Annotated in this window: 51 protein-coding genes (2 of these 51 running past the window's edge); 23 read left to right on the top strand and 28 right to left on the bottom strand. The window is 61.0% G+C overall.

The window, feature by feature from the left end:
- Positions 1 to 356, bottom strand: partial view of a response regulator transcription factor gene (locus RBB29_RS08305; RefSeq protein WP_306114106.1) — the 5' portion only. It extends 250 nt beyond the left edge of the window; the window shows 356 of its 606 coding nt (coding positions 1–356); the start codon lies at positions 354 to 356; its stop codon lies off the left edge, out of view.
- Positions 357 to 570: 214 nt separating this feature from the next.
- Between RBB29_RS08305 and RBB29_RS08300 the strand changes: the two genes are divergently transcribed.
- The 3 genes from RBB29_RS08300 to RBB29_RS08290 all read left to right on the top strand — a co-directional run bounded on the left by RBB29_RS08300 (position 571) and on the right by RBB29_RS08290 (position 4,709).
- Positions 571 to 1,080: a molybdopterin-dependent oxidoreductase gene (locus RBB29_RS08300; RefSeq protein ID WP_306121125.1), complete on the top strand. Its 510-nt coding sequence runs from the start codon at positions 571 to 573 to the stop codon at positions 1,078 to 1,080.
- An 80-nt stretch (positions 1,081 to 1,160) separates the two neighbouring features.
- Positions 1,161 to 3,653 (top strand): ATP-binding protein, encoded by a 2,493-nt coding sequence (locus tag RBB29_RS08295; RefSeq protein ID WP_306114104.1) that lies wholly within the window; start codon positions 1,161 to 1,163, stop codon positions 3,651 to 3,653.
- A gap of 66 nt (positions 3,654 to 3,719) precedes the next feature.
- A complete protein-coding gene (locus RBB29_RS08290) occupies positions 3,720 to 4,709 on the top strand; it encodes a LysR family transcriptional regulator (RefSeq protein WP_306121127.1) in 990 nt (329 codons plus the stop codon).
- Positions 4,710 to 4,737: 28 nt separating this feature from the next.
- Here RBB29_RS08290 and RBB29_RS08285 read toward each other — a convergent pair whose 3' ends face one another.
- Positions 4,738 to 6,255 (bottom strand): trimethylamine methyltransferase family protein, encoded by a 1,518-nt coding sequence (locus RBB29_RS08285; RefSeq protein ID WP_306114102.1) that lies wholly within the window; start codon positions 6,253 to 6,255, stop codon positions 4,738 to 4,740.
- 181 nt (positions 6,256 to 6,436) lie between these two features.
- Between RBB29_RS08285 and RBB29_RS08280 the strand changes: the two genes are divergently transcribed.
- Entirely contained in the window at positions 6,437 to 8,842 is a 2,406-nt protein-coding gene (locus RBB29_RS08280; RefSeq protein ID WP_306114101.1) for an FAD-dependent oxidoreductase, read from the top strand.
- 396 nt (positions 8,843 to 9,238) lie between these two features.
- Here RBB29_RS08280 and RBB29_RS08275 read toward each other — a convergent pair whose 3' ends face one another.
- A complete protein-coding gene (locus RBB29_RS08275) occupies positions 9,239 to 10,489 on the bottom strand; it encodes a VanZ family protein (RefSeq protein WP_306114100.1) in 1,251 nt (416 codons plus the stop codon).
- Positions 10,490 to 11,057: 568 nt separating this feature from the next.
- Between RBB29_RS08275 and RBB29_RS08270 the strand changes: the two genes are divergently transcribed.
- Together RBB29_RS08270 and ilvN are read left to right on the top strand one after the other, a co-directional pair.
- Complete coding sequence (locus RBB29_RS08270; protein WP_306114099.1) at positions 11,058 to 12,812, top strand: acetolactate synthase 3 large subunit; 1,755 nt, start codon at positions 11,058 to 11,060, stop codon at positions 12,810 to 12,812.
- 86 nt (positions 12,813 to 12,898) lie between these two features.
- The gene (ilvN, locus tag RBB29_RS08265; RefSeq protein ID WP_306114098.1) at positions 12,899 to 13,459 is read left to right on the top strand and encodes an acetolactate synthase small subunit; all 561 of its coding nucleotides are present in this window, start codon (positions 12,899 to 12,901) and stop codon (positions 13,457 to 13,459) included.
- 43 nt (positions 13,460 to 13,502) lie between these two features.
- Here ilvN and RBB29_RS08260 read toward each other — a convergent pair whose 3' ends face one another.
- Positions 13,503 to 13,694: a hypothetical protein gene (locus tag RBB29_RS08260; protein WP_306114097.1), complete on the bottom strand. Its 192-nt coding sequence runs from the start codon at positions 13,692 to 13,694 to the stop codon at positions 13,503 to 13,505.
- Positions 13,695 to 14,100: 406 nt separating this feature from the next.
- On the opposite strand from RBB29_RS08260, the gene RBB29_RS08255 reads away from it, so the two are divergent.
- The 3 genes from RBB29_RS08255 to RBB29_RS08245 all read left to right on the top strand — a co-directional run bounded on the left by RBB29_RS08255 (position 14,101) and on the right by RBB29_RS08245 (position 16,414).
- Positions 14,101 to 14,925: a helix-turn-helix domain-containing protein gene (locus RBB29_RS08255; protein WP_306114096.1), complete on the top strand. Its 825-nt coding sequence runs from the start codon at positions 14,101 to 14,103 to the stop codon at positions 14,923 to 14,925.
- 119 nt (positions 14,926 to 15,044) lie between these two features.
- Positions 15,045 to 16,205 carry an aromatic ring-hydroxylating dioxygenase subunit alpha gene (locus tag RBB29_RS08250; protein WP_306114095.1) on the top strand — a complete coding sequence of 387 codons (1,161 nt, stop codon included), beginning with the start codon at positions 15,045 to 15,047 and terminating at the stop codon, positions 16,203 to 16,205.
- The gene (locus RBB29_RS08245) at positions 16,202 to 16,414 is read left to right on the top strand and encodes a hypothetical protein (protein WP_306114094.1); all 213 of its coding nucleotides are present in this window, start codon (positions 16,202 to 16,204) and stop codon (positions 16,412 to 16,414) included. Before RBB29_RS08250 ends, RBB29_RS08245 begins: the two co-directional genes overlap by 4 nt.
- 10 nt (positions 16,415 to 16,424) lie before the next feature.
- Here the strand turns inward: RBB29_RS08245 and RBB29_RS08240 are convergent, their stop codons facing one another.
- Positions 16,425 to 17,060 (bottom strand): hypothetical protein, encoded by a 636-nt coding sequence (locus tag RBB29_RS08240; protein WP_306114093.1) that lies wholly within the window; start codon positions 17,058 to 17,060, stop codon positions 16,425 to 16,427.
- Between the two features lie 215 nt (positions 17,061 to 17,275).
- Here RBB29_RS08240 and fosX point away from each other — a divergent pair, with 215 nt between their 5' ends.
- Positions 17,276 to 17,704 carry a FosX/FosE/FosI family fosfomycin resistance hydrolase gene (gene fosX / locus RBB29_RS08235; RefSeq protein ID WP_306114092.1) on the top strand — a complete coding sequence of 143 codons (429 nt, stop codon included), beginning with the start codon at positions 17,276 to 17,278 and terminating at the stop codon, positions 17,702 to 17,704.
- Between the two features lie 9 nt (positions 17,705 to 17,713).
- On the opposite strand, the gene lpxB is transcribed toward fosX, so the two are convergent.
- The 13 genes from lpxB to pyrH all read right to left on the bottom strand — a co-directional run bounded on the left by lpxB (position 17,714) and on the right by pyrH (position 29,685).
- Positions 17,714 to 18,865 (bottom strand): lipid-A-disaccharide synthase, encoded by a 1,152-nt coding sequence (gene lpxB / locus RBB29_RS08230; protein ID WP_306114091.1) that lies wholly within the window; start codon positions 18,863 to 18,865, stop codon positions 17,714 to 17,716.
- Entirely contained in the window at positions 18,865 to 19,671 is an 807-nt protein-coding gene (locus RBB29_RS08225) for an LpxI family protein (RefSeq protein ID WP_306114090.1), read from the bottom strand. Before RBB29_RS08225 ends, lpxB begins: the two co-directional genes overlap by 1 nt.
- Positions 19,671 to 20,474 carry an acyl-ACP--UDP-N-acetylglucosamine O-acyltransferase gene (gene lpxA / locus RBB29_RS08220; protein ID WP_306114089.1) on the bottom strand — a complete coding sequence of 268 codons (804 nt, stop codon included), beginning with the start codon at positions 20,472 to 20,474 and terminating at the stop codon, positions 19,671 to 19,673. Before lpxA ends, RBB29_RS08225 begins: the two co-directional genes overlap by 1 nt.
- A gap of 5 nt (positions 20,475 to 20,479) precedes the next feature.
- Entirely contained in the window at positions 20,480 to 20,944 is a 465-nt protein-coding gene (gene fabZ, locus RBB29_RS08215; RefSeq protein ID WP_306114088.1) for a 3-hydroxyacyl-ACP dehydratase FabZ, read from the bottom strand.
- Positions 20,945 to 21,014: 70 nt separating this feature from the next.
- Positions 21,015 to 21,587, bottom strand: a complete 573-nt coding sequence (locus RBB29_RS08210; protein WP_306114087.1) for an OmpH family outer membrane protein — start codon at positions 21,585 to 21,587, stop codon at positions 21,015 to 21,017.
- A gap of 2 nt (positions 21,588 to 21,589) precedes the next feature.
- Positions 21,590 to 23,857: an outer membrane protein assembly factor BamA gene (bamA, locus tag RBB29_RS08205; RefSeq protein ID WP_306114086.1), complete on the bottom strand. Its 2,268-nt coding sequence runs from the start codon at positions 23,855 to 23,857 to the stop codon at positions 21,590 to 21,592.
- Positions 23,858 to 24,062: 205 nt separating this feature from the next.
- Positions 24,063 to 24,188, bottom strand: a complete 126-nt coding sequence (locus RBB29_RS08200) for a hypothetical protein (RefSeq protein WP_306114085.1) — start codon at positions 24,186 to 24,188, stop codon at positions 24,063 to 24,065.
- Between the two features lie 100 nt (positions 24,189 to 24,288).
- Positions 24,289 to 25,638 (bottom strand): RIP metalloprotease RseP, encoded by a 1,350-nt coding sequence (rseP, locus tag RBB29_RS08195; RefSeq protein WP_306114084.1) that lies wholly within the window; start codon positions 25,636 to 25,638, stop codon positions 24,289 to 24,291.
- 2 nt (positions 25,639 to 25,640) lie between these two features.
- Positions 25,641 to 26,819: a 1-deoxy-D-xylulose-5-phosphate reductoisomerase gene (gene dxr, locus RBB29_RS08190; RefSeq protein ID WP_306114083.1), complete on the bottom strand. Its 1,179-nt coding sequence runs from the start codon at positions 26,817 to 26,819 to the stop codon at positions 25,641 to 25,643.
- On the bottom strand, positions 26,816 to 27,601 hold the full coding sequence (locus RBB29_RS08185; RefSeq protein WP_306114082.1) for a phosphatidate cytidylyltransferase: 786 nt from the start codon (positions 27,599 to 27,601) through the stop codon (positions 26,816 to 26,818). Before RBB29_RS08185 ends, dxr begins: the two co-directional genes overlap by 4 nt.
- The gene (locus RBB29_RS08180) at positions 27,598 to 28,341 is read right to left on the bottom strand and encodes an isoprenyl transferase (RefSeq protein WP_306114081.1); all 744 of its coding nucleotides are present in this window, start codon (positions 28,339 to 28,341) and stop codon (positions 27,598 to 27,600) included. The genes RBB29_RS08185 and RBB29_RS08180 overlap by 4 nt, the downstream gene beginning before the upstream one ends.
- Positions 28,341 to 28,904, bottom strand: coding sequence for a ribosome recycling factor (frr, locus tag RBB29_RS08175; RefSeq protein ID WP_306114080.1), 564 nt, complete (start codon positions 28,902 to 28,904; stop codon positions 28,341 to 28,343). The genes RBB29_RS08180 and frr overlap by 1 nt, the downstream gene beginning before the upstream one ends.
- A 49-nt stretch (positions 28,905 to 28,953) precedes the next feature.
- Entirely contained in the window at positions 28,954 to 29,685 is a 732-nt protein-coding gene (gene pyrH / locus RBB29_RS08170) for a UMP kinase (protein ID WP_306114079.1), read from the bottom strand.
- Between the two features lie 146 nt (positions 29,686 to 29,831).
- On the opposite strand from pyrH, the gene miaA reads away from it, so the two are divergent.
- A complete protein-coding gene (gene miaA, locus RBB29_RS08165; RefSeq protein WP_306114126.1) occupies positions 29,832 to 30,713 on the top strand; it encodes a tRNA (adenosine(37)-N6)-dimethylallyltransferase MiaA in 882 nt (293 codons plus the stop codon).
- A 75-nt stretch (positions 30,714 to 30,788) separates the two neighbouring features.
- Positions 30,789 to 31,601 carry an AraC family transcriptional regulator gene (locus RBB29_RS08160; protein ID WP_306114078.1) on the top strand — a complete coding sequence of 271 codons (813 nt, stop codon included), beginning with the start codon at positions 30,789 to 30,791 and terminating at the stop codon, positions 31,599 to 31,601.
- Positions 31,602 to 31,604: 3 nt separating this feature from the next.
- On the opposite strand, the gene RBB29_RS08155 is transcribed toward RBB29_RS08160, so the two are convergent.
- On the bottom strand, positions 31,605 to 32,198 hold the full coding sequence (locus RBB29_RS08155) for a lytic transglycosylase domain-containing protein (RefSeq protein ID WP_306121124.1): 594 nt from the start codon (positions 32,196 to 32,198) through the stop codon (positions 31,605 to 31,607).
- 192 nt (positions 32,199 to 32,390) lie between these two features.
- On the opposite strand from RBB29_RS08155, the gene ssb reads away from it, so the two are divergent.
- Positions 32,391 to 32,873: a single-stranded DNA-binding protein gene (gene ssb / locus RBB29_RS08150; RefSeq protein ID WP_306114125.1), complete on the top strand. Its 483-nt coding sequence runs from the start codon at positions 32,391 to 32,393 to the stop codon at positions 32,871 to 32,873.
- 59 nt (positions 32,874 to 32,932) lie between these two features.
- On the opposite strand, the gene RBB29_RS08145 is transcribed toward ssb, so the two are convergent.
- The gene (locus RBB29_RS08145; protein ID WP_306114076.1) at positions 32,933 to 33,070 is read right to left on the bottom strand and encodes a hypothetical protein; all 138 of its coding nucleotides are present in this window, start codon (positions 33,068 to 33,070) and stop codon (positions 32,933 to 32,935) included.
- A 45-nt stretch (positions 33,071 to 33,115) separates the two neighbouring features.
- Here RBB29_RS08145 and RBB29_RS08140 point away from each other — a divergent pair, with 45 nt between their 5' ends.
- Both RBB29_RS08140 and typA read left to right on the top strand, forming a co-directional pair.
- Entirely contained in the window at positions 33,116 to 34,033 is a 918-nt protein-coding gene (locus RBB29_RS08140; protein WP_306114075.1) for a GNAT family N-acetyltransferase, read from the top strand.
- Between the two features lie 84 nt (positions 34,034 to 34,117).
- Entirely contained in the window at positions 34,118 to 35,938 is a 1,821-nt protein-coding gene (gene typA, locus RBB29_RS08135; protein ID WP_306114074.1) for a translational GTPase TypA, read from the top strand.
- 294 nt (positions 35,939 to 36,232) lie between these two features.
- Here the strand turns inward: typA and RBB29_RS08130 are convergent, their stop codons facing one another.
- The 3 genes from RBB29_RS08130 to recA form a co-directional block, all read right to left on the bottom strand.
- The gene (locus RBB29_RS08130) at positions 36,233 to 36,520 is read right to left on the bottom strand and encodes a DUF1330 domain-containing protein (protein WP_306114073.1); all 288 of its coding nucleotides are present in this window, start codon (positions 36,518 to 36,520) and stop codon (positions 36,233 to 36,235) included.
- A 1-nt stretch (position 36,521) separates the two neighbouring features.
- Positions 36,522 to 39,185 carry an alanine--tRNA ligase gene (gene alaS, locus RBB29_RS08125; protein WP_306114072.1) on the bottom strand — a complete coding sequence of 888 codons (2,664 nt, stop codon included), beginning with the start codon at positions 39,183 to 39,185 and terminating at the stop codon, positions 36,522 to 36,524.
- A gap of 125 nt (positions 39,186 to 39,310) precedes the next feature.
- The gene (recA, locus tag RBB29_RS08120) at positions 39,311 to 40,405 is read right to left on the bottom strand and encodes a recombinase RecA (RefSeq protein ID WP_306114071.1); all 1,095 of its coding nucleotides are present in this window, start codon (positions 40,403 to 40,405) and stop codon (positions 39,311 to 39,313) included.
- 193 nt (positions 40,406 to 40,598) lie between these two features.
- Here recA and RBB29_RS08115 point away from each other — a divergent pair, with 193 nt between their 5' ends.
- A complete protein-coding gene (locus RBB29_RS08115) occupies positions 40,599 to 41,228 on the top strand; it encodes a sulfotransferase family 2 domain-containing protein (RefSeq protein WP_306114070.1) in 630 nt (209 codons plus the stop codon).
- On the opposite strand, the gene RBB29_RS08110 is transcribed toward RBB29_RS08115, so the two are convergent.
- From RBB29_RS08110 to guaB, 3 genes are all read right to left on the bottom strand, one after another.
- Entirely contained in the window at positions 41,220 to 43,517 is a 2,298-nt protein-coding gene (locus tag RBB29_RS08110; protein WP_306114069.1) for an ATP-binding protein, read from the bottom strand. The genes RBB29_RS08115 and RBB29_RS08110 overlap by 9 nt on opposite strands.
- 106 nt (positions 43,518 to 43,623) lie before the next feature.
- Complete coding sequence (locus RBB29_RS08105) at positions 43,624 to 44,580, bottom strand: RsmB/NOP family class I SAM-dependent RNA methyltransferase (protein ID WP_371931454.1); 957 nt, start codon at positions 44,578 to 44,580, stop codon at positions 43,624 to 43,626.
- Between the two features lie 252 nt (positions 44,581 to 44,832).
- A complete protein-coding gene (gene guaB / locus RBB29_RS08100) occupies positions 44,833 to 46,281 on the bottom strand; it encodes an IMP dehydrogenase (RefSeq protein ID WP_306114067.1) in 1,449 nt (482 codons plus the stop codon).
- Between the two features lie 590 nt (positions 46,282 to 46,871).
- Here guaB and RBB29_RS08095 point away from each other — a divergent pair.
- Positions 46,872 to 48,923: an ASKHA domain-containing protein gene (locus tag RBB29_RS08095; protein WP_306114066.1), complete on the top strand. Its 2,052-nt coding sequence runs from the start codon at positions 46,872 to 46,874 to the stop codon at positions 48,921 to 48,923.
- 269 nt (positions 48,924 to 49,192) lie between these two features.
- Here RBB29_RS08095 and RBB29_RS08090 read toward each other — a convergent pair whose 3' ends face one another.
- The gene (locus RBB29_RS08090) at positions 49,193 to 49,819 is read right to left on the bottom strand and encodes a response regulator transcription factor (RefSeq protein ID WP_306114065.1); all 627 of its coding nucleotides are present in this window, start codon (positions 49,817 to 49,819) and stop codon (positions 49,193 to 49,195) included.
- Positions 49,820 to 50,079: 260 nt separating this feature from the next.
- On the opposite strand from RBB29_RS08090, the gene RBB29_RS08085 reads away from it, so the two are divergent.
- The 6 genes from RBB29_RS08085 to RBB29_RS08060 all read left to right on the top strand — a co-directional run bounded on the left by RBB29_RS08085 (position 50,080) and on the right by RBB29_RS08060 (position 56,887).
- Positions 50,080 to 51,252, top strand: coding sequence for an aminotransferase class V-fold PLP-dependent enzyme (locus RBB29_RS08085; protein WP_306114064.1), 1,173 nt, complete (start codon positions 50,080 to 50,082; stop codon positions 51,250 to 51,252).
- A 12-nt stretch (positions 51,253 to 51,264) separates the two neighbouring features.
- Positions 51,265 to 52,239 (top strand): D-glycerate dehydrogenase, encoded by a 975-nt coding sequence (locus RBB29_RS08080; RefSeq protein WP_306114063.1) that lies wholly within the window; start codon positions 51,265 to 51,267, stop codon positions 52,237 to 52,239.
- Positions 52,240 to 52,586: 347 nt separating this feature from the next.
- Complete coding sequence (locus RBB29_RS08075) at positions 52,587 to 53,528, top strand: CoA ester lyase (protein WP_306114062.1); 942 nt, start codon at positions 52,587 to 52,589, stop codon at positions 53,526 to 53,528.
- 13 nt (positions 53,529 to 53,541) lie between these two features.
- Entirely contained in the window at positions 53,542 to 54,732 is a 1,191-nt protein-coding gene (locus RBB29_RS08070) for a malate--CoA ligase subunit beta (protein WP_306114061.1), read from the top strand.
- Entirely contained in the window at positions 54,732 to 55,613 is an 882-nt protein-coding gene (gene sucD / locus RBB29_RS08065) for a succinate--CoA ligase subunit alpha (RefSeq protein WP_306114060.1), read from the top strand. The genes RBB29_RS08070 and sucD overlap by 1 nt, the downstream gene beginning before the upstream one ends.
- A gap of 206 nt (positions 55,614 to 55,819) precedes the next feature.
- Positions 55,820 to 56,887 (top strand): fasciclin domain-containing protein, encoded by a 1,068-nt coding sequence (locus RBB29_RS08060; RefSeq protein ID WP_306114059.1) that lies wholly within the window; start codon positions 55,820 to 55,822, stop codon positions 56,885 to 56,887.
- 68 nt (positions 56,888 to 56,955) lie between these two features.
- On the opposite strand, the gene RBB29_RS08055 is transcribed toward RBB29_RS08060, so the two are convergent.
- Positions 56,956 to 57,671, bottom strand: partial view of a C45 family peptidase gene (locus RBB29_RS08055; protein ID WP_306114058.1) — the 3' portion only. It continues 274 nt past the right edge of the window; 716 of the gene's 990 nt are visible here — the last part of the coding sequence; its start codon lies off the right edge, out of view; the stop codon is at positions 56,956 to 56,958.

Raw genomic sequence — 57,671 nt, 5'->3', positions numbered from 1 at the left:
GTCAGCATATGGCGCACGGCACTGACCAGCGATTGCGGCGCCAGTGTCTTGGGAAGGAACCCGGCGGCACCAGACGATAGCGCACGGCGCGCAACATCGGGGGTCGCCGTCCCGGACAGGATCGCCACGGGAAATCCCGTTTGCGCCCGCATCTTGGCCAATCCCGAAAGGGCATCCATGCCCGGCATCGAATAGTCCAGCATCACCAGCTCAAACGGCCCTTCCCGCTGCGCCAATTCAAGCGCCTCATCGAAACTCTGGGCGGTCACAACCTCATAGCCGCCCTGCAGGCGCAGGAAGTCCGCGACCGTTTCGCGCACCAGTTCATGATCGTCTGCCAGCAGTAGTTTATGCATGAATTTTCATCCAATACGCCCATGCCCCGTAAGGCCATCACACCCCCGAACCTTGAGGAGTGCCTTGCCTGCGCGACGAGCTTCTTGTGCGTCAATTCCTACCCTAATACCAGCCGAATAATACGCCCTGACTATCCAATTGCATAGGGGGATGGCTTTGCATAAGGGAAACTGTTTTGAATCGCTCGGGATGGTTTTGGAAATGTTGACGAAAATGTTCAGAGTCAGTTTGCTCGCTTGCGTGATTTCGATCGTTCTTCTCACCGTTTCCGGCCCTGCCCGACCGGTTTTCGCGGAGGGCGACCCGGTTTTGCTGACCCTTGAAATCACCGCGCAGGATGGTGCCGCAAGTGATGTCGTCACCTTGACTGGCACCGATCTTCGGGCGCTGCCGACCATCTCGTTTACCACCAGGACCAACTGGACCAGCGGCGCGAAGACTTTCACCGGTGTCGCACTGCAGACGTTGCTTGACCGGTTCGACGTGACCGGAGGAGAGATCGAACTGATCGCGATCAATGAGTATAGTGTCATCCTGCCCGTCGATGACCCAACGAACGATGGGGCGATGCTGGCCTATCTGATGGATGGCAACCCGATGACGCCGCGCGACAAGGGGCCCATCTGGATGGTCTACAACTACGATGCAGACCGGAAGTACCGCACCGAAACCGTGTTCTCGCGCAGCATTTGGCAACTGGACCGGATCATCATTTCGCGCTAGCACGGGTCAGGCGCACTTTTTAGGCGGAAAATTTGACGGCTCGACAACTTTACAGACGCATCATGGCGCGGCGGACTCAGATGACAGTGCTGAGTATCGCGGCAGCGTTGTGCCTTGGCGCCACGGCCATCATCACCGCGCAGGTGTTCCTCAAGCTCGATGACTATCGCGCGGCCTACAGTGACAATATTCAATGGACCGTTGCCAAGCTCGAGGTCGAGCATGCGAAATACATTCACGCGATCGAAAACCTGTCGCCTGCCTCCACCACGTCGCTGGCCCACATGCGGCGGCGTTTCGATATCTACTATAGCCGTGTCGATACGATTTCGACCGCGGAAACCTATCAGAAGGTCCTGAGCGGCCCACGCGCCCGCGATCTTGTCACGACCCTTCGGGATGGCACCCATGCGCAGGCCGCCCTGATCGACGGCCCGGATACGTCTGTCTACCAACAACAAGGTGAATTGCTCGAGATGGCGCTCGGCCTGTCTCAAACCGTGCAGCGCCTGTCAAGCATCGGCATCGCCTATGACGTGGAGCGCCGGGAGACGCAGCGGACGGAACTGGCCAAGAAACTCCTGTCGATGATTGCCCTGACGCTGGCGCTACTTTCGACGCTGGCCGCGCTGCTTGCCCTGTTCTGGCGCCTCTATAGCCGGTACCGCCGCCGGGCGATGCAGAATCGCAATACGCTCAACCGGCTGGCCACGATCATCAACACCTCGCAGGATGCGATCATCGTGATGAAGCCATCCGGCGCGATCATCGAAGGCAACCGGGTGGCCGAGACGATCTTTGGCCTGCCGCATGGGGACGGACCGCCAGCCAATATCACCAAGATCCTGTTCAAGGCCGATGAAACCGGAACCCTCAACCCGGTCACGGGCGAGCGGCTGATCGGGTCCTGCGCACAGGGGCCCAACCTCTGCACGAAACTCTCGGCGCGGGACAAATCCGGGCGTATCTTTCCGGTCGAGATGTCGGCCAGCATGGCATCGCGCTCGGGCGACAATGTCTGCGTCTGTTTCCTGCGCGATATCTCGCAGCGGGTCGCAACCGAGGCGGAAATGCGGGCCGCCCGCGACAAGGCGCTTGAAGGCGAAAAGGCCAAGGCGCGCTTTCTCGGCATGATCAGCCACGAGATGCGCACACCGCTGAACGGCATCCTCGGGGCGCTTGATCTGCTTGAGGATACCGCCCTGTCGCCCGAACAGTCCCGCTACACCCAGATCATGCAATCCTCGGGGCAGCTCGTGCTGAACCAGATCAACGATGCGCTGGACGTGACCCAGGCCGTCGGCGAGCGCCTGAGCCTTGTGACTGAGCGTTTTGATCTCGACGAGCTTCTCGAAGAGCTCCTGTGCGGTCAAAAGGCGGTTGCCGAGACCCACGGCAACACGGTCGACATGGTGCGCTCCCCGGTGCCGCTGGGGCCGGTGCTCGGTGATCCGAACCGGCTACACCAGGTGCTGCTGAACCTGCTATCGAACGCGATCAAGTTCACCACCGACGGTCAGGTTTCGATCGAGGTCACCCGGCTTGGCCCCGCTGGCGCACCCTCCGACGAAATCGAATTTCAGATCAGCGACACCGGTGTCGGGATCGATGAAGAGGATCTGGGCCGTATCTTTGATGATTTCGTCCGTCTCGATGATGTCGGCACGACCGAAGGCACCGGGCTTGGGCTTGGCATCGCCAAACACCTTGTCACGCTCATGGGCGGCAAGATCGGCGCAGAAAGCGAGCGGGGCGAGGGCAGTCTTTTCTGGGTGAGGTTGCCGCTGCCGCCAGCGGACCAAGATCGCAACACCACTGCAATTCCGTCGCTGCACCAGATCCCGCAACGTGCGCTCGACGTGCTGGTGGTCGAGGATAACGGCAGCAACCGGTTTGTCCTGCACGAGATGCTGCGCAAGGACGGGCATAACGTCGTGCTGGCCACCGATGGTGACGAAGGGGTGGCCGAGGCCGCAAAACACCGGTTCGACCTCATCCTAATGGACATCAACATGCCGCGCGTCGACGGGATCGAGGCGACCCGGCAGATCCGCAACGGCGAGGGCGCCTCCCGCGATAGCCGCATCGTCGCGCTGACGGCCCATTTCCGGCCGGAGCACAACGAGAGTTTCCGCGGGGTCGAGATCGACTCGATCCGCACCAAACCCCTGCGCCGGGCGGTTCTGCGGGACATTCTTGCCGGTGGCCCGGTCCGACAGGCCCCACGCGCGGAAAAACATGGCGTGGACACCCAGGTTCTGGATCAACTCTATGCCGTGCTCCCGACGCAAAACCTGACCCGGGTGCTCGATGATTTCGTCGCCGAAGGCCAGGGTTTTGTCGATGGCATCGATGTGACCCATGCGGATCCAAGCCCCGGGTTGGCGGCTGAGCTCCATCAATTTGCAGGATCCGCTGCGACCTTTGGCGCCGTCGCCCTGCAACAGGCCCTTTGCCAAGCGGAAACTGCGGCACTCTCGGATGACGCGGCCGAACTGCGGCGATCCCTGGCCCCCCTGCCCGGTCTTTGGCGTGATACGCTCGACGCGATCGATAGCCGCCGCGCCGCATAACCCACGCTGTCTGACTGGCGAACCGGGGCTTTACTTTCGACCTGATCGAATATTCATTTGGACGAAGTGAAATATCGCGCCGTGGTCGCCATGAAGAAATCCCAACTCAGCCTCAAATGGCTCGAAGTCTTTCAACTCGTTGCGCGGAGCGGGTCACTTCAATCCGCCGCGGAGCAGGCCGGATTGTCGGTCAGCACGGTCTCGCATCACCTCTCAAAGCTCGAAGAAACCCTCGGCGCGCCGCTCTTTGACCATGGCCGGCGACCGATGCCCGTCACCCCCGCCGGGGCCAGTTTCCTGCGCAACGTGGACGAGGCAATGCGCCTTTTGCACCGCGCCGAAATCGACGCCCGCGCTGGCCCGCTTTCCGAAGCGCGGCATCTCTCCCTCGCCCTCGTTGAGGATTTCGACAGCGAGATTGCCCCGGAACTGGCGCGGATTCTGCTGGCGCATATGCCGGCCTGCACCTTCCGCCACCTGACCCGGCCCAGTCATGAGATCCTGACCCTTTTGCGCAATCAGGACATCGATATCGGCGTCGCGACGCAGCCGCAATATGGGCAGCCGGGGCTGATCGAAACGCCGCTTCTGCGGGATCCTTTCGTGCTGGCGGTGCCGTTGAATGTGACCACCCCGCCCGAGGACTTCCTGACCGGTGCCGGAGACTTGCCTTTTCTGCGCTACAGCCAGAACCAGATCATCGGCGCGATGATCGAAGCGCAATTGCGGCGCCTGCGGATTTCGTTGCCCAACCGGTTTGAGTTCGAAAGCAACCAGTCGATCATGAACATGGTGGCCGAAGGGTGTGGATGGGCGATCACCACCCCCGCCTGCTATGCCCGGGCGCGGCGGTTTCATCGTCAATTGCGCCTCGTCCCCTTCCCCGGCAAGGGGTTTGCCCGAACCCTTTCGGCCTTCACCCCCGAGGTCCACGACACCCAGACCGTCGCCGCCGTCATCGCAACTCTTCGGCAGTTGATCCAGACCCGTGCTGTTGATCCCGCCATCACCCAATTGCCCTGGCTCAGGGATCACTTCTACGTCCTCGACGCCTGAGATCACCCGGGCGAAACCCCCGGCTTTCTCATCCCAGAATCCGGAATTGCTTGCGGATGGCCTTATCCTGCGCCGGGTTCAGGTAGGCGGGATGATGGGTGTCCAAAACCTCCCGTGCCTTCGCGCGCGCCATTTCCCAGGCGTCGGGCGCACCCTTGTCTTCCCAGGTCTTGGGCGTGTCGCGATCCGCGATATCGGGATAGAAGTAATCGCGTTCCATCGCGGCCATCGTCTGCGCCCCACCGAGGAAATGGCCGTCGCCCAACACCGCTTCGCAGATCGCGTCATAGCCAAGGTTTTCTTCGCTGACTTCCACACCGCGCAGCGCGCGATAGGTCGCCGAATGCATTTCGTCATCGAGGATGAACGCCTCGAAACTCGCGCCCAGAAGCGAGGCCGTCATGCCGGAGCTTTCGTAGATGAGGTTGCCCCCGGCCAGGGCCGCGGCCAGCGACGTTATCCCCTTTTCGACCCCGTATTGCGCGTCAATCGCCTTGGCGTCGCTCATCGAGGCCGCCACGCCCGAAGGCAGGCCCAGCCAGTTTGAAAGCTGCGCCGAGGCTGCATTCAGCACGGCGATTTCACCTCCCCCGCCCGCAAAGGCGCCGGTGCGCAGGTCGATCACCAGCGGCCAGTTGGAAAACACCATCGGGTGGCCGGGCTTGATCGCATTGACCATCACCAGGCTCGCCAGCGTTTCGGCCAGTGATTGTGCCAGGAACCCGGCCAGCGTCGCCGGGGCTGTGGCCCCCGCCTGCGCGGCGGTGATGCAGGAGACCGGGATGTTGTGCTTGAGGCATTCAAAGGTCACATCGACCGCGTCTTCGCCAAACCGCATGGGCGAGATCACCGGGCTGATATGCGCCTTGACGAAAGGCCGCGCGGCAAACGCGCCTTTGCCGCCGGCGGCGATGTCGAACATCTCGATAATCGGGTCCACATGTTCGGCCAGTGTGAACGCGGTCGCCACTGGCTTCGTCGTATTCTTCAGAAGTGCGTAGGCGGTGTTCACGTCCAGATCATAGGGGTCCGGTACATCCGTCGCGATGCAGCAGCGGGTGAACCAGCTCACATTACTGAGTGTGTCCTGCAGCCGTGTGAAATCGTGCAGATCATGCAGTGTCGCGGCGCGATATGTCTGACTGTCGAGGTCCAGCACCTGCACCGCAGCACCCCCGGTGCCAAAATGAACGGCCTTGCCGCCAACGTCGATCGACCGCGCCGGATCACGGCCGTTGAAGGTGAATGTCTTTGCGGCCTTGGTGATGGTCTCGGTCACCAGCGATCGTGGCAGGCTGATCCGGTCATTGCCCAGATCGACCGCCCCGGCGGCCAGCAGGACATCCGCAAGGCGGCCCGGCACCTCGCCCATGCCAAGCTCTTCGAGCAGGCGCAGCGCGGTGTCATAGATGGACTGCAGGTCACTATCGCTCAAAGGCTTGTAGAGGCCGCCCAATTGTCCAGGCGGTGCCGGATTGGCCGCGGGTCCTGCGGCGCGCTGTGCCATCCGTTCCCGTCGTCCCGATCTGCGGCCTGTAGCTGCCATGTCACTCCCCTCGCGGTCTTCTTCGTCGCCATCAAAACACCCGACATGATCGCGGCAAGCATATTCATCACCCTCGCATATTTTCGAAATTCGCCTTCGATAATTTCCAATACAAGAGTCACCCCATTGACCAACCGGTGAAATCGCGGCCTCTGGGGGCAGCAAAGATCGGAGAAACGCCATGAAAACCCAGACCCGTTGTGTCGTTATCGGAGGCGGCATCGCTGGCTGCTCGACCCTTTATCACCTCACTCGGGAGGGGTGGACCGATGTTGTGCTGGTGGAGCGGGACGAACTGACATCCGGGACAACCTGGCATTCTGCGGCGCAGGTCACGAATTTCGGCATGAACCAGACGATGGTTGGCCTCAAAACTCATTCCATCAATCTTTACAAGGAATTGGCGGACGATCCTGAATACCCGATCAACTATCACCATGGCGACGGCGGCATCCGTCTGGCCAATACAGAGGCGCAGATGGACGGCTATCGCCATTTCGCCTCCATGGCGCGCGGAATGGATGTGCATTTCGAGGTGATCGACGCCGAGGAATGTGCGCGGCGTCACCCGCTGATCTCGACCGAAAACCTCGTGGGCGGTCTTTGGGACCCGCTCGATGGTGACATCGACCCGGCGCAGCTTTGCCAGGCGTTGGCGCGGCGTGCCCGCCATGCGGGGGCCGAGGTCTATCGCAACACGCCGGTGATCGGGCTAACGCAGCACCGGGATCATTCATGGACCGTGCACACGACCCAAGGCGATATCCGGGCCGAGGTGGTGGTCAATGCCTGCGGCTACCGCGTGAACGAGGTCGGTGCGATGATGGGCGTACACCACCCGGTCATGTCGATGGAGCACCAGTATTTCCTGACCGAAGAGATCCCCGCGATCAAGGAGGCCGGTCACCGCATGCCGCTCCTGCGCTGCCCGATTAGCGATTATTACTGCCGGCAGGAGAAGAACGGGTTGCTCGTGGGATTCTACGAACAGGAGTGCAAGACCTGGGGCATGGACGGGATCGACCCGAATTTCGTCAACGCCCTCTGCCCCGATGACTTGGACCGGGTGACCGATGTGCTGGAAGGCGCCTTTGCCCGGATGCCCGCGCTGACCGAGGTCGGCATTCATACGGTCGTCAACGGGCCGATAACCTACACGATTGACGGCGCGCCGCTGGTCGGTCCGATCCCGGGAAAGCGAAATGCGTTTTGTATCATAGGCTTGCGTGCCGGTCTTGGCGAAGGCGGCGGCCATGGCTGGCTCCTGGCGCAGCAGATCGTGCATGGCGAGGCGTGTTACGACACCTGGCCCCTTGATCCGCGCCGGTTCACCGACCACGGCAATGTCGAGCTTTGCGCCCTGAAGGCCATCGAGGATTATCAAAACGAGTTCCGCTTTCACTTCCCCCATGAACACCGCCCCGCGGGCCGCCCCGCCAAGACCACGCCCCTGACACCCATCCTCGCCGCAGAGGGGGCCGAATTCACCGTGGTCAATGGCTGGGAGCGCGCGGATTACTTCAAGCCTTTGGTAGATTCCACCGAGATACATTCGTTTAAATTCAACGAAGTATTCGACGTTATTAAAGCTGAAGTAACCGCTGTGCAAAACGGCGTTGGCCTGTGCGAAGTCAACGGTTTCAATCGCTATGAGCTGACCGGCACCGGTGTGCATGACTTCCTCGATCGGATGATCTGTGGCCGGGTGCCGCGCAAGCCGGGCAAGGTGGGTCTTGGTTACCTGCTCAACCACCACGGCATGGTCAAATCCGAGGCCACCATCGCCAACCTGCCGGGTGGTCGCGTCTGGTACGGTTCCGCCGCCGCCGCGGAATGGCACGACATGGACTGGCTGCAACAACATCTGCGGGAGGGCGAAGACGTGCAGATCCGTTCGCTCACCAATGACCAGACGATCCTTGTTCTGGCCGGTCCGAAATCCCGCGACGTGATGCAGGCGGTCAGCCGCGCAGACTGGTCGGACGCGGGCTTCCCCTGGCTATCGGTGCGTGAATGTTTCATCGGCATCGCGCCCGCCACGGTCATGTCGGTCAGTTTCTCGGGCGAGCACGCCTATGAAATCCATGTGCCGAACAACCAACTCTACGCCGCCTATCTCGCATTGCGGGCGGCGGGCCGCGATCACGGAATAACCCTCTTTGGCGCGCGCGCGGTCGAGTCCATGCGGTTGGAAATGGGCTATTTGCATTGGAAATCCGACATTCTGACCGAATTCGACCCGTTCGAGACCGGCCTTGAGCGGTTCGTGAAGATGGACAAGCCCGATTTCATCGGCAAGGAGGCCCTCGCCGCGCGCGTTGAGAACGGCCCCGCCCGCAAGCTCGTCACCCTTGAGGTTCATGGCGACAACGCCCCGGCCCATCCCGGCGCATCAGTCATGCAGGGAGGCCGCGTCGTCGGCACCGTCACCTCCGGCGACTGGGGGCATCGGGTGGGCAAGAACCTGGCCTACGCCTTCGTCGATCCCGCGTTCGCAGCACCGGGCAGCACGCCCGAGATCGACATTATCGGCCACCTGACCCAAGCGACGGTCATCGAACCCGGGCCCTACCCAAGGCAGTTCTGAACCGATGCCCTCAACACCTGCGATGACTGCTTCGAGCCCAATGCGGACGTTCGAGTTCGAATCCCGCGCGGAATCAAGGTACGTAGCACCGCCGGGCAGCGGTTGTCATTGACGCGCCATTGGTCCGAGCGAAAATGGCAACACCACCCCATGGGTCGGCGCTTCGTCACCGTTTCAATCCCAACGATTGTTGGATGAACGCATCACCATAAAGTGCGATGAACAACCTCAGCGGCGCTCACCCGCGGTCGGGCGATGCCCTCTGATTCATTGGTGATCGAAGTACAGCTTTGTCCGCAATCGACCCTTCCAAGGTCTGGCTATTCTACCCACCAATCCGCCATTCTCCAAGGTTGGGAAAATGAGCGGTTCGGCGTCGGTATTGCGATGCCCAGGTCAATCTGCGCCTGTCGGTCTTGATGCCCGACGGCCGTATGCCGCGACCAACAGCAGCGCAGCCACGGCACTTGAAAACAGCATTGCGTGTTGCATTGGACTGAACCTGACGATCAGGTGGTAGCTCACCCTGCTTTCATAAGGCTCTGATCTGTCTGTATTTTCTGCCACCAGAGCCGCCTGCTCGGCAGACCATTCATAGCTCGAGCCGCGCAGCACCTCATCGAAATAGGCCCGAAGAATGCGATTTTCCCAAAATGCCGTCGCGAACTGCTCCGCCTGCTCAACTTCATCCTCGTTTTTCAAGGCGCGCGCCAAATAGACGTCACGGCGGAGCAAGTGCACCCTTGTTTCGTGCAGAAAGGGGTCTGCCAGGGGAGAGTAGATTTCAAGAAACCGCATATACTGTTCCCGGTCGCGGTACTGGTCGATGATCTGCCTGCCCTCCTCGGCGCGCTCCGTCGCCGAGCGGCGCAACTCTTCGATTGTCAGCCGGGAGCGGAAGAAGCCAACGGCGTCACTGCCGTGAAGATAGCCGTATTCGACCATGATGCTTTGATTGGGGTCGATGAACCCGAGCCCGGGAACATTGGCCGAATACCAGGCGATCCGATCCGGGGTGTTTTGGAGGCAGAGACCGAAATAGCCCAGTGTCAGCGCACCAAGATAGCAAAGGCGTCTCACGCCCCGCCAACCCGGCCAACCCGCAATCATCCTGGGCCGGACGCCTGCCGCCAGCGCGGCCTGCACCAAGGCGACCGCCGTCAGGTTCAACCAGATATCTCTCAGGTCGAAATAGCGGCGCGGCGTGAGCCATTGGACGGTCTCATCGACCATCCCCACGAAGGTGCCGCCGATGGTCGCCGCGACGTAGATGGAATAATCGCGGACCCGATGGCTGAAGGCGCGGAACAGCAAGATCGAAAGGAGGCCGTATTGCACGTAATGCACCGCCTCTTCCGCGCTTCCCTCGGCAAGTCCGAAGGTCAGGTAAATCACCAGCCCGGCCAGGCCGAGCAGCCAGGCGCACGACGCTAAAGACCACCGTCGGCGCGTCGCGTAGAGCGCCGCCGCCGCTGCCAGCGCGGCAGAGGCCACGACGCCATAGGTAAATACCCAGCTTCCCCAGTGCTCCCGAACGAAACTTACGCCGCCGCGAACGAAAGGAACCGTCACGAATATCACCGCGGCCCAAAGCACAACATAGCTCCAGGACAGGGCCTCTCGCTCTTTTGGGGGGCGATCAAACATGATTAGCTAAAAACAATCCTCGCCTCTGCACACCGGAAACCGGAAAATGGATGGGTTTCATTTCTGCAAATCCGCCAATCTGAGACTTGCGTCCGCGCCGGGTCCGGCAATGGCGGTTGTTCTGCCCCGTTCGTTGTGCAGCCGCTCGGTCCGGATGATTGAAATCCTAACCATCCATGATTGCCGTGACAAGCTCGATTGCCCTACCCAATCACGCCACAGTCGCCGCGTCACAACGACGTTGCTGCGAGCCGGATCTTGCGCAGGTGGAGTCCTAAAAATCTCTGGAGCGGCGTTTTTGCGCCATTCTGCGCAATAAACAGAAAGATACGCCCGTGTTTTGCGACATAAATTTCAAAAATGCCGCTTGACGCCCCCTGCCCGCGCCCATAATCTCTCGCGCACGCAGCATGAAGGAGTCGCAAGCGTGAACACGCTAGTCGTCATCGTGGGAATGAAGCGCATGGGCCGGTAACGGACACCATAACGGTACCCCATGCGCCCCCGAAAATCGGGGGCTTTTTTATGTCGCGCACAGAAAGATGGATGTCATGAACGGAGCAATGCAATGACACGTCAAATGACCGGAGCGAAAATGGTGGTTCAGGCCTTGAAGGATCAGGGCGTGGATGTCGTATTCGGATATCCTGGCGGGGCTGTGCTACCGATTTATGACGAGGTGTTTCAGCAAAACGACATTCGCCACATCCTGGTGCGTCATGAGCAGGGCGCCGTGCACGCTGCCGAGGGCTATGCGCGCTCGACCGGCAAACCCGGCGTTGTGCTGGTGACCTCCGGCCCCGGGGCCACCAATGCGGTCACGGGCCTGACCGATGCGCTGATGGATAGCATTCCGCTGGTTGTTCTGACCGGACAGGTGCCGACCTTCATGATCGGCAACGACGCCTTTCAGGAAGCCGATACCGTGGGCATCACCCGCCCCTGCACCAAGCACAACTGGCTGGTCAGCGACACCAAGAAACTGTCCGGCACGTTGCACGAAGCGTTCCACGTAGCGACCTCGGGCCGCCCCGGTCCGGTGCTGGTCGATATCCCGAAGGATGTGCAATTTGCCAGCGCGGACTACACGCCGCCGCAAAAGGCACGGACCGACCACTATCAGCCCCAGGTGAAGGGTGACATGGACGAAATCCAGGAGCTTGTTGCTGCGCTGGAAAAGGCCAAGCGCCCGGTCTTCTATACCGGTGGCGGCGTCATCAATTCCGGCCCGGCGGCAAGCCAGCTTCTGCGCGAGCTGGTCGATGCCACCGGTGTGCCGATCACCTCAACGCTGATGGGCCTCGGCGCTTATCCCGCGTCGGGCAAACACTGGATCGGGATGCTCGGGATGCACGGCCTTTACGAGGCCAACATGGCGATGCATGACTGCGATCTGATGATCAATATCGGCGCGCGGTTCGACGACCGGATCACCGGGCGCGTCGATGCGTTTTCGCCCGGGTCCAAGAAGGCGCATATCGACATCGACCCCAGTTCGATCAACAAGGTGATCCGGACCGATATCCCGATCGTTGGCGACGTGGCCCATGTGCTCGAAGATATCCTGAAGGTCTGGAAATCACGGGGCCGCAAGGTCAACCGCGAAGGTCTACAAGCCTGGTGGGCGCAGATCGAGGATTGGAAGAAGGTGGATTGCCTAGCCTACACGCAATCCGGCAAGACCATCAAGCCGCAGCACGCCTTGGCCCGGCTCGAGGCGCTGACCAAGGGCCATGACCGCTATATCTGCACCGAGGTGGGCCAGCATCAAATGTGGGCCGCGCAGTATCTCACGTTCGAGGACCCGAACCGCTGGATGACCTCTGGGGGCCTCGGCACGATGGGTTATGGTTTCCCCGCCTCGGTCGGTGTGCAGATCGCGCATCCCGATGCCCTCGTGATCAACGTGGCCGGCGAAGCGTCCTGGTTGATGAACATGCAGGAGTTGGGGACCGCGGCGCAGTATCGCCTGCCGGTCAAGCAGTTCATCCTGAACAATGAACGGCTCGGCATGGTCCGCCAGTGGCAGGAATTGTTGCATGGCGAGCGTTACTCGCACTCCTGGTCAGAGGCCCTGCCCGATTTCGTCAAACTGGCCGAAGCCTTCGGCGCCAAGGGCATCCTCTGCAAGGACCCGGCCGATCTTGATGACGCGATCATGGAAATGATCAATTACGACGGGCCGGTCCTCTTCGATTGCCTCGTGGAAAAGCACGAAAACTGCTTCCCGATGATCCCGTCCGGCGAGCCGCATAACAAGATGCTCTTGGGCGAGGCCTCCACCAAGGACGCCATCGGTTCCAAAGGGGCCGTCATGGTCTGATCCTTTTCGGCGCGGGTCCTGTGCCCGCGCCGCTCACCCTGATCCCGTAGAATGCGCCAAGCCGCGCCGATACAGAGGAAAGCAAAATGTCCGCCCTAAAAATCAAAAAAGGCTCCAACAAGCATTCGGCCTATAACCTGCGTCCGACTTTTTCGGATACGATCGAAAGCCATACGCTGGCGATTGTCGTGGATAACGAGCCGGGCGTGCTGGCGCGGGTCATTGGCCTCTTTTCCGGGCGGGGGTATAATATCGACAGCCTGACGGTGGCGGAGATTGACCACCAGGGGCATCAATCCCGCATCACCATTGTCACCACCGGGACGCCGCAGGTGATCGAGCAGATCAAGGCGCAGCTCGGTCGGATCGTGCCCGTGCATGATGTGCATGACCTGACGGTTGAAGGTGCATCAGTAGAACGCGAGCTCGCACTGCTGAAAGTCGCCGGAGAAGGCGAAAAACGGGTCGAGGCCCTGCGGCTCGCGGATATCTTCCGCGCCAATGTGGTCGACAGCACGCTTGATTGCTTCGTCTTCGAGATTACCGGCACACCGGACAAGATCGACGCATTCGCCGACCTGATGCGACCCCTCGGCCTGAGCGAGATTGCCCGCACCGGCGTGGCGGCTTTGCCAAGGGGGCGCTAAGGCGCGTCACCCAGATGTCAGGGCGTGTCAGCCCCGACCGTATTCAGACCACGCGGCGCGCCGGTCCGTGCTTGGGAGCAAGTGTCGCGGGTTTGGGCTCGAAGGCCACGATCTTGGCCGACGCCCTGCCCGCCTGAGGCGCCGGAACCGGCGCGGATTGCATCCCCGCTTGCTTCAGGTCATGCGCCAAGGTTGGATATTCATCGGACGATACCAGCCTTGGACTGCTGGCCATACGCATATTTCTGTCCGCCCTGACGTCAAACTGCACCAGATCGCCGGGCTCCATTTCCGATCCGTCCAATGCTGCGATGCCATCCCCATTAAAAAAAGCTAAATCACCGTGGTCTTCGCACCAAATAACGGCACGATTTCGAAGTTGGTCACTCCAGAGTACTACGCCAAACATGTCTTCCCCAATTTGCCATCTTTACCCCCCACGTCGATATTGCGGTGTTAACGAGGGTTACGACACTTTTAATTTAGCCTTTGGTGCGTAAAACTTGTGTCAGTTAATCAAAAATCTGACGCTATATAGCATCAATTTTGTTATAATAGGAAAACTGGCAAAGACTTGCCGACTCAACATGATTGCCGGAAAAGGCAGCCTGGGGTGATTTTTTGTCTTCGAAAGGAACAACTTGGTCCAGAAAACGCAGAACCGGGGACGTGACCGTTCTCCTGATCCCGCCGAGCTTCGCGGGATCTTCGGTCAGAACCTGCGTAGCCTCAGCGCCGCCTATCCGTCGGTTGCCGGACTGTGCCGCGACCTGGGCATCAACCGGACGCAGTTCAACCGCTACCTCTCGGGCGAAAGTTTCCCTCGCCCCGATGTGCTGCATCAGATCTGCAGCTTCTTTGGCGTCGATGCCCGCATCCTTCTGGAACCGGTGGCCGAGATCGGACCGGCAACATACGACCTTCTGAACCACCCGATGCTGACGCAATTCTTCGGCGCCGAACCCGTCGCGGTGGATGAGCGCCTCTTTCCCAGTGGCTTTTACCGTTTCGTGCGGCAGGCTTTCATCGGGAAGGAGGATTTCATGTCCGGACTGGTTTTTGTCAAACGCGACGGTGGCTACACGTTCCTGCGCGGCTATGAGCCGCGGCAGGCGATCCGCAAGCAGGGCCTGTCGACCAACCCGCAGGCGCGGGAGTTCCGCGGTATCGTCATGCGTCAGGAAGAAGGGGTCATGGCCATCGTCACCCACCGCAACGCCCTGGCCTGCTCGCTGAACTTCCTCACGCCCGAGACGTCTTTCCAGTCGAACCTCTGGGAGGGATACGCCACGCGCACCGTCCGCGAGAAGGTCACAGGGCGGCGCGCGACACGCATGGTTTACGAGCATCTCGGCGACGACCGCGCGGCCATTTTCCGCACCGCCCGGGAAGCGGGCCTGATTCCACGCGAAGATGTGCCTCCCTTCCACGCCAGGCTCCTGCAACCCGGCGAACCCTTCAAGTAGGTGCGACATGCGGGGGGGTGACAATCATTCCGTCGCGTACGGATAAGTCACGTCGCGAATTGTCGGTTTTTGAACCCGGGATTTGGCCAATTTGGCCAAAGAAATTCCAGGAGGCTGCCTTGACCCAGAATGTCACCGATCTGTCCAATGTCCGCGTCGGCATCGACGCCGCCAACGGTCTGCCCAATGCGCATTATATTGATACGGACGTCTTTGCCGAAGAGCGTCAGGCGCTGATTTACCGCCAATGGGCGGGGCTTGCCGTTGCCGCCGATGTGCCGGAACCCGGTGACGCCATCCCGCTGGAATTTCTGGGCATGCCGCTCCTGCTCATCCGCGACAAGGAAGGTCAGGTGCGCGTATTTCAGAATATCTGCCGCCATCGCGGCATGATCCTGGTCGAAGAGCCGCGCAAGATCGAGGGCGCGATCCGCTGCCCCTATCACTCCTGGTGTTACTCGACCAAGGGCAAGCTCGTCAGCACGCCCCATGTCGGCGGCCCCGGTCAGAACACCCACGAGGCGATCAAGCGCGACGATCTGGGCCTCAACGAGGTGCGCAGCCATATCTGGCGCGATGTCGTCTGGATCAACATCTCGGGCGATGCAGCCCCCTTTGAGGAGGTTCACGCGAATCTCATCAAACGCTGGGCCGATTTCGACAAGCCGCTTTATCACGGCGGGGCCGATAGCAAGTTCACCCTGAATGTCGCCACCAACTGGAAGCTCGCGGTCGAGAATTACTGCGAAAGCTACCATTTGCCCTGGGTGCATCCCGGGCTCAACAGCTATTCGCGGCTCGAAGATCACTACCATATCGAAGAGCCGGGTCAGTATTCCGGCCAGGGAACGATGGTCTATCGACAGCTCAAGGATAACGCCGGCAAGACCTTCCCCGATTTCGAGGAGGTTGGCGCAAAATGGGATGAACAGGCGGAATACATCGCCGTCTATCCCAACGTGCTTCTGGGCGTGCACCGCGATCACTCTTTCGCCATTGTCCTGGAGCCGAAAGGGACCGAGGAAACGCAGGAACATGTGCATCTCTACTATGCGACACCGGAAACGGACGAGGATCTGAGGCTGCGCAACGCAGCGCTTTGGAAAGAGGTGTTCGAAGAAGACATCTTCGTGGTCGAGGGCATGCAAAAGGGCCGTCATGCGGACATGTTCGATGGCGGGCGTTTTTCGCCGGTGATGGACAGCCCGACACTCGTTTTCCACCAATGGGTTGCGGAGAAGATCGAGCATCATCGCGGGTTGGCCCGGGCTGCTGAATGAGCGATCTGAATGCCGAGATGATCGCGGCCCACGAGGCGCGCGATCAGGCGGCGCTCATCCGGCTCTATACGCTTGCCGCGGATCAGGCCAATGATCCAACCGCCTGCGGTTTCTACCTGACCCATGCCTATGTCTTTGCGCTGGAGGCCGGGGCGCCCGAGGCCGCGGCATTGCACGCTCGTCTCAAGGCGCAAGGGCGCGAGGAATAGGTCTTGCGACTTATTCGCCCGGCACCAGTTGCGGCACCTTGCAGCGCGGCACCAGCAGGGCCATCACGCAGTTGATGATGACCACGGTCACCACCATCAACAGCGCGTAAGCAGCCAATATCTCCACCGCGGGGACGGTGTTGTTGAGTTGTGAAAAGACGCCTAGGGCCACCGGCACGTACCAGGACGTCACCGAGATCGCCGCCGAACAGGAAAACACCGTCCGCCGCAGCGCGCCGACCCCGTCAAACAGGCTTCGGCCCACCTGTTCGCCGATGACCGGCAGGATCGCGCGATGGATAAAGATGCCATTCAACGTGAGGATCGTGACAATCACGAATTTTGCGTGGACCTTGGGGTTCGCGAGCTTGCCCGGATCGGTCAGCGCATAGAACACGAGGAAACCCAGACCGGTCAGCCACAGGATACGCAGGCCAAGGTCAACTACCCGCGTAGATGAGACAAAGATACTGTAAGCCTCGGGTGTGATCGGACGGCGCAGAAAGAAGCGGAACAGCATCAAGTCGAGGAGGGTCGCACCGCCAAGCCCCAATGCCAAGCCGATGAAATGCACGAACCGCAGCCCGTTTTGGACCAGCGCAGTGGGGTCGTTCAGGATAATTTGCTGGTAGCTCTCAAAGGTCATGTCGGCGTCCAATCGAACATCTCGCCCCCGCGGGGTTTCGATAAAACTGACATAAAACTGTAAATACTTTGTCAGCGGCGCTTTGCAGCAGTGGCATCGCCGGCAATGGCGTCCCGCGACGTAGCGACATCAGGTTTGTAAACCCGGACCGGGATCATGTAGGTCTGGAAGACCGCGTCGCACAAGACGCCAGCCAACAGGGATGAACCGGAACCATGATCCAGGGCCTGAGCCATATGACCTTCATCACCCGTGACCTCGACCGGATGGAGGAGATCCTCACCCACATCCTTGACGCCACCAAGACCTATGACAGCGGCGAGGGGTCACATTCCCTGTCGCGCGAACGGTTCTTTGATGTGGCCGGCCTCTGGATCGCCACCATGGAGGGTGAACCGCTCCCCACCCGCAGCTATAATCACGTCGCGTTCAAGATCGACCCGGCGGATTATGATATGTATCTCGACCGTATCCGCGCACTCGGGCTCGACCTGCGCGAAGGGCGATCACGGATCACCGGCGAAGGGCAGTCGATCTATTTCCACGATAATGACAATCATCTTTTCGAGCTTCATACCGGCACCTTGGCCGAACGGCTTGCGACCTATGCCGCTGCCGACAGTCGGGGCGAGACTGCGATATAGGGAAATGCCCTAGCCCATCCGCGCAAGCACCGCCTTGGCGGCGCGCAGGCCCGGCGCCTCACCGCCTTTTCCCAACCGCGTCATCGTCAGGCGCATGGCGTCCAGTTGCGCCGTCGGGTTCGCGATGAGATCTAGAAGCGTCCGCGCGATGACCTCGGGACGGCAGGCCTTGCCGAGGCATTCCGGCACGGCGCGGGTCTCGCTCACGAGGTTCACGAGCGTCAGCGTATCAACCTTCAACATCCGCGAAATCACCGCCCGGCTGAGCCAGTTCATGTCATAGGCGATAACCATCGGTGTCTCGGCCTCGGCCAGTTCGAGCGACACCGTCCCCGATGCCGCGAGGGCAAAATCCGCAGCGCGAAAAGAGGCTGCCTTTTCCGCCTTATAGACGCCGGAGTTCATGTTGTTTGGGTCGAGGATCAGGGGCGTCCGCGGCCAACCTTGGGTTAGCTCCCGCACAAGCCCTGCGACCGAACCGGTGGTTGGCAAAACGATTTGAATATCCGGATGCGCCGCCAAAACTGGCTTCAATACCTCGCCGAAAACCGGCGCCAAGCGACTGACTTCGCCCCGGCGGGATCCGGGCAGAACCAGCAGGACGGGTTTATCGCCCAAGTCGTACCGCTCCCGGAAATCTGCCACCTCTTGGTCGCTTGCGACGGGTTCCGATACCACCGGGTGCCCCACGAAATCGCATTCCATGCCGGCGGCTTCCATATAGGGTGGCTCGAACGGCAAGAGCGCCAGAACCTGGTCGATCACGCGCGCCATCTTGGCCGCGCGCCCCGCCCGCCAGGCCCAGACACTGGGCGCGACGTAGTGCACCGTTCTGATGCTGCTTTTGGCCTTGACCAGCCTCGCCACCCGCAAACAGAAATCCGGGCTGTCGATGGTGATGAGCACGTCCGGCGCCGCCGCAAGCACCGCATCCGCCGTCTGATGCAGCCGGCGGCGCAGATGGGGGTATTTCGGCAGGATCTCCGCCAGGCCCATCACGCTGAGCTCGTCCATCGGGAAAAGGCTCTGCATCCCTTCGGCCTGCATCAGCGGACCGCCAACACCCTGAAATTCGACATCCGTAAGGGACTTCAAACCGGCCATCAACGCCGCACCCAGCCGGTCACCCGACGCTTCGCCCGCAACCAGGAAAACGCGCATCAGAGCGCCCTTGCAATCAGGAAAATGCCCGTATCTTCAACGGCCTGCAGGGTTTTATTGCGATCAACGATCATCACCCTTCCGGCGTCAACCATCAGACCGGCAAGGCCCGCCTCCGCCACCGCCGCAATTGTTGCCGGACCGATCGTAGGCATGTCGATACGCAAATCCTGCCCCGCCTTGGCGGCCTTCACATAAATCCCCTTGTGGCCACGCCGCAACGTCGCGGGTGTCCCCGCGACGAAGCCGAGCGTTGCATCGGTCCCTTGCAGGGTTTCGATCCCCAAGCACTGACCGCCCGCCACAGCGCATCCCTGCCCCACATCGAGCGGTGAGAGGGCTTTCAGGATTTCGCAAGCCCGCGCCGCGTCATCAAGATCCGCCTGCGTGGGCGGGGGTCCGATGGCGAGCCCTTCCTCCGCCGTCAGCTCAGGCAACAAATCATGAGCGCCGACAACCTCGACGCCCTGTTCTTCGAAAAGCGCGATCACCTGTCGCAAGAGAGCGTCATCGCCCTGCTGCATCGCCGCCAGGAGCCGTGGCGCCACGGCGATCATGACCTCATCAAACGCAGACGGGTCCATCGCGGGCCGGGCCAGTGATCCGGCAAAAACAAGGCGGGAGACCTGCGCCTCCTTGAGGGCCGCAAAGACGCTTCCCAGCCTTTCAATCGGGTGCTCGACCGTACCCGTCCCCAATTGATGCGGGACCCCTGTCAGGGTGAGCTTCAACGCATCGGGATAGGCCGCGGCAAGCTGCACCGGCAAGGCCCCGTCGCAGGCCAGAATGGCCAGCTTTTCCGCCATCAGCCCTGACCCGGCGTCAGGTATGACCGATCACTGGCACCGGTGACAAATGCGACGATCCGGCGAACATAATCGCTTTCGGTCTCTTCGCCCAACCGCCGCGCGCGATCCTGAAACGCCCCGTCGCCCTGCGCCAACATCTGGAACGCCGCGCGCAACGCGGTAATGTCGGAGCGCGCCACACCGCGCCGCTTGAGCCCCACGAGGTTCAGACCGTCCAGCGCCCCGCGCGGGGCCTGCACGAGGCCGTAGGGGATCACGTCGTTGGTGACCATGGTCACCGCGCCGATAATCGCGCCTTCTCCTATCCGCACCCATTGATGGACGCCCGAAAGACCGCCGATGATGACATCGTCCCCGATTACGCAATGGCCTGCGAGTGCGGCGTTGTTGACGATGATGACGCGGTCCCCGACGATGGCGTCATGGGCCACATGGCAACCCGCCATGAAGAGGCCATCATCACCCACGCGCGTCTCGCCCCCGCCGCCATCGGTCCCGGTGTTCATCGTCACATGTTCACGGATCCGGTTGCGTTCGCCGATCACGAGCCGGGTCTTTTCACCCTTGAACTTGAGGTCCTGCGGCACCTCGCCAATGCAGGCGAAGGGAAAGACGGTGCTTTGCGCACCGACCTCTGTGACGCCAGTGACCACCACGTGCGATTTCAGGACCACACCGTCACCCAACGTGACCTCGGGGCCGATGTGACAGAACGGCCCCACCTGAACCCCCTGCCCCAACTGGGCGCCGGGTTCGATCACCGCGGAGGGGTGGATCAGCGTCTCGGCATGTTCGGTCATGTCGCTCACTCCGCGGGCAGGTCCATCATCGCGGTAAACTCGGCCTCGGCGGCCATTTCACCGCCGACCTCGGCCACGCCGCCGAATTTCCAAACCTTGCCGCCGGGCTTGCCACGCAGGGTTTCGAGCTTCATCTCAAGCACGTCACCGGGGGTCACCATGCGGCGGAATTTGCATTTGTCGATCGACATGAAATAGACCAGCATGTTGCGGTCTTCCATGCCAAGCGCGGTGCCCACCATCACGGCGGCGGTCTGTGCCATCGCCTCGACGATGGTGACGCCGGGCATGATCGGCTTGCCGGGGAAATGCCCCTGGAAATGCGGCTCGTTCATGGTGACATTCTTGATGCCGCGCGCGGTCTGAAAGCCGTCGATATCCACGACCCGGTCAACCAGGAGGAACGGGTAGCGATGCGGGATGAGCCGCTGTATCAGGTGAATATCCGCAGATTTCAGTGGCTCGGTCATTGAGTATCCTTTTTCGCACTGCCCTTTGGCTTTTTTCCCTAGCAAGTCGGGTGGCAATGGGCAAGCGGCGCTACTCCTGCGGGGCGGTTTCCGACCCGGGTTCGGTGCCTTCGCCGATCTCCGCATCGACACGGCGGATGGCAAGCGGGGTGATGTCCACCACGTCGGCGCGGAGCAGAACGCTGCGGACATCAAGGATCACGGCCCCGTCGGTTTCGCGCATCAACTGGATCAGGACTGGCTCGACAATGCGCATGAAGGTCACGGGCGCCCGGTCACGGCTGCGTTCCAGGTCGCGCACGGCACGCTCGCTGTCGCGCCGGATTTCCTGCACCTTTTCGTCGAAGGCATCCGCCAGATCGCGAAACTCTTCCGGGGTCTTCTGCGCCCGCTGCTCGGTCAGGGCCAGTTCTTCGGCCTCGAGTTCCGCCTCGATCTTACGATTGCGGGCGATGAGTTTCTCGCGTTCTGCAAGGTACTCGCGGTTGATCCGCTGGCCCAGCAACGTCTCGGCAAAAAGTTTATCCGGGTCCAGAACCAGGATATCACTCTTGACCACGCCGGTCTCCTGCGCCGTTGCAGGCGCGATGGCCGCGGTGCCGAGGGCCACCATCAGACTGACGATGCCCAGTGCCTTGCGCATGATCAGAAGTCCGTTTTGACCGTAACGTCGAACTGCTGCTCAAGGTCACCCGGCTCGGATTTGAGCGCCTGCGAGAAGTTCAGGCGCAGCGGCCCGAAGGGCGACGACCAGAACAGCGAGAAACCGACCACATGGCGATCCTCGAACCCGTTCGATGTCACGACCCCGGTGGCATTGCGCGTGTCCGCGTCCCAGATTGCACCGATGTCATAGAAGACACCGCCGGAAAGGCCAAACTCTTCGGGGGTGCCAAGCGGGAACTCCGCCTCGAACTTGAGCGCGGCAAAGAAATTGCCGCCCAATTGCTCCCCGACCTGACCAAACCCTTGTGTCTCGATCGGGCCGATCCCGTTGGGCTCAAAGCCGCGAATGATCTGGCGCGAATAGCGGTCCACGAACCGGCTTTCCTGGCTGCCGAGGTAGTTCAGCGCGCCACCTTCGGCGATGGCCCGCAGGGTGACCTCTTCATTGAAGACACGGGTCTGCGCCACGGCGCGAACGGTGGTTTCGATGTAATCGCGGTCGCCGCCAAGCCCGCCGAATTCCTGCCCGAAGGACAGCAGAACACCGGCATTCGGGTTGAGGCCGCTGCGGCGGGTATCGTAGCTGAACGTATATCCCAGGGCGCTGGCAAATGTGTCACCTTGCGCCACTTCCGCGGCGAGAATACCGGAATTGCCGGTATAGTCGTTCATTTCCTTGTATTCGGCGTTGTAGAAAATCTCAAAACGGCCGTTTTCGCTGATCGGGAAGGTCAGGCTCGGGCGGAAAATCCCGTTGATCGTGTCGAAAAGGCTGAAGTCGCTGTCAGTTTCGATCAGCGAGAAATCGAGCCCGAAGGCCACGTCGCGCCCGAGGAAGGCCGGCTCCACGAATTCGATGGAGTAGTTCAGGTTGTCCTCGCGCCCCGCAAAGCTGAACCCGAGGGTCTGACCCCGGCCAAGGAAATTCCGCTCGCGGAAGCCCACCGAGGCCCCCACACCGCCATTGGTCGAATAGGTCACACCGAAGGAAAGAGAACCCGTCGTGGTTTCTTCGACATCCACGTCAACGACCACCTGGTCCGGACGGGAGCCTTCACGGGCATTGACATCGGTGTTGGCAAAGAAGCGCAGCGCCCGGATACGTTCCGCCGCCTCGCGGATCTGACGCGGGTTGAAGGGGTCACCTTCGACCGCATCGAACTGACGGCGGATCACGCGGTCAAGCGTGGTTGTGTTGCCCTCGATGTCGATCCGTTCAACAAAGACACGCGGGCCGCGGGTCAGCACGAATTCAACATCCAGTGTCAATGCGCGATCATTCCGGGTAATCCGCGGCTCGACCCGCAGGAAGTCGATGCCCTTCTTGACCGCCAGCCGTTCCATCCGCGCGATCGAATTTTCGACCAGCGTCGGTGAATAGACGATGCCTGGGCGCACCTTGAGGGCGGCCTGGAACTCGTCGGCATCGACACCGTCCATCTCGCTCACGGTGGTGACCTCACCGAAGCGGAATTGCTGCCCTTCCTGGATGTTGAAGGTGACGAAATAGGCATCCCGGGCACGCGCGATCTCGGCATTGGTGCCGGTGACGCGGAAATCGACGTAACCGCGCGACTGATAGAAATCGGTCAGAACCTGCTTGTCGAACTCGAGCCGGTCTTCGACAAACGTGTCGCGCGCCACAAGCGCCCGCAGAAGCCCCGCCTGCTTGCTTTCAATGACGCGGCGCAAGCGGCGGTCGGAATAGGCCTTGTTGCCGACAAAACCGATGCGCTGCACCTCGATCGCCTTGCCTTCGAAAATCTCGAACACGAGATCCACACGATTATCGCTGCGGCGGATCACTCGAGGCGTCACGCGCGCGGCGCTGCGGCCGTTCTGCGCATAGGCATCGGTGATGATTGCGGCGTCCCGTTCTGCCTTGGTCGGGCTGAAAACCTGGCGTGAGCGGCTTTCGATGAAGCCTTCCAGTTCTTCATCCTTGAGCTTGCGATTGCCCTCGAACGCGATCTTGTTGATGGTCGGAAATTCGACAACCTTGATAAGCAACGTACCGCCACGCGGCTCGATCTCGACGCTTTCAAAAAGGCCACTGCCGAGGATCGCCTGATAGGCGTCGTTGACCTGGGCCGCGGAAACGGTCTGCCCGCGTTCGATATTCGCGTAGGTCAGAATCGTTGCGGTTTCGATCCGCTGGTTGCCTTCGACAGTGATCGAGCCGAAACGGTAGGTCTGCGCCGACGAGGCCTGCGGCGTGCTCAGCATCGCAACCGCGAGAAGCGCCATGAATATATGCCTGAAGCGACCCCAAAATGTTCCCAATCCAGCCCGGTTACACTTTAGCTGCTTCGTCACATAATTCATTGGTCAAACCCAGTCAGTCACCCCGTTAGCAAATGTCAGTAAACGGAATACCAGGGCTTGTCAAAATGCCAATCACCCCCTCGACGCACAAAGCGTAAAGAGGCCGAAACTTCAGGAAATCAGGGGATCAAAGGGAGCCGACGAAACCGCCCAGCATCAGCGCGACGAGAATCGTTGCCAGGTACACCAAACGGTCCCAGTTCAGGTTAAAAAGCAGGCTGAGCCCGCGATATCCACGCGCAATATGTTGCATGACCTTACTTCGCCACTCCTTCGATTACACAAGGTATGCCCGAAAATTGTGTCAGCATTGGGCCGGAAAATGTGGCGATAATGTGGCGGCAGGTTTGTGCTCAGGCGCAGAAGAGGTCCGTTCCGATCGCAAATGCCATGATCCCGAGGATCAGCGTCAAGCCGATGGTCATCAGCACCCTGAGGGCAGTTTCGCTGGGCGGTTTGCCCGCGACCGCCTCATAGGCGTAAAAGACCAGATGGCCACCGTCGAGAACCGGTATCGGGAAGAGGTTCAGCAGCCCCACAGCGGTCGACAGGAAGGCGATGAAGAGGATGAAACTGTCCGCCCCTTGCCGCACCATCGCGCCCGATACCTGCGCGATGCCGATGGGACCGGTCATGTTGCAACTGCTGATCTTGCCGGCGATCAGGTGATACAGCCCCGAAAGCGAGGTCTCGATCACCTGCCCCGTCCGCTCAAACCCGCCAGCGATCGCGTCACCGAACCCAAGCCGCTCGGTCGCCGGCTCAAATGCCAGACCGCCGGAAATACCGATACGCCAACTGGTCTTGAAGCCGCCCTCGGGCTGCGGCTCGTCCACACGGCGTGGGGCCAGGGCGAAGTCGATCAATTCCCCGTCCCGCCAGACCTTGAGCTGCAGCGCGCGGCCGTTGGAAGTTTCAACAATGTCCTTCAGCTCCGAGAAGGCAGAGATCGGCGTACCGTCCACGGACGTAATGACATCGCCTTGTTTCATGTCGATGGCATAAGCCGACGACTGCGGCGAGATATTCACGGCGCGGGGTGGCATCGGATAAGGACCGGTCACGTCCAGCTCATCGCCGTCACGATTGACCGAATAGGTCAGGCGCGGGGCAACCGGCACATCTTCGATCAGCGCGTCAAATGCGCCGCTCTCTTCGAAGGACGGCACCGCGATGCCCTCGATTGCCAGCAGTTGATCGCCCGGTTGCAGGGTGATTTCTTCGCCCGGCATCGGGAAGACTTCACCCACGACCAGCGGTTCTGCGATCTTGCCCTCGAACATCATCAGCCCGGCAAAGACCACGATGGAGAGGATGAAATTGAAGATCGGCCCGGCGGCCACGGTGGCCGAGCGCGCCCAGAGCGGCGCCCCCTGCATGGTCTGGCGCCGCATCTCCGGCGTCATTTCCCGCACGGCGCTGTCGTCGGTATTGGCGCTGGCCGCGTTGGCGTCACCGAGGAACTTCACGTAACCGCCAAAGGGCAGCAGCGCGAATTGCCAGCGGGTGCCGTGTTTGTCCATCCGCGAGAACAGGACCGGCCCGAAACCTAGTGAGAACACCTCGGCCTTGATCCCGGACCAGCGACCCACGATGTAGTGGCCATATTCATGGATCGCCACGATGACCGAAAGCGCCACCACGAAGGCCAGGATCGTGGTGAAGAGACTGCCGAATTGCGGGATCAGTGTGGTGATGTCCAAATCTACTTCCTACTCGCCTGTTCGCGCAGAATCTCATCGACGCAGTTACGTGCCAGATGGTCTGCTTCGAGCACTCTATCAAGGGTGATCTCGACATCATTGTGGCCAAGGCCGGGCGTTTGCCGGGTCAGGACCTCTTCGACCATGTCAGTCATATCACAAAACCCGATCCGCCCGCCGATGAAATGATCGAGCGCGCGTTCCTTGGCAGCGTTGAAAACCGCGCCGCTCAACCCGCCGATCTCCATCACCTCCCGCGCAAGCCTCAGTGCGGGGTAACGCGCAAGATCGGGGGCCGTGAAACTCAGCGTCCCGATGGCCGCAAGGTCGAGCCGCGCCACCGGAAGCTCCGCCCGGTCCGGCCAGTTCAGCGCATAGCCGATGGCGTGACGCATATCCGGCGGCCCGACATGCGCCATCAACCCGCCGTCGCAGAAGCCAACCAGCGCATGCACGACGCTTTCCGGGTGGATGAGCACTTCGATCTGCGCCGGGTCCACCCCAAAAAACTCTCGCGCTTCAATGACTTCCAGCGCCTTGTTGAACATCGACGCGCTGTCGATCGTGATCCGCTGCCCCATGTCCCAATTGGGATGCGTCGAGGCCTCCGCGAGCGTTGCATTTGCCAGTTGCTCAAGCGGCCAATCGCGAAATGCCCCGCCGCTTGCGGTGATGATGACACGCCGGACCGCAGCCGCGTCTTCACCCACCAGGGCCTGAAAAATCGCGGAATGTTCGCTATCGACCGGCAGGATGCGGGCGTTGTTGACCCGCGCGGCTTCAAGCAGAAGCGGTGCTGCGGTCACCAGCGATTCCTTGTTGGCAAGCGCCAGGGTCGCGCCCTGCTCCAGTGCCGCAAGACCGGGACGCAGGCCCGCGGCACCGACGATGGCCGACATGACCCAATCGGCGGGTCGCGCGGCGGCCTCGACGATGGCCTCGGCTCCGGCAGCGGCCTCAACATCGCTCCCTGCAAGGGCCGCGCGAAGATCGTCCAGAAGATCCTCCTGCGCAATCACCGCGATATCGGCGCGCAGCTCAATCGCATCGCGGGCCAGTTGCGCCACGTTGCGACCACCGGTCAGGGCGACGATATCGAAGCCGTCCGGCGCGCGCCGGATCAGGTCAATCGTGTTCTGTCCGACGGAGCCGGTGGCCCCTAGAATCGAGATCTGTTTCATGCGGCCCCCGGCAAGACCCCTGCCAGGAACAGGATCATCACCAGCATCGACGCGCCCAGAAGCGCATCAAGCCGATCCAGAACGCCGCCATGACCGGGGATCAGGTTGGAGCTGTCCTTGATCCCCATCTGTCGTTTGATGAAACTTTCGAGGATGTCGCCCATCTGCCCGGCAAAGGCCACAAGCATCGAGAGCGGCACCAGTGCCATCCCCATCGGCGTCGCCCCGGCAAAACAGAGGCCAACACCCGCTGCGCCAAGCCATCCGGCAACGGTGCCGGACCAGGTTTTCTTGGGGCTCACGCGGGGCCAGAACTTCGGCCCGCCAAAGGTGCGCCCGGCAAAATATCCGGCGATATCGGAAATGATCACGACAAGCACCACCCAGGAGATCCAGACAAGCCCGGCCTCCTCCCGCAGGATCCAGACCGAGAACCCGGCCACGAGGATCCAACCGGCAAAGGGCGTGAAAAGGCGTTTCAGTCGCGACACCTGGCTTGAGGACACGACCGCCGCGGCCAGAAGGATCGGCACCACCATGATGAACGGCACGACACTGGCGATGGTAACCGCCGCCGCGCCCAGAAGGCTCACGCGGATGGCCGCGGTCTGCTCGGCGCCGAACATGCGGGCGGCTTCCCACATCATGATACCGCAAAGCCCGATCACAGTAATCTCAAAGATCACCCCACCAATCCAGATATCCGCGGCACCGACGAGGGCCATCGCGATACCCGACAACACGCGCGGCGCCAGATCCGACCATTTGGCCGCATCGCTCATGCAGTCAGCGCCCCAAAGCGGCGTTCGCGCGCGCCATAACTTTGCAGAAGGTCCTGAAACACGTCGCGGGTAAAATCCGGCCACAGCGTGTCGATGAATTCATATTCGGAATAGGCTGACTGCCAGAGCAGGAAGTTCGAAATCCGCGCCTCGCCACTGGTCCGGATCACCAGATCGGGATCAGGCAGCACGCAGGTATCGAGGTATTTCGGCAGCGTTTCCTCGTCCACATCCTTGGGGTCGAGTCGCCCGAGCGCCACATCCTGCGCCAGACGTTTGGTCGCGCGCGACACCTCGTCCCGACCGCCATAATTAAGCGCAATCGTCAGGTTGATGCCGGTGCATTGGTTGGTCATGGTCTCGGCTTCGTCCATGAGCACCCGCAGTTTGCCATCGAGCCGGAACCGGTCGCCAATGAACCGCACGCGGACATTCGATTTCACGAACTCCTGCATTTCCTTGAGGATATAGCGGCGGAACAGGTTCATCAGACCGGCCACTTCGGTCTGCGTCCGCTTCCAGTTCTCGGTCGAGAAGGCAAATATCGTCAGGTACTTGACGCCAAGATCGGGGCAGGATTCCACGATCTCGCGCACCCGGCGCGCACCCGCATGATGCCCGAATAGCCGCGGCCGGCCACGGGCCTGCGCCCACCGGCCATTGCCGTCCATGATGATCGCAACATGGCGCGGCCCCGATGCCGGATGCGCGACTTCAGGTTTTTCCGGTTGAAGGTTCATCAGACCTGCATGATCTCTGCTTGCTTGGTCTCCAACGCGGCATCGACCGTGGCAATAAACTGATCCGTCATCTCCTGCACTTCGGTTTCCCAGAATTTCTGATCGTCCTCGGACATGCCGTCGCCCTTGGCTTTCTTGATCTGGTCCATGCCATCGCGCCGCACGTTGCGTACGGCGACCCGGGCGTTTTCGGCATATTGCGAGGCCACTTTCGTCAATTCGCGGCGGCGTTCTTCGTTCAGTTCGGGGATCGGCAGCATGATGATCGTGCCGTTCATCTGCGGATTGATGCCCAGACCGCTTTCGCGGATGGCTTTCTCGACCTTGCCCACAAGACCCTTGTCCCAGACATTGACCGTCACCATCCGCGGCTCCGGCACGTTCACGGTGCCGACCTGGTTAATCGGTGTCATCTGACCATAGGCGTCCACCATCACCGGCTCCAGCATGCTGGCCGAGGCGCGCCCGGTGCGCAGCGACGCGAATTCCGTCTTCAGTGAGGCAATCGCGCCGTCCATCCGCCGCTGCAGATCGCCTGTATCAAGTTCAAAGTCTTCCGCCATTACGGTTCTTCCTTTGTTGGGCGTTTATCGCCGTTGTTCTTCTTTAGCCTCAACCGTGCACGGTTGTATAGGTTCCGTCCCCATCCAGGATCCCCTTGAACCCGCCCGGCTCATCCAAGGAGAAGACGATGATCGGTAGGCTGTTATCCCGCGCGAGGGCAATCGCGCTGGCATCCATCACCTTGAGGTTCTTGGCCAGCACCTCGTCATAGGTCACATTATCATACCGCTTGGCATCCGCATGGGTCACCGGGTCCTTGTCGTAAATGCCGTCCACCTTGGTGCCTTTGAAAATCGCCTGGCAGGCCATCTCATTGGCGCGCAGGGTCGCCGCCGTATCCGTCGTAAAATAGGGGTTCCCGGTCCCCGCTGCAAAGATGCAGACCCGTTTTTTCTCCAGATGGCGCACGGCGCGACGGCGAATGTAAGGCTCGGCCACCTCGTCCATGCGGATGGCGGAAATGACCCGGCAGAACACCCCGAGCTTCTCAAGCGCGCTTTGCATCGCCAGGGCATTCATGACCGTGGCGAGCATGCCCATGTAGTCCGCGGTGGTGCGTTCCATGCCCTGCGCACTACCCTGAAGGCCGCGAAAGACGTTGCCGCCACCGATCACCATGCAGATCTCGACGCCGAGGTCGTGCACGATCTTGACCTCTTTCGCGATCCTCTCGACCGTCGGCGGGTGAAGGCCAAACCCCTGATCTCCCATCAACGCCTCACCGGATATCTTCAACATGACGCGGCTGAACTTCGTGTCGGCGGATTGGGATTCGGACATTTGCACTCTCTGTTTGTGGCCCTCGGGCGATCGCGCGCAAAATGTATGAAAACGAGGGCGGGTTCAATCACTGAGTCCGCGCTTCGGACGTTTTCGCGCAAATCTGCCTCGCAATGCCTGGCGATCTGCCGTATCTGAGTGCGCTGATGGCCTTTGAAGTCGACATACCCCCCAATATGCCCGTTCTGATCGCCGGTCCCACGGCATCCGGGAAATCGGCGCTCGCATTGCGCATCGCGCAGGAGAAGGGCGGCACGATCATCAATGCCGACGCGCTTCAGGTCTTCGGCAATTGGCGTGTCCTTTCGGCCCGACCCTCCGCCGACGAAGAAAGCCGCGCCCCGCACCGGCTCTATGGTCATGTGGCGGCGGATGCGACGTATTCTGTCGGGCATTGGTTGCGCGAGGTGGCACCGCTCCTGTCCGGACCCGACCGTCCGATCATCGTCGGTGGCACCGGGCTCTATTTCGCGGCGCTCACCGAAGGGCTCGCTGAGATCCCACCGACGCCCCCCGCCATCCGGCAGGAAGCCGATGACTTACGCGCGCGAGACGGGATTGCAGCCCTGCTCGCGGAGATTGATCCCGTGACCCGGGCGCGGATCGACGTGCAAAACCCGATGCGGGTGCAACGCGCCTGGGAGGTCCAGCGGGTGACCGGTCGGGGGCTGGCGCATTGGCAGGACAACACACCGCCGCCCCTCTTGCCCCTTGACCGGACAGCGCCACTTCTGATGGACGCGGACAAGGAATGGCTCAACGACCGTATCGCACGGCGCTTCGATCAGATGTTGGCCACCGGCGCATTGGACGAGGCACGGGCCAACCTGGCGAATTGGGACCCGTCAGCCCTTTCGTCCAAAGCGATAGGCGCGCCCGAGCTTATCGCACACCTTAAAGGTGAGTTGACCCTGGACGCCGCGCGCGAGGCAGCAACAATTGCGACTCGCCAATTCGCCAAGCGTCAGCGCACCTGGTTCCGCGCCCGCATGGGCGGCTGGACGCCGATTGATCCCCTATCTCTTTGACATAGACTTCTGATATAATTGATAAACAGGTTCGTTAATTTGAAACCTGATCGCAATAGCGAGATCAATGAAGGCATGCCCCAACCGATCCGCATACAGACCCTCGCCCAATGGTCCGACGGAGCCGCCTGGCGATGGGAATTACAGCATAGTCTCGACACCCACGCGCTGATCTGGACCACGCGCGGCCAGGGGTTGAGCATCATCGAAGGGCGCCGGCGCGGGGTCGGCGTTCACAATGCGATTGCCCTGCCCGCCAAGACGCTTTTTTCCTTCGATCTGGGCAAGCAGGTCTACGGCCTCCTCACCCTGATCCCACCCGGCAGCCCGGTTCTCATGCCCGATGAACCGCAGCATCTGCGCATCCGGGACGCTCACGCGCAAGGCGAGTTGTCCGCGATCCTGGAGGCGCTTCAACGCGAACAGAACACCGGGCGCGATTTCGCGGATGAGGCGATGGTGGCGCAAGCGCACCTGCTGACCGTCTGGCTGCGCCGCGCGATGATTGCAGAGGAGGAAGAGGCCCGCAAACCCACGGCTGCGGAGAACCTTCTGCGGGCGTTCTCCGCGTTGGTCGAGCGGGACTTTACGACCGGCAAGCCGATGGCGGAATATGCCCGCGCCCTTGGTGTGACGCCGACGCACCTGACCCGGTGTTGCCGCCAGTGTTGCGGGTTGACCGCCGCGGATATCCTGACGCAGCGCACCGTGCATGCCGCGCGCGAACTGCTCGAAGAAGGCACCAGCCCGATCCAGAACATCGCCTCCCGCCTGGGGTTCAACAGCGCCGCCTATTTCTCGCGCTTCATTCTGCAGAATACCGGCAAGACACCGTCGAGCCTGCGCAAGGAAACGACGCAGAAGCGCAAGCTGGTGCGGTCCGGCTGATCCTCAGCTGCCCCAGATGATGCGGACGTAGTTCTTGGTTTCCTTGTAGGGTGGGACACCGCCGTATTTCTTCACGGCGCCGGGTCCGGCGTTATAGGCGGCAAGGGCAAGGCGCCAGGAGCCAAACGTGCGGTATTGCTCCGCAAGATAGCGCGCACCGCCCTCCAGGTTCTCGTAAGGATCATGCGGGTTCACCCGCAGTTTGCGCGCAGTGCCGGGCATCAGCTGCGCCAGCCCGATCGCCCCCTTATGGGACCGCGCCGTGGGCTTCCAACCGGATTCCTGTTGTACCAGCCGCAGGAACAGATCGCTCGGCACCCCGTGCCGCCGCGCCGCATCCTTGGCCATCTGCAGGTAGGGACCCCGGTAGCGGCCCTCATAGGCCTGGGTGGAGGTGTCCCCCCATTTCGTCGGCGTAATCACTTTCTGTGGCTGAAGCCGGACCGAATTCTTGTATTGCTGACGTGCGCGCGAATCCAGAACGCCAGTTTGGGATTTGAACAGCTTGGCACGGGATTTGGTCGACAAGGTTTCGGCATTGACACCCATAGGGAAAACCAGCCCGAAGGCCAAGATTCCAGCCACAAAAACACGCATTTCCGTCCCTGCCCCCAATTGCAACTCGGCGCAATATACGCGGTTTGAAAAAAATATCCAGATTTCCCGGACGCTTCGGCCTGTTCCCGCCCCACGGCAAGAATTTCTTAAACCTTTATGCTTTCCTTCATCCCCGTGAGATGGTGTAACCGTCTGCAACGAATTTTGACAGATGACGACAAGGAGGTCGCGATGGCCGGATCGGTGAACAAGGTAATTATCGTGGGCAATCTGGGCCGCGACCCGGAAGTGCGCACGTTTCAGAATGGCGGCAAGGTGTGCAACCTGCGCATTGCCACGTCAGAGACCTGGAAAGACCGCAACACCGGTGAGCGGCGCGAGCGGACCGAATGGCACACCGTGGCGATCTTCAACGAAAATCTGGCGCGGCTGGCAGAGCAATATCTGCGCAAGGGGTCGAAGGTCTATGTCGAAGGCAAGCTCGAAACCCGCAAGTGGCAGGATCAATCCGGTCAGGACAGGTACTCGACCGAAGTCGTGCTGCGCCCTTACGCAGGTGAGCTGACCTTTCTCGACGGTCGCAGCGATGGCGGCGGCGGTGGTGGAGGCGGCGGCTATGGCGGCGGTCAGGGCGGTTACGACAGTGGCCCGTCGCAGGGTGACCCGATGGGCAGCGCGCCCTCACGCGATATCGATGACGAAATTCCGTTCTGATCCACAACCCGGATCACGATCAGGCAAGGCCGCCCGCATCCGGGCGGCCTTTATCGTGTCTAGAACAGCATGTCTGCCAGGGTCAGAACGACCGAGACCGGCACGCAGAGGGTCAAAGCCACCAACAGGGCCGCGCCAAGGGTGGGACGCGGTGATGGTGCATAGACCCCGAGGATGTGGTGTTTTTTGTGGGCCATATCCGAATTAACCACGAATTAGGTTTTCATTCGGTTAATTGGCGCATGGAAATCACCCGCTCCACCTCCTTTCCCGCAACGGCTTCGGCGCTTCAACAATCGGACGAATATGCCCGGGCTGTCACCCATTTGGGCGGCGACGCCGAGGCATATGTCGCCCACGATCAGGATCACCCGATTGCCCGGGTGCAGATCGTCAAACGCCGGTTTGGGCCCCTGCCCGTGTTCTGGGTGCCAAGGGGGCCGGTCTGGGCGCAGTCCCCCTGCCCGGATACCCGCGCCCGGCTTTGGCGGGTGCTACCGCAGATCGCGGGACATGGCATGTGGATCGTGGCACCGGACAGCGCCGATGATCTGGCCGCGATCCGACACACCCAACTCATGTCGCCACAGCATGTGGCCGAGATCGACCTGACCGCGGATGACGGCACCCGGCTTTCACGCCAGCATGTCAAATGGCGCAACCGCCTCCGCCACGCGCAGAACACGGGCCTCCAGGTCGCCCATCGGCGCTTCGATCCGCTGCGCGATCAGACGGTCCTGATCCGGGAGGCCACGCAGCAGCGCAAACACCGCTATCGCGGGTTGCCACCCGCGTTTGTGCTGGCCTGGGCGCAGACAAACCGCAGCGCCAGTCGCCTCTTCACCGTCAGCCACGAGGGCAAGGCTGTAGCCCATATGCTGCTCCTGCTGCATAGACCCGTGGTTACATACCACATCGGTTGGTCGGGCATGGTCGGGCGACGCCACTCCGCTCACAATCTGGCGCTTTGGGCGGCGTCGCAATGGCTGCACCGCAAAGGCTTCGCGCGGCTCGACCTAGGCAGCGTGGATACCGAACATGCGCCCGGCCTTGCACGGTTCAAGATCGGTAGCGGCGCAACCGTGCGTCCCCTCGGGGCCACCTCCTTGCACCTGCCGCACCTGTCGCGGCGCAGGCTGATCCGCCACGACGCGGCGTGAAACACGCGACCCGGTCGCTTTGCCTCTGGCCTTTCGGCGCGGCGGCGTATAGGGCGCGGGCAAACAACCCAAGGACACGCCCCCATGGACATGCGCAACATCGCCATCATTGCCCACGTTGACCACGGCAAGACCACTTTGGTGGATGAGCTTTTGAAGCAATCCGGCGCCTTTCGCGAGAACCAGGCGGTGGACGAGCGCGCCATGGACAGCAACGATCTGGAGCGCGAACGTGGCATCACCATCTTTGCCAAGCCGACCAGTGTTGAATGGAAGGGCACGCGCATCAACATCGTCGACACGCCGGGCCACGCGGATTTCGGCGGCGAGGTGGAGCGGATCCTGAGCATGGTCGATGGCGTTGTCCTGCTGGTCGATGCCGCCGAAGGGCCGATGCCGCAGACCAAGTTCGTCACCTCGAAGGCGTTGGCGCTGGGCCTGCGTCCGATCGTGGTGCTCAACAAGGTCGACAAGCCCGATGCGGAACCGGATCGTGCGCTTGACGAGTGTTTCGACCTCTTCGCCAATCTCGACGCCAGCGAGGATCAGCTCGATTTCCCGCATATGTACGCGAGCGGCCGGTCCGGTTGGGCTGATCACGACCTCGACGGACCCCGCAAAGACCTGAGTGCGATGTTCGACCTCATCGTCAACCACGTCCCCGCCCCGCGGCAGATCGCGCGTCAGGACGAGGATTTCCGGATGCTGGCCACGACCCTGGGTAGCGATCCGTTTGTGGGGCGTATCCTCACCGGACGGGTCGAATCGGGCAAGCTGAAGGTTGGCGCCACGGTGCAGGCCCTGTCCCGCGTGGGCCAGAAGATTGAACAGTTTCGCGTTACCAAGATCCAGGCCTTCCGCGGCCTTGCCACGCAGGATATTGACGAGGCGGTCGCCGGGGACATTGTGAGCCTTGCCGGCATGTCCAAGGCCACTGTGGCCGACACGATCTGCGCCCTGGCGGTGGACGAGCCGCTTGAAGCGCAGCCCATCGATCCGCCGACCATCACCGTGACCTTCGGCATCAACGACAGCCCGCTGGCCGGTCGTGACGGTAAGAAGGTGCAATCGCGCGTGATCCGTGAGCGCCTGCTCAAAGAGGCCGAGTCCAACGTGGCGATCCGCGTGAGCGACACCCCCGGCGGCGAGGCGTTCGAGGTTGCCGGACGCGGCGAATTGCAGATGGGCGTTCTGATCGAGAACATGCGCCGTGAAGGGTTCGAGCTCAGCATTTCGCGCCCGCAGGTTCTGCTGCGCGAGGATGAGGACGGCCAGAAGCTGGAACCCATCGAAGAGGTCACCATCGATGTCGATGACGACTATTCCGGCGCCGTGATCGAAAAGATCACCGGCCCCCGCAAGGGGGAACTGGCCGAGATGAAACCGGCGGGCGCGGGCAAGACCCGGATCATCGCCCATGTGCCGTCGCGGGGCCTGATCGGGTATCACGGCGAGTTTTTGACCGATACGCGCGGGACCGGTGTGCTCAACCGCGTGTTCCATGGCTGGGCGCCGCACAAGGGCGCCATTCCGGGCCGTCGTGCCGGGGTGCTGATCTCCATGGAAAACGGGGATTCGGTCGCCTATGCGCTGTGGAATCTCGAAGAGCGCGGCCGCATGTTCATCGGCGCGCAGGCCAAGGTCTATACCGGCATGATCATCGGCGAGCACAGCCGTGACAACGATCTTGAAGTGAACCCCTTGAAGGGCAAAAAACTAACCAACGTCCGCGCCAGCGGTAGCGACGAAGCAGTGCGTCTGACCACGCCGATCACCATGAGCCTGGAAGAGGCGATTGCCTATATCGACGATGATGAGCTGGTTGAGGTGACGCCAAACGCGATCCGCCTGCGCAAACGCTATCTAGATCCGCATGAGCGCAAACGGATGTCAAAAACCGCCTGATCGGTGCAATCCAAGCCATGGGGTTATGGTGTCCTTGAGCAGACATTACCCGCTTGAGTGCTAAGCGCGCATTGCGGGACCGCGGGCGGGCGATCCGCCGGTGGTGGGGGGCGCTTTATGGCAGCCAAATACATGTATCCTCAGAAGGGTGCACTGATCTCGTGAAATCGCCGGCCCTTGCGGGCGGTCCGGCGATGCGCGGCGGCCTGCGGCCCTGATTCCGCGCAAGGCAAAACTTGAATGTCTGCTCAAGGCCGATTTCCACCTCCCGGCTCTCTCTCAGACCAGAATCTCCTAATCCGTGGTCTCCACCACGACAATCTCGCGCTCAGCCGCCTGCTTGGCCCAAACAACCGCTTCCTGATAGCGCGGGTCGTTATAGGCCGCCATCGCCGCATCGACCGACGGGAAGCGGGCGACCACGTTGCGTGCGCGTCCTTGCCCTTCCATCTGTTCGACACGTCCACCACGGGCAATGAACTCACCGCCATGATCCGGGATGACCACTGAGGCGACCTCGATGTATTTTCCGTAGAGTTCCGCATCTTTTACATCGACGCGGGCAATCCAAAGTGCGCCCATCTTATCCTCCCAAAACTGCGCTTGCGGCGCTGATCGCCGCATCTGCATTAGCGGCGTCCTTGCCGCCGCCCTGCGCCATGTCAGGGCGACCACCGCCGCCCTTGCCGCCCAGTTCCGGCACAGCCGCGCGGACCAGGTCAACGGCTGAAACCTTGTCCGTCAGGTCGTCGGTCACGCCCGCGGCCACGGCCACCTTGTCGCCCGTGTCAGCGATCAGCAGAACGGCGCCCGAGCCAAGCCGCGATTTATGCTCGTCGATAAGCGATGGTAGATCCTTGCCCGACACCCCGTTCAAAACCTGCGCCAGGAATTTCACCCCATTGATCTCCTGCGCTTCGGGGCCATCACCCTGCCCCGCGCCACCGGCCATCGCCAATTCGCGCCGAAGCTGCGCCACCTCGTTGGTAAGCGCCTTGCGTTCATCCATCAACACCCGCACCCGCTCGACCACATCGCCGGGCTGCGCCTTGAGTTCGCCGGCCAGGGCGCCCATGCGACGATCCTGCGCGCTCAGATACCGAAACGCCTGCGCCCCGGTCAGCGCCTCGATCCGCCGCACACCCGCGCTGGAGGCCGTATCGCCAAGCGCCACGAAAAGACCGATATCACCCGTCTGCCGCACATGCGTCCCGCCGCAAAGCTCGATCGAATAGGTCCGCCCGTCGAGCCCTTTGCCCGATCCGTCTTCGACGCCCATCGACACGACACGAACCTCATCGCCATACTTCTCGCCGAAAAGCGCCTGCGCGCCCAACCCACGGGCATCGTCGGGCGTCATGATCCGGGTCTCGACCGGGGCGTTTTGCCGGATATAGTCGTTCACTTCGGTCTCAACCCGGGCCAATTCATCGGCGCTCAGGGCTTTGGTGTGACTGAAATCGAACCGCAACCGGTCATCGGCATTGAGCGACCCGCGCTGCGCCACGTGATCGCCAAGCGCCTTGCGCAACGCCTCGTGCAGCAGGTGCGTGGCTGAGTGATTGGCACGGATCGACGTCCGCCGCGCGTGATCCACTTCAAGCTGCGCCGGCTGCCCCTTGGCAATCTCGCCGTCGATCACCTCAGCCAGATGGATGAAGACGCCGGCGGATTTCTTAGTATCCGTGATCCGGGCCACGCCGGTATCCGTCCGCAGCGTCCCGCTATCGCCCACCTGACCGCCCGATTCCGCGTAGAACGGCGTTTGGTTCAGCGCGATCTGAACGCTGGCCCCCTTGGTGGCGCTGTCCTGTTGTGCGCCGTCGCTAACCAACGCAGCAATCTGCCCCTCGGCGATCTCGGTGTCATACCCCAGGAAATCCGTGGTGCCCGCCGCATCGGCAATATCGAACCAGACGCTTGCATCCGCCGCCTCACCCGAGCCGGACCACGCCGCGCGCGCCTTGGCTTTCTGCTCCGCCATCGCGCTGTCGAACCCGTCCACATCCACCTCGCGGCCCTTTTCGCGTAGCGCATCCTGGGTCAGATCGAGCGGGAAACCGTAGGTGTCGTAGAGTTTGAACGCGGTCTCCCCCGGGAGCGCGGCGTTTTCCGGTAAGCCCCCTAACTCGTCCTCCAGAAGCCGCAAACCACGGTCAAGCGTCGTCTTGAACCGGGTTTCTTCCAGTTTGAGCGTCTCTTCAATCAGCGCCTGCGCCTGCCCCAATTCCGGGAAGGCCTGGCCCATCTGCGTGACCAACGCGGGCACCAGTTGGTGCATGACCGGGTCCTTTGCCCCCAGGAGATGCGCATGCCGCATCGCCCGCCGCATGATCCGGCGCAGCACGTATCCCCGCCCCTCGTTCGAGGGCATCACCCCGTCGGCGATCAGGAACGACGTCGAGCGCAAATGGTCCGCAATCACCCGGTGATGCACGTTGCCCGGCCCGTCCGGATCCTGGTTCGTCACATGGGCGGACGACTCGATCAAGCTGCGCATCAGGTCGGTGTCGTAATTGTCGTGCTTGCCCTGCAAGAGCGCGCCAATCCGCTCAAGCCCCATGCCTGTGTCGATCGACTGCATCTCAAGGTCGATCTGCGAGCCGTCTTCAAACCGCTCGTTTTGCATGAAAACGAGGTTCCAGATTTCGATGAACCGGTCACCATCCTCTTCGGGACTACCCGGCGGTCCGCCCCAGATTTCGGGGCCATGGTCATAGAAAATCTCAGTGCAGGGACCACAAGGCCCCGTGGCGCCCATCGACCAGAAATTATCATCTGTCGCGATCCGGATAATACGATCATCCGAGAGGCCCGCATATTTCTTCCAGATTTCCGCCGCCTCGTCGTCGGTATGATAGATCGTGACCAGCAGTTTGGACTTGTCCAGTTCGAAATCCTTGGTCAGCAGGTCCCAGGCGAAAGGGATCGCCTCTTCCTTGAAGTAATCCCCAAAGCTGAAATTGCCCAACATCTCGAAAAACGTGTGATGCCGCGCGGTGTAGCCCACATTGTCGAGATCGTTGTGTTTACCGCCTGCCCGCACGCATTTCTGGCTGGTCGAAGCGCGTTTGTAGTCGCGTTTCTCCGCGCCGGTGAAGAGGTTCTTGAACTGCACCATGCCCGAATTCGTGAACATCAGCGTCGGGTCGTTGCGTGGCACCAGCGGCGAGCTGTCAACGATCTCATGATCGTTGCGGTCAAAGAAGTTCAGGAAGGTCGAGCGGATTTCGTTCAGCGTCGGCATGGGCGTCTCTTTTCGGGCAAAATGGCCAAGCGTTCCGCTGATTTATCCCCGCCCGTGGCGCATGTCCACCGTAAGAAAAAGCCCGGGGTTATCCCCGGGCCTTCGCGTGCTGATTTTTCGGCGGTTTACGCTTCGAGGATATCGTCATCCGGCGCATCGCGTTCCGCCTTTACCTCGGCTTCGGGCATGTCGAAATCCAAGCCGTGGGCGGCCCTGATCTTATCCTCGATTTCAAGGGCGATGCGGCTGTTTTCCTTCAGGAAAGTCTTGGCGTTTTCGCGGCCCTGGCCGATGCGTTCATCGCCATAGCTGAACCAACTGCCCGATTTTTCGACCACACCGGCCTTCACGCCCAGATCGAGAAGTTCCCCCATCTTGGAGATGCCTTCGCCATACATGATGTCGAATTCCACCTGCTTGAAGGGCGGCGCGACCTTGTTCTTGACCACTTTCACGCGGGTCGCATTGCCAACCACCTCGTCTCGATCCTTGAGCGCGCCAATGCGGCGAATATCCAGGCGAACGGAGCTGTAAAATTTCAATGCGTTGCCGCCGGTCGTCGTTTCGGGGCTGCCGAACATGACGCCGATTTTCATCCGTATCTGGTTGATGAAAACAACGGTGCATTTGCTGCGATTGATGGAGCCGGTCAGCTTGCGCATCGCCTGGCTCATCAGGCGGGCATGAACACCCACGCTGCTGTCGCCCATCTCACCCTCAAGTTCGGATTTTGGCGTCAGCGCGGCCACCGAGTCGACAACAATCATGCTGACCGCGCCCGAGCGCACCAGTGTATCGACGATCTCGAGCGACTGTTCACCTGTGTCGGGCTGCGAGATCAGCAATTCATCCAGATCAACACCCAGCTTGCGGGCATAAATCGGATCGAGCGCGTGTTCCGCGTCGACAAAGGCGCATACCCCGCCTTTTTTTTGCTCTTCCGCGATGCAATGAAGCGTCAACGTGGTCTTGCCCGAGCTTTCCGGGCCATAAATTTCCACGATCCGGCCTTTCGGCAATCCGCCGATCCCAAGTGCGATGTCCAGCCCCAGAGAGCCGGTCGATGTCGCTTCGATATCCTGTGCCGGGTTATCTGCGCCCAGCTTCATGATCGAACCCTTGCCAAACTGCCGCTCAATCTGCGCCAACGCGCTGTCCAGCGCCTTTTGTTTATCTGCGTTTTTCTTGTTATCCATCGCCAAAAGATCTGCTGTTGCCATGTTCGAGTTTCCTTATTTCACACCCTGTCACGGGCGGCAATGACTGCCTTGTTCACCTCTTGTTCTCAAAGAGGTATGAAGACAAAAAGAGAACATTTCAAGAAAATTGTTCAGATCCTCAGTTTTTCCGACAAGAGTTAAAGAGTCGTTTACGAATGCCTGAAAACCTCCAGACAATCTGAAAGTGTCTGACATGCTTATATTTTCAAAGGCGAAACTGGTATTTCTCTCGGTGCCAAAAACCGGCTCAACCGCGTTCCACGAGGCGCTGGCGCCCCATGCTGCGATCGCCGTTTGCGACCCACCGCAACTGAAACATGCGCCTCTCTATCGGTACAATCGTTTCTATCGGCCCATGGTGGACAGATTTATCGGCGCCGACATGGATATTCTGGCGGTCGTTCGCGAGCCGATCAGCTGGCTTGGGAGCTGGTATCGCTATCGCCGTCGCCCCGACATGCTGGGGAGGCCCAATGCCACCCATGATCTGAGCTTCGATGATTTCATCGAGGCTTATTGCCGCGTCGAAAAACCGCCTTTTGCCAGGGTTGGATCGCAAGCCCGGTTTCTTGCGCCGACGCCAAACGGTCTCCAAGTAACACATCTCTTCCGCTACGAAGACCAGGCCGGGTTGCTTGCATTTCTCGAAAGTCGGCTCGGGGTTCGGATTTCTCCCGAAAGGCTCAACGCCTCATCAGGTCAATTGCCAGTACTCTCCGACAAAGCGGCCTCCAGGTTGCGGATCGCACGGCCAGAGGATTTCGATCTATGGAACCAAATTCAGCCAGGCGGCATCTACAGACCTGAGCTCATATCAGGATAGTTGCTGCTGAACGGTTTCTGTCAACTCTGTGAGCGAGAACGGCTTCGGCAAGAAAACGGAGTTCGGAATCCGTGCCTGGGTATCGCCGAAGGTCTCTTCGGCATAGCCCGACACAAACACCACGTTCACATCAGGCCGTTTCTTCAAAGCCTGCTGCACCCAACTGGGACCGTCGATACCAGGCATGACCACGTCCGTGACAAACACGTCGATATCGAGGCCATCATCCTCCAGAAGTTCCAAAGCATCTTCGGCAGATTCGGCCTCAAGCACGGTAAATCCACGCAATTGCAGCGCACGGCTGGCAAAGGCTCGCACCGGCGCCTCATCTTCGACCAGAAGCACGACACCTTCGACCGGCGAGTCGGCCGCAGCCTCGGCTTTTTCGGCAACGGGCCGTTCCTCGACCACGTCATAGGCGGGCAACAAGAGTTGGAACGTGGTCCCCACATTCGGAGTGCTGTCGGCAAAGATGAACCCACCGGTCTGCTTGATGATCCCGTAGGCTGTCGAGAGGCCAAGCCCGGTCCCTTCCCCCGTACGCTTTGTCGTGAAAAACGGCTCAAACACCTTCTGCAGCTTGTCAGCCGGAATGCCCATACCCTCATCAATCACCTCGACCGACACATAGCGGCCCGGCGCGACGACGGCCCGATCGCGCCGCAGCGGCTCATCCAGAACGAGGTTTTGTGTTTCGATCCGTATATCGCCACCTTCCGGCATCGCATCGCGCGCATTCACGACGAGGTTCATCAGAACCTGCTCCAACTGCCGCTTGTCGGCGCGAATGGCCGACAGCATCGGATCATGACTAAGCGACAGCGTCACCTTCTCCCCCACAAGGCGGTTCAGAAGATGGGTCAGGTCGGAAAGCGCATCGCGCAGATCCATGACCTCGGGGCGCAAAGTCTGCTTGCGCGAATAGGCCAGCAACTGCCCAACCAGCGCGGCGGCACGATTGGCGTTCTGGTTGATCTGCGTCAGATCACCGTAATCAGAATCCCCCTCGTCATGGCGCAGCAGCAAAAGATCACAATGGCCGGAAATCGCCGTGAGCAGGTTGTTGAAATCATGCGCGACACCACCGGCCAACTGGCCAATGGCTTGCATCTTCTGACTTTGCACGAATTGAGCTTCGAGCGATTTCAACTCCGTCGCATCGTTAAGCACCGCGATCAGGACAGTCTCTCCATCCTCGGTCGCTCGGTTCAACGTCACCTGAACGAAGACCTCCCGGTCCTCGCGCTTAACCCGCAGAAACTCGGAATGAACCGTGCCGCGATTATCCGCAGCATCCTCAAGCCAGTCCGCGATAGAACGCCCCAGACCTTCCATCAGGTCACCGAGGATCATCTCGTCGCAATCCCCGACGCCCAGCAGATCCCGTGCCGGGCGGTTTGAAAGGGCGACCTGCCCATCTCGGCTAAGCTTCAGCAAGGGGACTGGCATCTCGTCGAAAAACGCCCAGCCATCGGGCTGCCGCTCTTCCGCTTCGACCCCTGGAAGCAAGAACATCTCCCGACGTCCCGCCGTGCCCTCAAGTTCGACCACCATGCAAGGCGACGTCCCGTCCGGCGTGTTGATGTCGTTAAGCTGTCCGGAACGCAGTGGCAGTTTCGGACAAATGCGGCCAAGATTACGCGCACGTTCGCCAATCAACTCGCGCGCCGCCGTGTTCATGAACAAGATCGCGTCGTTCCGGCCCACGGTTAGCATCGGCAGCGGCACAGGGTCACTGCTTCGTTGCGGGCGGTCCGCGGATTTCTCAATACGCCAAAGGAAGTTCGCGGCCCCGACACGGTGAACCGCCAGCCGCAGGTGGCCCTGTCGCGTGACAACATCTTCTTGTGCAGCGCCAGTAGCAGATGCGCGCGACTCCATCCGGAACAAGATGGCGCCGGGATTTGCGAGCACCTTTTGCAGGGCCCCGGCCAACGTCTCGCTCTCGAGCACGTCGTAGGCGTCTTCCGCAGCAGGGTTATGACAGAGGATCTTGCCATCCTCGGCTGTGACGATCGTCGGTGCGGTATCTTCCTTGATCACATCCGCCAAGGCACCAGCACCCCGTTTGCCGACACTCCCACCCAAGGTGGCGGCCATCTTCGTCCAGAATGCCACAAGAGCTAGGGTGCCGGCCATTGCGGCCATAGCGGTGCGGTAAATGCCGGGCTCGACAAACCAGGCGCCCGCCGCGAACAGCAACGCCGCCCCGATCACCAAAATGACGCGCGAGCGCAGTTGAACCGCGGCGCGCTGGATGGGTCCGGTCGTGCTTGAGGTAAAGGCCAAAATCCGCGTTCCAGTTGTCGATTCGTTACTGCCGTTTCTGGCTGAAAAGACTTAACTCAGACTTAACGACACCCCATTTGACCCTCTATGGTTGTATTATGCAACATTACTTTATTTTAAGCTGCGCCAAAAAGAACCCGTCCCCCATATCCGACACCGGCCAGTGACGTTGAGAGACAACTTGCCAATCCGGATGACGCGCCAGAAATGCGCCGATCCGTTCCTCATTTTCCGGTGCGAGAACGGAGCAGGTCGCATAGGCCAACAGGCCATCCGGCGCCACGAGGCCCGCGGCGCGATCAAGAATAGCGTCTTGCGTGCGGTTGAGGTCCGTCAGGTCCGCCGCCGTCAGCCGCCACTTCGCATCGGGGGTACGACGCCACGTGCCACTGCCGGAACAGGGAACGTCACAAAGAACCAGGTCAAACATTTGTTTTTCCAAATGATTTGCATCCTGAACACGCACGGACACACCTGCGCGCCTGGCTCTGGCAGGCAGGTCTTTCATGCGCTGCTGGAGCGCATCATGCGCCACCCATTGCCCTTCAAGGCGCGCCGCGAGGGCCAGGACCTTGCCACCACCGCCCGCACAATAGTCCAACACGCAACCGGTTGGCCTGACATCAAGCATTTCCATGGCGGCCTGGCTGCTGCCATCCTGAAGCTCAACAAACCCTTCCCGATAGGCCGCAGATTGCGCCACCTGCCGTGCCCCTGTGATGACGCGCAACGCCGTGGTCGCAATCGGCACCGTTTCGACGTTGATCCCCTCATCGGCCAATAAACGAAGAGCCGCCTCCAGGGCTGTTTTCCGGATATTGACGCGCAGCATGACCGGCGCGCGGGTCTTCAGTTGGTTTGCAACATTCCTGGCTTGAACTTCGCCTCCTAGAGAATTGATAAATAGAGGAACAAGCCAATCCGGAAGATCCATCGCCACGCCTGGCTCCAGCGGCGTACGACCTGCAGAAAGTTCATCTGCAGTGAGCGGTTCGGGCGCATGACCCTCACCATTAAAGCAGGCTTCAAGATCAATCTCAGCCGCGCGCAGGGCGCCGATCATCACACCGCGCCCGGTCTCCGCCCCTCCACGACAGCCGTAGGATCGCAGACACCGCAGCGCCTGGAAGACATGGTCGCGCACCGCCGCACGGTCCTTGGACCCGGCAAAACGGGAACGCCGCGCCCAACCGGCGAGGGCCTTCTCTGCGGGCGATCCGCTACGGATCTCATCCAGGATCTCGATGGCCGCCTGAACCCGCGCACCGGGGGTCATTTTTCTGCCTTCGCTCCGCCGCGTAAGCCCCTGTATTTCCTAACCAACACGGTAGTTCGGGCTTTCTCGGGTAATCTGGACATCATGCACATGGCTTTCGCGCAGGCCGGCATTGGTGATCTTGACGAATTCGCAGCCGGTGCGCATTGCATCAATCGTCGCACAGCCGGTATAGCCCATAGCCGCACGCAACCCGCCGACCAATTGGTGGATCACACTCCCCGCACCGCCTTTGTATGGGACCTGACCTTCGATCCCCTCGGGAACCAGCTTGTCGCTGGCGGCATCCTTCTGAAAGTAACGGTCGGCGCTGCCACGTGCCATGGCACCGAGCGAGCCCATCCCGCGGTAGGATTTGAACGACCGGCCCTGGTAGAGGATCACCTCGCCGGGGGATTCGTCCGTTCCGGCCAACATCGAACCCACCATGGCGCAGGACGCCCCGGCGGCGATCGCCTTGGCAAAATCGCCGGAAAACTTGATGCCGCCATCGGCAATCACCGGGATGTCGCCCGCCCCGGCAGCACAATCGCGGATCGCTGTCAGCTGCGGCACGCCAACGCCGGCGACCATCCGCGTGGTGCAGATACTGCCCGGACCGATGCCGACCTTGACCGCATCCGCACCGGCGCCGATCAGCGCCCGGGTCGCCTCGGCGGTGGCGACGTTCCCGGCCACAATCTGCACTTCGTTCGACAATTTCTTGGCGCGCTCAACGGCCAGTGCCACCCCTTCGGAATGCCCATGCGCCGTGTCGATCACGATCATGTCCACACCGGCATCGACAAGCGCCTCGGAACGCTCGAACCCGGCATCGCCCACGGTTGATGCGGCGGCCACGCGCAAACGGCCCAAACCGTCCTTGCAGGCCTGCGGGTTCAACACCGCCTGTTCGCTGTCTTTGAGCGTCAAAAGACCGGTGAGCTTGCCCTCACCATCAGTCACCAGCAGCTTCTCGATCCGCCGCGCCTTCATCAGGCTCTTGGCCTCATCGAGATCCGCAGGCTCCTGCAACATGGCAAGATTGTCGCTGGTCATCATCACCCGCACGGGCGTGGCGTCATCCTCGGCAAAGCGCATGTCGCGGTTGGTCACGATCCCCACCACACGGCCATCGCCATCGACGACGGGAAACCCGCTCACGCGGTAGCGCGCCTGCAGCTCCTTGGCATCGGCCAGCGTCTGATCCGCGGTCAGGGTGATCGGGTTATAGACGATCCCGGATTCGAACCGCTTGACCAGCCGAACCTGACGCGCCTGTTCTTCCGTATCGAGGTTGCGATGAATGACGCCCATGCCGCCGGCCTGCGCCATGCAGATCGCCATCTGCGATTCCGTGACCGTATCCATGGCCGAGCTAACAAGCGGGATATTGAGGTCAATCGAGCGCGTCACCCGCGTCCGCGTATCCGCCGTATTCGGCAGCACATTGGACGCAGCAGGTACCAGCAGAACATCATCGAAGGTCAGTGCCTCACGAATCTCCATTGCATTTCTCCATGGACAGATCGTTTGACGCCTCCCTATTGCACGGTCTCGCATGAATGGAAAGGGTCGCCGTCGCGGTTAGGTGAATTTGTCGGGAGTCCGCTTGGTCGGCAGACCGAACGTCCAAAGACGAACAGTGCGATTGCCAGACCGGGGGATGGCGATCAACCGCTATTAAACGCACGTTCTCTGCCCGGATCTGAAAGGATCTGAACGGCGTGCAACCTCGCCCAATCGCCGACCAGGCGGGCGATCTGGCGGTCGCTAAGGGCCTCAATTCCGCGCGGATGGAAAGCGTGAAGATCTGCGATGGGCTCTGTCCTCAAACAACCAGATTTCGCGTCCATTTCTCTGATAACCGTATTCCTGGGTATGCGCCCTACGGAATCCACGCACCACTTAGGCCACAAGCCTGGGGTATTCGTATCGCAATCGACCAAGCCATGCTTTGCACGCCCCACGATTTTCTGAACGATGCACTCCCTCTATGACGCTGCGAGGATATTATATGCCGGTTGCAGGCTTCCTTGCGCGCGACGCCAAACTATGATCTGCGCGGAAGGCAGATGTTTCGCTGAAAGGCACCCGTCATGAGCACCGATCCCCTTGTTGTTTTCACACCCTCGGGCAAGCGTGGCCATTTCCCGAAAGGCACGCCGGTCCTGACCGCGGCGCGCCAGTTGGGGGTCGATCTGGATTCGGTCTGCGGCGGGCGCGGGATCTGTTCGAAATGCCAGATCACGCCAAGTTACGGCGAGTTTTCCAAGCATGGCGTGACGGTCGCCGACGATGCGCTCTCGGAATGGAATTCGGTCGAGCAACGGTATGACGACAAGCGCGGGCTGCAAAAAGGCCGTCGCCTTGGGTGCCAGGCGCAGATCATGCGCGATGTGGTGATCGACGTCCCCGCCGAAAGCCAGGTCCACAAACAGGTCGTGCGCAAACGCGCTGAGGCCCGCGACATCATCATGAACCCCTCGACCCGGCTTTACTATGTCGAGGTGGAAGAACCCGACATGCACGAACCTTCCGGCGATCTGGAGCGGCTGGTGCGCGCTTTGAAGGAGCAATGGCAGCTTGAGGGCGTCCGCGCCGATCTGCACATCCTGCACATGATGCAGCCCGCCCTGCGCAAAGGCGGCTGGAAAGTAACCGTGGCCGTGCACCAGGGCGACGACACCCATGTGCCGAAAATCATGCATATCTGGCCGGGCTATTACGAGGGCAAGATTTACGGGCTGGCGGTCGATCTGGGCTCCACCACCATCGCCGCGCACCTCTGCGATCTGGCCAGTGGCGAGGTCATTGCGTCATCGGGCATCATGAACCCGCAGATCCGCTTTGGCGAGGACCTAATGAGCCGGGTCAGCTATTCGATGATGAACAAGGACGGTGCGACCGAGATGACGCGCGCGGTGCGCGACGGTATGAACGCTCTGTTCGTGCAGATCGCCGCCGAGGCCGAGATTGACCGGACTTTGATCGTGGATGCGGTGTTCGTCTGCAATCCGGTGATGCATCACCTCTTTCTGGGTGTTGACCCGTTCGAGCTGGGTCAAGCCCCCTTCGCGCTCGCTACATCCTCGTCCATGCAATTGCGGGCGGTCGAATTGGACCTGGAAATCCATCCGGGCGCGCGGGTCTATATCCTGCCCTGTATCGCGGGCCATGTGGGCGCCGATGCCGCCGCCGTGGCGTTGTCGGAGGCACCGGACAAATCCGAAGACTTGGTGTTGGTGGTCGATGTGGGTACCAATGCCGAGATCCTACTGGGCAACAAGGACAAGGTGCTGGCCTGTTCCTCGCCGACCGGTCCGGCCTTTGAGGGCGCGCAGATCAGCTCCGGTCAGCGCGCGGCCCCCGGCGCCATCGAGCGGGTCGAGATCGACCCCGAGACCAAGGTGGCGCGGTTCAAGGTTATCGGCTGTGACCTCTGGTCCGACGACGAGGGTTTCGAAGCCCAGACCGCCGCCACAGGTATCACCGGCATCTGCGGCTCCGGCATCATCGAAATGGTAGCCGAGATGCGCATTCACGGTATCCTTGACGGTCCGGGCCTGATCGGCTCACCGGAACAGACCGGGACTGACCGCTGCTTCCTGGATGGGCGCACCTATTCCTACATGGTCTGGGACGGTTCTGCCGATGGCGGGCCGGTCATCACCGTGACGAACCGTGACATCCGCGAGATCCAAATGGCCAAGGCCGCGCTTTATTCCGGCGCGCGGCTGCTGATGGACAAGTTCGGCGTGGATAAAGTGGACCGCGTGGTCCTGGCCGGGGCCTTCGGTGCGCATATCAGTCCGAAACACGCGATGGTCCTCGGCATGATCCCCGATGCCCCTCTCGACAAGGTGACCAGCGCCGGCAATGCCGCAGGAACTGGCGCGCGCATCGCGCTCCTGAACACCGAGGCGCGGGACGAGATCGAACAGACCGTGCACAACATCCACAAGATCGAAACCGCCATCGAGCCGCGCTTCCAGGAGCATTTCGTCAACGCCTCCAACATCCCCAATGCAGTCGAGCCCTTCCCGATCCTTGAAACCGTCGTCACCCTGCCGGAGGTTAACTTCAACACCGGCAGCCGCGACGGCGGCACCGAAGGCAGCGGCGGTCGCAGACGCAGACGGCGCGGTTAGCAGAGACGCTGGCCTTAACGGTCGCCTAGAGCCCTTTGTGAACATTCGGGTTTGAACGCCGCGCGGAATCGAGGGCGAAGCCCGCCGCGCGATCGCCAGACCGCCCGCAAGGGCTGGCGATTTGGAGAGGTTGCGCACCGATCAGAGGTTATTCGGACTCTGCAAAGATAAAGTGCATCTGAAACCAGTTGATCGCCACCCCGCGGTCTGGCCATCGCGCGGCTCATTCCTGGTTGTCGGGTTTGTCCGCAGAACGGTCACGTCGCCCGTCAGTAATTCCCGGCCACATATTTGGCGATGGCCCCGCCGCGGGAATTGACGTCGAGCTTCTGATAGATCGCCTTGAGGTAATATTTGACCGTGTTTTCGCTCAGGCCGAGCCGGGCGGAGATCTGGAAATTGGTCAGGTCATTGACCAGCAGCGCCAGGATCTCATGTTCGCGCCGGGTCAGGGTGTCGGTGCTCTCGGATGTGAGGCGTTTGAGGATCTCGGTCGGCACGATGGAATGCCCATCCACCAGTTTGCCCAGGATCTTGGGCAGGCTGGCCAGGATCTGGCTCATCATGCAGACGGAATTGGCCCCGGACTTGATGGCCGTGCGGATGAACGCAAATTCCGTATCTTCTGCCACAACCACGACCATGGCGTGCGGAAACTCTTTCTGCAGCATCGTCAGCGATTGATTGAGGTCGCAATCGGTCAGGCGCACCCCCAGGATCACGATGGCCTTGCCGTCCACCGCCTTGAGCTCCCGGCGCAGGCTGGCCAGGTCCGTGGCAAAGCTGCCGAGCTTGACTTCGGGAATGCCCGACACAAGCGACCCGATGCCCTGACAGACGATCACCTGTCTGTCGGCTACAATGACTTGGGGCTCTGATCCAATTCGATCCTGCATGTCCACCTTACTATACGTTAACCAATTCAAAACTGGCTTTTTTCCGACAGGTAACCCGCGGAAACCGATGAAATCAAAAGAAAATTCAGTATGCCGAGGTATGCGACTCCCTTCCCTTTCGCGCCCCTGCCGCCCGGGCGGGTAGGCCATCCTACCCGTTCGTTGGCACAAGTGCGCCCCCGATTATCACCGCCATCTGTCCGGGCGTATAAAATGGCCGAAACCTGCCGATACTGACCGAAAAATCAGGAGACACCTCAATGTACGGCAACAACCACCTCTTCATTCCCGGCCCGACGAACGTCCCGGAACCTGTGCGCCAGGCGATGAACATCCCGATGGAAGACATGCGCGCCCCGGATTTCGGCAGCTTTACCAAACCGCTGCTGGCCGATCTGAAGAAGGTGTACCGGACAGAAACCGGCACGGTGTTCCTCTACCCGTCCTCCGGCACCGGCATGTGGGAGACTGCGATCACCAACACGCTCAATGTGGGCGACAAGGTGCTGATGTCGCGTTTTGGCCAGTTCTCGCTTTTGTGGGTCGACATGGCCGAACGCCTGGGCCTTGATGTCGATCTCAGCGAGGTCGAGTGGGGCAAGGGCGTTCCGATCGAGGAGTATGCCGAAAAGCTCGCCGCCGACAAAGAGCATCAGATCAAGGCCGTCTTTGCCACGCAGAACGAGACCGCCACCGGCGTGAAATCCGACATTGCCGCCGTGCGCAAGGCGCTGGATGATGCAAACCACCCCGCCCTTCTTTTCGTTGACGGCGTAAGCTCCATCGGGTCGGTCGAGTTCGAGATGGACAAGTGGGGCGTCGATTGCGCCGTCTCAGGTTCGCAAAAGGGTTTCATGCTCCCCGCGGGTCTGGGCATTCTGGGCGTCAGCGAAAAGGCACTGGCCATGCGTGAAAACGCCAAAATGCCGCGCTGCTATTTCGACCTGCAGGACATGCTGAACCTCAATGGTGACGGCTACTTTCCCTACACACCTGCCACGCAACTCTTCCGTGGTCTGCGCGTGTCGCTCGATATGCTGCTGGAAGCGGGTATGGAAAACGTCTGGCAGCGTCAGGCCTGGCTTGCCGCCGGTGTGCACAAGGCCGTCGCCGCCTGGGACGGCTGCGAATTGGTGGCACGCGGGCCGGAATGGGCCTCCGATACCGTCTCGGCCATCTATGCGCCCGATGGCGTCGATGCACGGGACGTGATCTCGGGAGCGTACAACAAGTACCAGACCTCGCTTGGCACCGGTCTCAACAAGCTGATGGGCAAAGCCTTCCGCATCGGGCATCTTGGGTCACTGAACCCGGTGATGCTGTGTGGCGCGATCTCGGCCGCGGAAATGGCCCTGCGCGATGCAGGCGCCAAAATCGAGCCCGGATCAGGCGTTGCCGCCGCGCAAGAACATTACCGCGAACATGCCGGTTAAGGAGAGGCCCAGATGAGCACCCCGAAAATTCTTGTTACCCGTCGCTGGCCGCAGGAAACCCTCGATCGCGTGGCGCAGGTGGGCGATGTCACCTTCCGCGATCCCGATACGACGATGAGCCATGATGAATTCATGGAAGCGGCCAAGACCTATGACGTGATCATGCCCACCGTGTCCGACAAGATCCCGGCGGAGTTCTATCCGGCGGCCAAGGGCAAGGTGAAAATCCTGGCCAGCTACGGCGTGGGATACAACCATATCGACGTGGACGCCGCCCGCGCCAACGATATCGCGGTGACCAACACACCCGACGTGTTGACCGATTGCACCGCCGACCTGGCCATGGGACTGCTTCTGGCCGCCGCGCGGCGCATCGGCGAAGGTGAGCGCGAAACCCGCGCGGGCAATTGGGAAGGCTGGCGCCCGACCCATATGATCGGCAAAAAGGTCAGCGGCGCGACGCTGGGCATCGTGGGCTTTGGCCGGATCGGTCAGGCGATGGCGAAGCGCGCGCATTTCGGCTTTGGCATGAAGATCGTGTTTCAGGACGCGTGGCAGGTGCCCGACGACATCAAGGCATCGGCGGGCAATGCCACACAGCTTGGCAGCATCAACGAGGTTGCCGCGCATTCCGACTTCCTGTCGCTGCACTGCCCCGGCGGTGCGGACACGTTCAAGCTCATCAATGCCGAAGTGTTTGGCGCGATGAAAAAGGGCTGCATCCTGGTCAACTCTGCCCGAGGTGACGTGGTGGACGAGGATGCGCTTTTCGACGCGCTCGACAGTGGCAAGCTGACCGCCGCGGGCCTCGATGTCTATATGGGTGAACCGGCGCTCGACCCGCGTTTCCTCAAGTATGACAACCTTGTGCTTGCCCCGCATCTGGGGAGCGCCACGGACGGGACGCGCAACGCCATGGGCCACCGCGCCATCGACAATCTTGAAGCATTCCTCGCCGGTGAAAAGCCCCGCGATCTGGTAAGCTGATCGATAGCTAACCCGCTTTCTATGCAAATTCAGACGGGCTGTGACTTTCCGGGTCACAGCCCGTTTCGATTCGCTTCTGCACCTGCATCAACTACGCCGCGCGATGCTTTAAGTTTCCTATCGTAAACTATTGTTTTTCTTGCGCACTTTTCACACCACAAGTGTGTCCAATTGCATCCAGAAACAGGATGGCGGGTAGTCGCCCCCTACCCGTTCGGTCCTGATCCCCAACCCCAAGCATTCATTCTTACCCGGGGGAAAGTGTCCGTGGCAGGCGTTCTTGGCGAGCATTGGGCAAAACCAAGGGACGCAATTCCGCGTGACCGGGTGGCAAAAGGAAGTACTGAATGAGCTACACGCTGCACCCTCTGAAAAAACAACGCCTGCAACGCTCGGAGCTTGCGGTGCCGGGGTCGAACCCGGCGATGATCGACAAGGCCGCCGACTCGGATGTCGATTACATCTTCCTCGACCTCGAAGATGCGGTAGCACCACCCGAGAAAGTACAGGCGCGGGCAAACATCATTCAGGCGCTCAATGACATCGACTGGAAGGCCAAGGGCAAGACCATGTCGATCCGCATCAACGGCCTCGACACCCATTACATGTATCGCGACGTGGTCGAGATCGTGGAACAAGCCGGTCAGCATCTCGATACCATCCTTGTGCCCAAAGTCGGCGTCCCCGGTGACCTCTACACGGTCGAAACCATGGTCAGCCAGATCGAAGAGGCCATGGGCTTCACCCATCAGATCGGCCTTGAGGCGCTCATCGAAACCGCCCTTGGCATGGCCAATGTCGAAGCCATCGCCGCCGCCCCCGGACGTCTTGAGGCGATGCACTTTGGCGTTGCGGACTACGCGGCGTCGAACCGGGCGCGCACCGTGGTGATCGGCGGTCTCAACCCCGACTATCCGGGCGATCAGTGGCACTTTGCCCTGAGCCGGATGACTGTCGCCTGCCGCGCCTACGGGCTGCGCGCCATTGACGGGCCTTTCGGCGATTTCAGCGATCCCGACAGCTTTGTTCTGGCCGCGAAACGTGCGGCGGCACTTGGCATCGAAGGTAAATGGGCCATCCACCCAAGCCAGATCGACCTCGCCAACCAGGTCTTCTCGCCGCCCGAGGCCGAGGTGACCCGCGCACGGCGCATCATCGAAGAACTGCGCAAGGCCGAGGCCGAGGGCAAAGGCGCCGCCAGCCTCGACGGCAAGATGATCGACGCCGCCAGCGAGCGGATGGCGAACAACGTGATTTCTGTCGCTGACGCGATCGAAGCCAAAGGGTAAGGAGGCCCATCAGATGGATATCCATGAGTATCAGGCCAAGGAGCTTCTCAAGAAGTTCGGCGTGAATGTCCCCCGGGGGGGCATCGCCTATAGCCCCGAACAGGCGGTCTATCGCGCGCAGGAGCTTTCGGGCGACCGCTGCGTTGTCAAGGCGCAGATCCATTCCGGCGCACGGGGCAAAGCGGGCGGTGTCCGCGTCTGCGCATCCGATGATGAGATCGCCGATGCGGCAGGCTGGATGCTGGGCCGTAAGCTGGTCACGCATCAGACCGGACCGCAGGGCAAGCTGGTGAACCGGCTTTATGTCGAAGAGGCCACCGATATCGCGCAGGAGCTTTACCTGGGCTTCGTGATGGACCGCACCGAAGAGCGCGTCGTGGTCGTTGCCTCCGCTCAAGGCGGCATGGAGATCGAGGAGATTTCCGAAAATGAGCCCGATTCCATCATCCGCTCGGTGGTTGACCCCGCCGTGGGGATGCAGGCGTTCCAGGCACGCGAGATTGCCTTCTCGCTTGGCCTCGACGCGGCCCTGATCCCACAGGCGGTCAAGGCAATCACCGGGTGCTACCGCGCGATGGACGAGCTTGATGCCACCATGGTCGAAGTGAATCCGATGGTCGTCACCGGAAGTGGTGAGATCGTGGCCCTCGACGCCAAGCTCAGCTTTGACGAAAACGCCCTTTTCCGCCGTCCGGAAATCTCGGAACTGCGCGACAAGAGCCAGGAAGACCCGCGCGAGACCTATGCCAATGATCGCGGCCTCAACTATATCGGACTTGAGGGCAAGATCGGCTGCATCGTGAACGGCGCAGGCCTTGCGATGGCCACGCTCGACATGATCAAAATGGCCGGTGGTGAGCCCGCGAACTTCCTCGACGTGGGCGGCGGCGCCAGCCCCGAGCGCGTGCTGATGTCCTTCAAGGCCGTCCTTAACGACCCGAATGTCGAGGCGATCCTCGTCAACATCTTCGCCGGCATCAACCGCTGCGACTGGATCGCCGAAGGGGTTGTGCGCGCGGTACAGGAACTCAACCTGAAAATGCCGCTGGTGGTGCGCCTTTCCGGCACCAATGTCGAAGAGGGGCAAAAAATCCTCAACGAAAGCGGCCTCAGTATCACCACCGCCGCCACCCTGGCCGAAGCCGCCGAAAAGGTTGTCGCCCAGTGGAAAACAGCCGAAGCCAAAGAGATGGAGACCGCGTGATGGCCATTCTGATCGACAAGAACACCAAAGTTCTGGTGATGGGCATCACCGGCCGCATCGGCAGCTTCCATGCCCAGGACATGATTAATCAGGGCACCAATGTTGTGGGTGGCGTGACCCCCGGCAAAGGCGGCACCTCGCATCACGGGCTTCCGGTGTTCAACACCGTCAAGGGTGCGGTGGCCGAAACCGGCGCGACGTTGGCCATTCTCTTCGTGCCGCCGCCCTTTGCAGCCGACGCGATCATGGAATGCGCCGATGGCGGGATCGAGACCTGCGTCTGCATCGCCGACGGCATCCCGGCACAGGACATGGTGCGCGTGAAACGCTACATGCGCCGCTACAAGTCGGAGAAACGGATGCGCCTGATCGGGCCGAACTGCGCCGGGATCATCACCCCCGGGCAGGCCTTTGCCGGTCTCATGCCGCCGCATATCTACGCGCCTGGTCGCGTCGGCATCATCGGCCGTTCCGGCACGTTGGGATACGAGGCCGCGAGCCAGATGAAGGAAAAGGGCATCGGCGTGTCCTCCTCCATCGGCATCGGCGGTGACCCGATCAACGGGTCGTCCTTCCGCGATATTCTCGAGCTTTTCGAAAATGACCCGGAAACCGACGCGGTGGTCCTCGTTGGCGAAATCGGCGGCCCGCAGGAAGCCGAAGCGGCCGATTACATCCGCGACCACATGAAAAAGCCGGTCGCGGCCTATATCGCGGGTCTTTCCGCACCCAAGGGCCGCCGTATGGGCCATGCCGGTGCCATCGTCTCGGCCTTCGGCGAATCCGCGCAGGAAAAGGTCGAAATCCTGAAAGAGGCCGGCGTCACCATCGTCCCCACTCCGTCTTCGTTCGGCGAAGTCGTGGAGAAGATGATCGCCTGACCTAACCCCGACGCGGCCCCGCCCCTCCCCGGGGCCGCGTCATTTGCGGGTTTTGGCCGAAATGACATGGCCAACCCCCTCATGACTGATCCAGTTCTCCCCACCTTCCGTATGCTGATTACCTGTCCTGCCTGACAGGTCCCGCGCCACCGGTAACATGTTGGCGTGCATGGAAATTTTACGCCCAGAAGGGCACGGGAGGATACATGACAAATATCGTAGGCAAGGTGGTCGAACTCAGCGGCGCGTCGGGATTTGACACGAACGACGGTGACTTTGACCTGTTACGTGAAGCCGTGATCGCCGCCGATCTGGCCGGGCCGCTCAGCGATGGCAGCGCAGAATTTACCGTCTTCGCCCCGACGGACGCGGCCTTCATCGGGTTGGCGCAAACTCTGGGCTATAGCGGCTCCGACGAGGGCGGATCACTCAACTACATTCTTGACGCGCTGGCCCTGCTGGGGGGCGGCGATCCGATCCCGACACTGGGCAACATCCTGAGTTACCACGTCGTTGAGGGTGAATTTTTCCTGGCTGACGTTGCCGCCCTTGGGAATGGTGCGGAAATTCCAACGCTTCTTGGCCCCAACGTGACCCTGAACCTGGATGTGCCTGGACTGGAAGATCTCGATCCCGGCCTGCCGGACCCGGCGCTGATTGGTTTTGATGTTGATGTCGATAACGGCGTGATCCACGTCCTTGACGGTGTGCTCCTGCCGCTTCCCGTCAGCAACATCCTGTCGCAACCGGGCACCGACTTTGAAATCGGCGACAGCAGCGACGAGTTTTTCTTTACCGGCCGCGGTAGTGATTTTGTCGACGGCAACGGCGGTCGTGACAAGATTTTCCTCGGCTCCGGCTCGGATGTCGCCCTGGGCGGTGATGGTAATGACAAGATCTTTGGCCAGCGCGGGAACGATACGCTTCTGGGTGAAGACGGCCATGACAAGATTTTCGGGGGCCGCGGCAGGGACGAGATCAACGGCGGCGCAGGCAATGATCTTATGATCGGCGGCGGCGGTAGAGACACGTTCGTCTTTGAGAATGGCAGCGATCATGACAAGATCCTAGGCTTCCGTGATGGGCGCGACAAGATTGACCTCAGCGGCTATGACGGCATCGAGAGCTTTGCCGACATCGAACACAACATCAGTGGCCGCTGGTTCGGGTCCAAAATCCATCTGGACGACGGCGACAGCATCTACCTTGCCGGAGTCCGGGCGCATCGGCTGGACGAAAGCGACTTCATCTTCGCGGATAACGTGCTGGTTTAACGCCGGGCAAACATCCAAGACCAAAGAAAGCAGCGGTATCTATCGCTGCTTTCTCATCTCCGGGCGTGTCAAACGCCTTGCGGGCTTTGCTCCGGCACCGCGATCAAGCGGCTGCTTTCCTCGAAATCCTTCAGCGAGAATTCCCACGTCGCCCCGGGCCAATGGACATCCATCTCGCGTTTGCGCGGTCGGTAGACGGCCGTGTAGAGTGTGCCGAACCCGACGGAATAGGCGGTTGAATAGAGCGGTGGTTTCAGAAAGGCGCCGATGAACTTCTCCTGCGTTTCTCGGTGCAGGGTCAGGCGCTGCAGCAGGTAGCGTTCGCGTTCGACCGTCGCGGTGAACCGCGCGTGGCTCACCCATTCCACGTTTTCCTGGTGGTTGGTCGCCACCGCCGCATGGGTGATGACCGCAGGCCGGTCCGGGGCCATCATTGCGGTCAGGTAGCGGCGTTTCGCGTCCAGCACGGTTACGTTATAGCTCATATGCGTCGGCACACGGGCCAGCACCTCGCCCGCCTCCTCTGCGGTTTTGCAGGTCTGCAGCACATAGCGCAGGATGATCGGCACGCCGAACCCCTCACCCACCACGCGGCGGCCCCCGAAGGTCAGCGAAATCGCCAGCCCGGCATCGTTGCATCCGTCGACCAGACCCCAGAGGCCATCGCTAGTCCCCATCACCGCGCGGCCCTGCCACTTGGTGCGCAGGATCAGGCTGTCGAAGGCATGCGGGTCGTAATCGTAATTGCGCACCATGACCGGTTGCGCCCCGGGCCAGATCGCCT

Source organism: Roseovarius sp. MMSF_3359, assembly GCF_030733385.1.
In the GTDB taxonomy this organism is placed as follows: Bacteria; Pseudomonadota; Alphaproteobacteria; order Rhodobacterales; family Rhodobacteraceae; genus Roseovarius.
The sequence above is the reverse complement of the archived record's forward strand: the minus strand, read 5'-3'. Positions and strand labels throughout refer to the sequence as shown.

Bases quoted from the DNA above. Each gene is read 5' to 3' on its own strand.
- dxr (WP_306114083.1), bottom strand. From the start codon at position 26,819: ATGAAACAGATCTCGATTCTAGGGGCCACCGGCTCCGTCGGACAGAAC.
- RBB29_RS08095 (WP_306114066.1), top strand. From the start codon at position 46,872: ATGAGCACCGATCCCCTTGTTGTTTTCACACCCTCGGGCAAGCGTGGC.
- RBB29_RS08285 (WP_306114102.1), bottom strand. From the start codon at position 6,255: ATGGCAGCTACAGGCCGCAGATCGGGACGACGGGAACGGATGGCACAG.
- RBB29_RS08270 (WP_306114099.1), top strand. From the start codon at position 11,058: ATGACACGTCAAATGACCGGAGCGAAAATGGTGGTTCAGGCCTTGAAG.
- typA (WP_306114074.1), top strand. From the start codon at position 34,118: ATGGACATGCGCAACATCGCCATCATTGCCCACGTTGACCACGGCAAG.
- recA (WP_306114071.1), bottom strand. From the start codon at position 40,405: ATGGCAACAGCAGATCTTTTGGCGATGGATAACAAGAAAAACGCAGAT.
- frr (WP_306114080.1), bottom strand. From the start codon at position 28,904: ATGGCGGAAGACTTTGAACTTGATACAGGCGATCTGCAGCGGCGGATG.
- RBB29_RS08130 (WP_306114073.1), bottom strand. From the start codon at position 36,520: ATGGGCGCACTTTGGATTGCCCGCGTCGATGTAAAAGATGCGGAACTC.
- fabZ (WP_306114088.1), bottom strand. From the start codon at position 20,944: ATGACCGAGCCACTGAAATCTGCGGATATTCACCTGATACAGCGGCTC.
- RBB29_RS08240 (WP_306114093.1), bottom strand. From the start codon at position 17,060: ATGACCTTTGAGAGCTACCAGCAAATTATCCTGAACGACCCCACTGCG.
- miaA (WP_306114126.1), top strand. From the start codon at position 29,832: ATGGCCTTTGAAGTCGACATACCCCCCAATATGCCCGTTCTGATCGCC.
- RBB29_RS08200 (WP_306114085.1), bottom strand. From the start codon at position 24,188: ATGCAACATATTGCGCGTGGATATCGCGGGCTCAGCCTGCTTTTTAAC.
- RBB29_RS08085 (WP_306114064.1), top strand. From the start codon at position 50,080: ATGTACGGCAACAACCACCTCTTCATTCCCGGCCCGACGAACGTCCCG.
- RBB29_RS08280 (WP_306114101.1), top strand. From the start codon at position 6,437: ATGAAAACCCAGACCCGTTGTGTCGTTATCGGAGGCGGCATCGCTGGC.
- bamA (WP_306114086.1), bottom strand. From the start codon at position 23,857: ATGGCGCTTCTCGCGGTTGCGATGCTGAGCACGCCGCAGGCCTCGTCG.
- fosX (WP_306114092.1), top strand. From the start codon at position 17,276: ATGATCCAGGGCCTGAGCCATATGACCTTCATCACCCGTGACCTCGAC.
- RBB29_RS08180 (WP_306114081.1), bottom strand. From the start codon at position 28,341: ATGAACCTTCAACCGGAAAAACCTGAAGTCGCGCATCCGGCATCGGGG.
- RBB29_RS08260 (WP_306114097.1), bottom strand. From the start codon at position 13,694: ATGGCCAGCAGTCCAAGGCTGGTATCGTCCGATGAATATCCAACCTTG.
- RBB29_RS08070 (WP_306114061.1), top strand. From the start codon at position 53,542: ATGGATATCCATGAGTATCAGGCCAAGGAGCTTCTCAAGAAGTTCGGC.
- RBB29_RS08080 (WP_306114063.1), top strand. From the start codon at position 51,265: ATGAGCACCCCGAAAATTCTTGTTACCCGTCGCTGGCCGCAGGAAACC.
- pyrH (WP_306114079.1), bottom strand. From the start codon at position 29,685: ATGTCCGAATCCCAATCCGCCGACACGAAGTTCAGCCGCGTCATGTTG.
- RBB29_RS08105 (WP_371931454.1), bottom strand. From the start codon at position 44,580: ATGATCGGCGCCCTGCGCGCGGCTGAGATTGATCTTGAAGCCTGCTTT.
- RBB29_RS08140 (WP_306114075.1), top strand. From the start codon at position 33,116: ATGGAAATCACCCGCTCCACCTCCTTTCCCGCAACGGCTTCGGCGCTT.
- RBB29_RS08245 (WP_306114094.1), top strand. From the start codon at position 16,202: ATGAGCGATCTGAATGCCGAGATGATCGCGGCCCACGAGGCGCGCGAT.
- sucD (WP_306114060.1), top strand. From the start codon at position 54,732: ATGGCCATTCTGATCGACAAGAACACCAAAGTTCTGGTGATGGGCATC.
- lpxA (WP_306114089.1), bottom strand. From the start codon at position 20,474: ATGACCGAACATGCCGAGACGCTGATCCACCCCTCCGCGGTGATCGAA.
- RBB29_RS08225 (WP_306114090.1), bottom strand. From the start codon at position 19,671: ATGGCGGAAAAGCTGGCCATTCTGGCCTGCGACGGGGCCTTGCCGGTG.
- RBB29_RS08160 (WP_306114078.1), top strand. From the start codon at position 30,789: ATGCCCCAACCGATCCGCATACAGACCCTCGCCCAATGGTCCGACGGA.
- lpxB (WP_306114091.1), bottom strand. From the start codon at position 18,865: ATGCGCGTTTTCCTGGTTGCGGGCGAAGCGTCGGGTGACCGGCTGGGT.
- ssb (WP_306114125.1), top strand. From the start codon at position 32,391: ATGGCCGGATCGGTGAACAAGGTAATTATCGTGGGCAATCTGGGCCGC.
- RBB29_RS08275 (WP_306114100.1), bottom strand. From the start codon at position 10,489: ATGTTTGATCGCCCCCCAAAAGAGCGAGAGGCCCTGTCCTGGAGCTAT.
- RBB29_RS08075 (WP_306114062.1), top strand. From the start codon at position 52,587: ATGAGCTACACGCTGCACCCTCTGAAAAAACAACGCCTGCAACGCTCG.
- RBB29_RS08210 (WP_306114087.1), bottom strand. From the start codon at position 21,587: ATGCGCAAGGCACTGGGCATCGTCAGTCTGATGGTGGCCCTCGGCACC.
- RBB29_RS08115 (WP_306114070.1), top strand. From the start codon at position 40,599: ATGCTTATATTTTCAAAGGCGAAACTGGTATTTCTCTCGGTGCCAAAA.
- RBB29_RS08185 (WP_306114082.1), bottom strand. From the start codon at position 27,601: ATGAGCGATGCGGCCAAATGGTCGGATCTGGCGCCGCGCGTGTTGTCG.
- RBB29_RS08295 (WP_306114104.1), top strand. From the start codon at position 1,161: ATGACAGTGCTGAGTATCGCGGCAGCGTTGTGCCTTGGCGCCACGGCC.
- guaB (WP_306114067.1), bottom strand. From the start codon at position 46,281: ATGGAGATTCGTGAGGCACTGACCTTCGATGATGTTCTGCTGGTACCT.
- RBB29_RS08155 (WP_306121124.1), bottom strand. From the start codon at position 32,198: ATGCGTGTTTTTGTGGCTGGAATCTTGGCCTTCGGGCTGGTTTTCCCT.
- alaS (WP_306114072.1), bottom strand. From the start codon at position 39,185: ATGCCGACGCTGAACGAAATCCGCTCGACCTTCCTGAACTTCTTTGAC.
- RBB29_RS08090 (WP_306114065.1), bottom strand. From the start codon at position 49,819: ATGCAGGATCGAATTGGATCAGAGCCCCAAGTCATTGTAGCCGACAGA.
- RBB29_RS08060 (WP_306114059.1), top strand. From the start codon at position 55,820: ATGACAAATATCGTAGGCAAGGTGGTCGAACTCAGCGGCGCGTCGGGA.
- ilvN (WP_306114098.1), top strand. From the start codon at position 12,899: ATGTCCGCCCTAAAAATCAAAAAAGGCTCCAACAAGCATTCGGCCTAT.
- RBB29_RS08300 (WP_306121125.1), top strand. From the start codon at position 571: ATGTTCAGAGTCAGTTTGCTCGCTTGCGTGATTTCGATCGTTCTTCTC.
- RBB29_RS08145 (WP_306114076.1), bottom strand. From the start codon at position 33,070: ATGGCCCACAAAAAACACCACATCCTCGGGGTCTATGCACCATCACCG.